Origin of the sequence: Citrobacter sp. Cpo012 (genome assembly GCF_030333015.1) — a bacterium.
Lineage (GTDB): Bacteria > Pseudomonadota > Gammaproteobacteria > Enterobacterales > Enterobacteriaceae > Citrobacter > Citrobacter portucalensis.
On the sequence record NZ_JAOWGR010000040.1, the window covers coordinates 59,312 to 116,982 of the forward strand.

47 protein-coding genes and 2 pseudogenes (2 of these 49 running past the window's edge) are annotated in these 57,671 nt (G+C 52.0%); 22 read left to right on the forward strand and 27 right to left on the reverse strand.

The window, feature by feature from the left end; genetic code table 11:
• From fhuD to hrpB, 9 genes are all read right to left on the reverse strand, one after another.
• Nucleotides 1-666, reverse strand: partial view of a Fe(3+)-hydroxamate ABC transporter substrate-binding protein FhuD gene (fhuD, locus tag OGX90_RS14830; RefSeq protein ID WP_008786256.1) — the 5' portion only. Its footprint begins 225 nt before the window's first position; 666 of the gene's 891 nt are visible here — the first part of the coding sequence; its start codon is at nt 664-666; its stop codon lies off the left edge, out of view.
• Nucleotides 666-1,463: a Fe3+-hydroxamate ABC transporter ATP-binding protein FhuC gene (gene fhuC / locus OGX90_RS14835; RefSeq protein WP_003829206.1), complete on the reverse strand. Its 798-nt coding sequence runs from the start codon at nt 1,461-1,463 to the stop codon at nt 666-668. Before fhuC ends, fhuD begins: the two co-directional genes overlap by 1 nt.
• 47 nt (nt 1,464-1,510) lie before the next feature.
• A complete protein-coding gene (gene fhuA, locus OGX90_RS14840; RefSeq protein WP_286624155.1) occupies nt 1,511-3,760 on the reverse strand; it encodes a ferrichrome porin FhuA in 2,250 nt (749 codons plus the stop codon).
• 210 nt (nt 3,761-3,970) lie between these two features.
• Nucleotides 3,971-4,969 carry a fimbrial protein gene (locus OGX90_RS14845; RefSeq protein WP_286624157.1) on the reverse strand — a complete coding sequence of 333 codons (999 nt, stop codon included), beginning with the start codon at nt 4,967-4,969 and terminating at the stop codon, nt 3,971-3,973.
• A 34-nt stretch (nt 4,970-5,003) separates the two neighbouring features.
• The gene (locus tag OGX90_RS14850) at nt 5,004-7,490 is read right to left on the reverse strand and encodes a fimbria/pilus outer membrane usher protein (RefSeq protein WP_286624161.1); all 2,487 of its coding nucleotides are present in this window, start codon (nt 7,488-7,490) and stop codon (nt 5,004-5,006) included.
• Between the two features lie 43 nt (nt 7,491-7,533).
• On the reverse strand, nt 7,534-8,247 hold the full coding sequence (locus OGX90_RS14855) for a fimbrial biogenesis chaperone (protein ID WP_008786251.1): 714 nt from the start codon (nt 8,245-8,247) through the stop codon (nt 7,534-7,536).
• Nucleotides 8,248-8,294: 47 nt separating this feature from the next.
• Nucleotides 8,295-8,861, reverse strand: a complete 567-nt coding sequence (locus OGX90_RS14860) for a fimbrial protein (RefSeq protein ID WP_111466101.1) — start codon at nt 8,859-8,861, stop codon at nt 8,295-8,297.
• Nucleotides 8,862-9,282: 421 nt separating this feature from the next.
• Nucleotides 9,283-11,823 (reverse strand): bifunctional glycosyl transferase/transpeptidase, encoded by a 2,541-nt coding sequence (gene mrcB / locus OGX90_RS14865; RefSeq protein WP_008786249.1) that lies wholly within the window; start codon nt 11,821-11,823, stop codon nt 9,283-9,285.
• Between the two features lie 135 nt (nt 11,824-11,958).
• Nucleotides 11,959-14,388, reverse strand: a complete 2,430-nt coding sequence (hrpB, locus tag OGX90_RS14870; protein ID WP_286624164.1) for an ATP-dependent helicase HrpB — start codon at nt 14,386-14,388, stop codon at nt 11,959-11,961.
• A gap of 73 nt (nt 14,389-14,461) precedes the next feature.
• Between hrpB and thpR the strand changes: the two genes are divergently transcribed.
• The 17 genes and pseudogenes from thpR to OGX90_RS14950 all read left to right on the forward strand — a co-directional run bounded on the left by thpR (nt 14,462) and on the right by OGX90_RS14950 (nt 28,907).
• On the forward strand, nt 14,462-14,992 hold the full coding sequence (gene thpR, locus OGX90_RS14875) for an RNA 2',3'-cyclic phosphodiesterase (RefSeq protein ID WP_286624166.1): 531 nt from the start codon (nt 14,462-14,464) through the stop codon (nt 14,990-14,992).
• Between the two features lie 15 nt (nt 14,993-15,007).
• Nucleotides 15,008-15,712: a DNA/RNA nuclease SfsA gene (sfsA, locus tag OGX90_RS14880; protein ID WP_008786246.1), complete on the forward strand. Its 705-nt coding sequence runs from the start codon at nt 15,008-15,010 to the stop codon at nt 15,710-15,712.
• A gap of 177 nt (nt 15,713-15,889) precedes the next feature.
• Nucleotides 15,890-16,345 carry an RNA polymerase-binding protein DksA gene (dksA, locus tag OGX90_RS14885; protein WP_003829221.1) on the forward strand — a complete coding sequence of 152 codons (456 nt, stop codon included), beginning with the start codon at nt 15,890-15,892 and terminating at the stop codon, nt 16,343-16,345.
• A 70-nt stretch (nt 16,346-16,415) separates the two neighbouring features.
• Nucleotides 16,416-17,312, forward strand: coding sequence for a tRNA glutamyl-Q(34) synthetase GluQRS (gene gluQRS, locus OGX90_RS14890; RefSeq protein ID WP_057066630.1), 897 nt, complete (start codon nt 16,416-16,418; stop codon nt 17,310-17,312).
• Nucleotides 17,313-17,383: 71 nt separating this feature from the next.
• Nucleotides 17,384-18,781, forward strand: coding sequence for a polynucleotide adenylyltransferase PcnB (gene pcnB, locus OGX90_RS14895; RefSeq protein WP_204192014.1), 1,398 nt, complete (start codon nt 17,384-17,386; stop codon nt 18,779-18,781).
• Nucleotides 18,782-18,832: 51 nt separating this feature from the next.
• A complete protein-coding gene (folK, locus tag OGX90_RS14900; protein ID WP_003829228.1) occupies nt 18,833-19,324 on the forward strand; it encodes a 2-amino-4-hydroxy-6-hydroxymethyldihydropteridine diphosphokinase in 492 nt (163 codons plus the stop codon).
• A gap of 120 nt (nt 19,325-19,444) precedes the next feature.
• The gene (gene panB, locus OGX90_RS14905; protein ID WP_286624168.1) at nt 19,445-20,236 is read left to right on the forward strand and encodes a 3-methyl-2-oxobutanoate hydroxymethyltransferase; all 792 of its coding nucleotides are present in this window, start codon (nt 19,445-19,447) and stop codon (nt 20,234-20,236) included.
• 78 nt (nt 20,237-20,314) lie between these two features.
• Complete coding sequence (panC, locus tag OGX90_RS14910) at nt 20,315-21,169, forward strand: pantoate--beta-alanine ligase (RefSeq protein ID WP_008786233.1); 855 nt, start codon at nt 20,315-20,317, stop codon at nt 21,167-21,169.
• A 95-nt stretch (nt 21,170-21,264) separates the two neighbouring features.
• Nucleotides 21,265-21,645: an aspartate 1-decarboxylase gene (panD, locus tag OGX90_RS14915; protein WP_000621526.1), complete on the forward strand. Its 381-nt coding sequence runs from the start codon at nt 21,265-21,267 to the stop codon at nt 21,643-21,645.
• A gap of 271 nt (nt 21,646-21,916) precedes the next feature.
• Nucleotides 21,917-22,522 carry a fimbrial protein gene (locus OGX90_RS14920; protein WP_208744691.1) on the forward strand — a complete coding sequence of 202 codons (606 nt, stop codon included), beginning with the start codon at nt 21,917-21,919 and terminating at the stop codon, nt 22,520-22,522.
• A gap of 79 nt (nt 22,523-22,601) precedes the next feature.
• Complete coding sequence (locus tag OGX90_RS14925; protein ID WP_286624170.1) at nt 22,602-23,354, forward strand: fimbrial chaperone; 753 nt, start codon at nt 22,602-22,604, stop codon at nt 23,352-23,354.
• A gap of 23 nt (nt 23,355-23,377) precedes the next feature.
• Nucleotides 23,378-23,458, forward strand: a pseudogene (locus OGX90_RS23855) (hypothetical protein); the annotation flags it as partial.
• Nucleotides 23,434-26,016 (forward strand): annotated as a pseudogene (locus OGX90_RS14930) (outer membrane usher protein); the annotation flags it as partial. The pseudogenes OGX90_RS23855 and OGX90_RS14930, both read left to right, overlap by 25 nt.
• A 34-nt stretch (nt 26,017-26,050) precedes the next feature.
• Nucleotides 26,051-26,632, forward strand: coding sequence for a fimbrial protein (locus tag OGX90_RS14935; protein ID WP_286624175.1), 582 nt, complete (start codon nt 26,051-26,053; stop codon nt 26,630-26,632).
• Between the two features lie 26 nt (nt 26,633-26,658).
• Nucleotides 26,659-27,216: a fimbrial protein gene (locus OGX90_RS14940; protein ID WP_286624177.1), complete on the forward strand. Its 558-nt coding sequence runs from the start codon at nt 26,659-26,661 to the stop codon at nt 27,214-27,216.
• Nucleotides 27,217-27,234: 18 nt separating this feature from the next.
• Nucleotides 27,235-27,834, forward strand: a complete 600-nt coding sequence (locus OGX90_RS14945) for a fimbrial-like protein (protein WP_128611349.1) — start codon at nt 27,235-27,237, stop codon at nt 27,832-27,834.
• 11 nt (nt 27,835-27,845) lie between these two features.
• Nucleotides 27,846-28,907, forward strand: coding sequence for a fimbrial protein StkG (locus OGX90_RS14950; RefSeq protein WP_286624179.1), 1,062 nt, complete (start codon nt 27,846-27,848; stop codon nt 28,905-28,907).
• Between the two features lies 1 nt (nt 28,908).
• Here OGX90_RS14950 and OGX90_RS14955 read toward each other — a convergent pair whose 3' ends face one another.
• From OGX90_RS14955 to OGX90_RS14970, 4 genes are all read right to left on the reverse strand, one after another.
• Nucleotides 28,909-30,138, reverse strand: coding sequence for a polysaccharide deacetylase family protein (locus tag OGX90_RS14955; protein WP_286624181.1), 1,230 nt, complete (start codon nt 30,136-30,138; stop codon nt 28,909-28,911).
• Nucleotides 30,139-30,199: 61 nt separating this feature from the next.
• Nucleotides 30,200-30,640, reverse strand: coding sequence for a PTS sugar transporter subunit IIA (locus OGX90_RS14960; RefSeq protein ID WP_286624182.1), 441 nt, complete (start codon nt 30,638-30,640; stop codon nt 30,200-30,202).
• A 103-nt stretch (nt 30,641-30,743) separates the two neighbouring features.
• Complete coding sequence (locus tag OGX90_RS14965) at nt 30,744-31,514, reverse strand: ABC transporter permease (protein ID WP_003829467.1); 771 nt, start codon at nt 31,512-31,514, stop codon at nt 30,744-30,746.
• Nucleotides 31,511-32,437 carry an ABC transporter ATP-binding protein gene (locus OGX90_RS14970; protein WP_003829469.1) on the reverse strand — a complete coding sequence of 309 codons (927 nt, stop codon included), beginning with the start codon at nt 32,435-32,437 and terminating at the stop codon, nt 31,511-31,513. Before OGX90_RS14970 ends, OGX90_RS14965 begins: the two co-directional genes overlap by 4 nt.
• A 108-nt stretch (nt 32,438-32,545) precedes the next feature.
• Between OGX90_RS14970 and can the strand changes: the two genes are divergently transcribed.
• Entirely contained in the window at nt 32,546-33,208 is a 663-nt protein-coding gene (gene can / locus OGX90_RS14975) for a carbonate dehydratase (protein ID WP_008786227.1), read from the forward strand.
• Between the two features lie 70 nt (nt 33,209-33,278).
• Here the strand turns inward: can and hpt are convergent, their stop codons facing one another.
• From hpt to cueO, 3 genes are all read right to left on the reverse strand, one after another.
• Nucleotides 33,279-33,815, reverse strand: a complete 537-nt coding sequence (hpt, locus tag OGX90_RS14980; RefSeq protein ID WP_003018658.1) for a hypoxanthine phosphoribosyltransferase — start codon at nt 33,813-33,815, stop codon at nt 33,279-33,281.
• Nucleotides 33,816-34,066: 251 nt separating this feature from the next.
• Nucleotides 34,067-35,722 (reverse strand): methyl-accepting chemotaxis citrate transducer, encoded by a 1,656-nt coding sequence (gene tcp, locus OGX90_RS14985; protein WP_048236121.1) that lies wholly within the window; start codon nt 35,720-35,722, stop codon nt 34,067-34,069.
• A 183-nt stretch (nt 35,723-35,905) separates the two neighbouring features.
• Nucleotides 35,906-37,525, reverse strand: coding sequence for a multicopper oxidase CueO (gene cueO / locus OGX90_RS14990; protein WP_286624184.1), 1,620 nt, complete (start codon nt 37,523-37,525; stop codon nt 35,906-35,908).
• Between the two features lie 153 nt (nt 37,526-37,678).
• On the opposite strand from cueO, the gene OGX90_RS14995 reads away from it, so the two are divergent.
• Entirely contained in the window at nt 37,679-38,026 is a 348-nt protein-coding gene (locus OGX90_RS14995) for a YacC family pilotin-like protein (RefSeq protein WP_032941691.1), read from the forward strand.
• A gap of 30 nt (nt 38,027-38,056) precedes the next feature.
• Here the strand turns inward: OGX90_RS14995 and OGX90_RS15000 are convergent, their stop codons facing one another.
• The 6 genes from OGX90_RS15000 to acnB all read right to left on the reverse strand — a co-directional run bounded on the left by OGX90_RS15000 (nt 38,057) and on the right by acnB (nt 45,344).
• Entirely contained in the window at nt 38,057-38,824 is a 768-nt protein-coding gene (locus tag OGX90_RS15000) for a DeoR/GlpR family DNA-binding transcription regulator (protein ID WP_032942381.1), read from the reverse strand.
• 9 nt (nt 38,825-38,833) lie between these two features.
• Nucleotides 38,834-39,817: a D-threonate 4-phosphate dehydrogenase gene (locus tag OGX90_RS15005; protein ID WP_081365281.1), complete on the reverse strand. Its 984-nt coding sequence runs from the start codon at nt 39,815-39,817 to the stop codon at nt 38,834-38,836.
• Nucleotides 39,807-41,078 (reverse strand): D-threonate kinase, encoded by a 1,272-nt coding sequence (gene dtnK / locus OGX90_RS15010; RefSeq protein ID WP_286624187.1) that lies wholly within the window; start codon nt 41,076-41,078, stop codon nt 39,807-39,809. Before dtnK ends, OGX90_RS15005 begins: the two co-directional genes overlap by 11 nt.
• A complete protein-coding gene (locus tag OGX90_RS15015; protein ID WP_048214928.1) occupies nt 41,075-42,028 on the reverse strand; it encodes a 2-keto-3-deoxygluconate permease 1 in 954 nt (317 codons plus the stop codon). The genes dtnK and OGX90_RS15015 overlap by 4 nt, the downstream gene beginning before the upstream one ends.
• A gap of 181 nt (nt 42,029-42,209) precedes the next feature.
• Nucleotides 42,210-42,572, reverse strand: a complete 363-nt coding sequence (gene yacL, locus OGX90_RS15020) for a protein YacL (RefSeq protein ID WP_020996227.1) — start codon at nt 42,570-42,572, stop codon at nt 42,210-42,212.
• Between the two features lie 174 nt (nt 42,573-42,746).
• On the reverse strand, nt 42,747-45,344 hold the full coding sequence (gene acnB, locus OGX90_RS15025) for a bifunctional aconitate hydratase 2/2-methylisocitrate dehydratase (protein ID WP_057067418.1): 2,598 nt from the start codon (nt 45,342-45,344) through the stop codon (nt 42,747-42,749).
• A 448-nt stretch (nt 45,345-45,792) separates the two neighbouring features.
• Here acnB and OGX90_RS15030 point away from each other — a divergent pair, with 448 nt between their 5' ends.
• Nucleotides 45,793-47,397: a DUF3300 domain-containing protein gene (locus tag OGX90_RS15030; protein WP_286624189.1), complete on the forward strand. Its 1,605-nt coding sequence runs from the start codon at nt 45,793-45,795 to the stop codon at nt 47,395-47,397.
• A 10-nt stretch (nt 47,398-47,407) separates the two neighbouring features.
• Nucleotides 47,408-48,202 carry a DUF2950 family protein gene (locus tag OGX90_RS15035; protein ID WP_008786213.1) on the forward strand — a complete coding sequence of 265 codons (795 nt, stop codon included), beginning with the start codon at nt 47,408-47,410 and terminating at the stop codon, nt 48,200-48,202.
• Between the two features lie 63 nt (nt 48,203-48,265).
• On the opposite strand, the gene traT is transcribed toward OGX90_RS15035, so the two are convergent.
• The 5 genes from traT to pdhR form a co-directional block, all read right to left on the reverse strand.
• Nucleotides 48,266-48,997: a complement resistance protein TraT gene (gene traT / locus OGX90_RS15040; RefSeq protein ID WP_286624191.1), complete on the reverse strand. Its 732-nt coding sequence runs from the start codon at nt 48,995-48,997 to the stop codon at nt 48,266-48,268.
• A gap of 194 nt (nt 48,998-49,191) precedes the next feature.
• Nucleotides 49,192-50,616: a dihydrolipoyl dehydrogenase gene (lpdA, locus tag OGX90_RS15045; protein ID WP_003829486.1), complete on the reverse strand. Its 1,425-nt coding sequence runs from the start codon at nt 50,614-50,616 to the stop codon at nt 49,192-49,194.
• A 175-nt stretch (nt 50,617-50,791) separates the two neighbouring features.
• Entirely contained in the window at nt 50,792-52,681 is a 1,890-nt protein-coding gene (gene aceF / locus OGX90_RS15050; RefSeq protein ID WP_071446605.1) for a pyruvate dehydrogenase complex dihydrolipoyllysine-residue acetyltransferase, read from the reverse strand.
• A gap of 14 nt (nt 52,682-52,695) precedes the next feature.
• Nucleotides 52,696-55,359, reverse strand: coding sequence for a pyruvate dehydrogenase (acetyl-transferring), homodimeric type (gene aceE, locus OGX90_RS15055; protein WP_048214932.1), 2,664 nt, complete (start codon nt 55,357-55,359; stop codon nt 52,696-52,698).
• Between the two features lie 163 nt (nt 55,360-55,522).
• The gene (gene pdhR / locus OGX90_RS15060; protein WP_003018699.1) at nt 55,523-56,287 is read right to left on the reverse strand and encodes a pyruvate dehydrogenase complex transcriptional repressor PdhR; all 765 of its coding nucleotides are present in this window, start codon (nt 56,285-56,287) and stop codon (nt 55,523-55,525) included.
• A 564-nt stretch (nt 56,288-56,851) separates the two neighbouring features.
• Here pdhR and aroP point away from each other — a divergent pair.
• A protein-coding gene (gene aroP / locus OGX90_RS15065) for an aromatic amino acid transporter AroP (RefSeq protein WP_008786209.1) crosses the window boundary here: on the forward strand, nt 56,852-57,671 show its 5' portion. Its footprint extends 554 nt past the window's final position; 820 of the gene's 1,374 nt are visible here — the first part of the coding sequence; the start codon lies at nt 56,852-56,854; the stop codon falls past the right edge of the window.

The following is a 57,671-nucleotide window of genomic DNA, read 5'->3' on the forward strand; positions in this document are numbered from 1 at the left end:
CACGGCAGTGCTGCCCCAGAAGTTTGTTTCGCCCTGCCAGGCGTTAGGGATCCCATATTCGTCCAGTACGTCCTGGAACAGGCTGTTTGAACCAAACACCAGCATATGCCGCGAATCAAGCAGGGATGTCAGGAGCACGGGACGCGCGCCGCGTTGCATAAAGCGCGGTTTCAGGCTGGCAATAAAATGATCGTACTCAGTCAAATGGCGTTCAGCAGAAGCTTGCAGATTGAACAATTGCGCCATTTCCTGCAGCGACTGTCGCGCAACGGCCAGCGGCTTTTTGCCATCGCTAAAGTTAAATCCCCGGCCTGGTGCAATCCGCGCCAGCTTTTCAGGAGAAGGACCGTAACCTGCCGACCAGAGCAGAAATGAGGGCTTCATTTCGGTCAGCAGTTCGAGATTGGGTTCCGTACGTAGCCCGACGTCAATTACCGAATCCGGCAAAGGAGGCTCACTGACCCACAGCTTGTAGTTAGGGATATCTGCGATGCCATACGGCGTAATACCCAGCGCCAGCAGCAGCTCTACCGGCAGCCATTCCAACGCTACAATGCGCTGGGGATCAACCGCCGCGGCGTGCGCCGTATTCATCCGCCACAGCAGAGGCGACAGCGCCATCGCCGTAAGCAGCCGCCGACGGGTAATATGATGTAATCCGATCATTAATAGACAAAACTCACGGGTGCGGCACCTGCCGGATGCGGCAAAATGCCCATCGGGATACCGTAAATTTGTTCCAGAGTTTCACTGCGCATCAGTTCAGCAGGCGTTCCTTGAGAAATCATCTCACCGCCGCGCAGCGCAACAAGGTAATCGCAGTAACGGGCCGCCATATTGATATCATGCAGCACCGCAACCACCGTCAGCCCGCGCTGCTGGCTTAAGCGGTGCACCAGCGCCAGCACGTCAACCTGATGGGCGATATCCAGCGCGGAAGTCGGTTCATCAAGCAGCAGACAGCGGCTGTCCTGTGCCACCAGCATGGCAATCCACGCGCGTTGGCGTTCCCCACCGGACAGGCTATCGACCAGACGGTGCGCCAGCGGCTTTAAACCTACCAGCGAAATTGCTTCTTCTACCTTCTCTCTGTCGGCAACGCCAAAACGCCCCAGCGCCCCGTGCCACGGATAACGACCAATCGCCACCAGTTCGCGTACGGTCATCCCTTCTGCCTGCGGCAGCTGTTGCGGCAGATAGGCGACCTTGCGGGCAAACGCTTTACTACTCCAGCTCTCCAGCGGCTGTTCGTCGAGCAGGATTTCACCTTCTGACGGCGGCTGATGACGTCCCAGCATTTTCAATAATGTCGATTTACCGGAACCGTTGTGGCCGATAAGACCAGTCACTTTCCCTACAGGAAAAGTTAATGAGAGAGGATGCAAAAGCGTGCGGCCAGGCACACGAAAGGAGACATTACGCAACGCAAAAGTGGTGTCGGGATGGGATCTGTTTTCCTGCATAGCAGCCAACTTGTAAAACGGGCACGCAAAGCGTGCCCAAAGAGAAATTAGAAACGGAAGGTTGCAGTTGCAACGACCTGACGTTCTGCGCCCCAGAAGCAGCCATAAGTATTGAAGCAGCTGGCGACGTATTCACGGTCAAACAGGTTGTTCACATGCAGCGCCACGTTGGAGCCAGCCATACCTACACGCGCCAGATCGTAACGCACTAACGCATCTACCAGCGTGTAGCTTCCCACTTTGAAGGAGTTTGCCGGATCGCCATAACTGGAACTAGTATAACGAACACCCGTACCCAACGTCAGCCCGGAAAGCGCACCATCATAGAGGGTGTAATCCCCCCACAGTGATGCCATATGTTTTGGCACCTGGGCAGGCGTGTTGCCTTTGTAGTTGGTGTCAGTGGTGTATTCCGCATCGGTATAAGTATAAGAACCGACCACGTTAACGCTGGCAGACAGCGCCGCTTTCGTTTCAATTTCCACACCGCGTGAGCGAATTTCGCCGCCTTCAACTGACCAGATCGATCCATTCGGGTCGGCCATCAGGTTGTTGGTTTTGGTCAACTGGTAAACGGCACCGGTCAACACGATCGGACGATCGCTCGGTACGTACTTCACGCCCGCTTCGTACTGCTTACCTTTAGATGGCGCAAAGATATTGCCGCTTTCCCCAACCTGAGAATTAGGTTCAAACGATTCGCTGTAGCTGAAATACGGGGTTACACCGTTATCGAACAGGTAGTTAACACCGCCACGCCAGGTGAACTGTCGATCATCACGGGAGTCCAGCACACCAGAAACGCGGTTCAGAGAGTCCTGCTTAGCCCAGTCGTAACGACCGCCCAGAGTGACCAGTACCTTATCCCACTGCATCTGATCCTGAGCGTACAGGCCCGTTTGTTCCTGTTTATTCAGAACGCGATAAGCTGCGCCAGGTCCAGGGTGCGAGCCAAAGTCAAAATCGCTACGATCAAGATTATAGATATCAGACGGCGCTACCGAACCAGCCCAACCGAACCAGGAGTTGATATCGTTACGCATACGCATATAGTCAACGCCGGTCAGCAATGTGTGATCCAGGGAACCGGTGGCGAATGTGCTCTGCAACTGGGTATCAACAGAGAAATTCTGCAATTTTTCATTATCGTCAACGTACTGACGAGTCAGCGTGTGATCCCAATCTGACTGAGGGATGCTGGCGCAAGGGCTGTTAGCCGGATCTTTGGTATACAGCGGATCGGAGCACATGCCATAGCCGTACACGCTTTTCTGCGACACTTTGTTTTGGGCATAACGCAGGTTCTGACGTACGGTAAAGGTGTCGTTAAATTCGTGGTCGAAGCTGTAGCCCACCATCTTCTCGTTACGAGAGTAGGTATTGTTGTCCGCACCTTCGTTGAAATCAGTCGGCAAACGTGAACCATTTGGCAGCTTAGACACGGTCCCCTCTTTCGGCAACCAGCCGTAATAACCGGTTTCCGGCTCGTTCTGGAAGTAGGAGAGGAAGGTGAAATTCGTCTTATCATCCGGACGCCATGTGAAAGATGGCGCGATGGCATAACGCTGTTCTTCTGCGCCCTGCTGCTGCGCATTCGCGGAACGCGCCAGGCCGGTCAAACGGTATGAGTACACACCATCGTCATCCAGCGCATCGCTGAAGTCAAAACCGGTCTGGAACAGGCTGTCAGTGCCCATTTTGAACTGAACTTCTTTCAGCGGCTCCGTTGTCGGGCGCTTGCTGACCATGTTCAACAACCCACCCGGGTTGCTCTTTCCGTACAGAACGGAAACCGGACCGCGCATCACTTCGGCGCGCTCCAGCATATAAGGGTCGATGACCGCATCATTGTAGAAGTTGCCCTGCATCTTCAGGCCATTCAGATAGTTATTCTGACTTTGGCCGTCTGCGGCAAATCCGCGAATAATCAGGTAGTCATAGGTATTGGACGCGCCACGCGTACCCACGGCAACGCCCGGGGTGTAGCTGAGCGCCTCTTTGACCGATTTTGGCTGATGCAACGCCATCTCTTCGGCGGTGACCACTGAAATAGACTGAGGAACTTTTTGAATCGGAGTGTCGGTTTTGGTCGCCGTAGCAGACTGTCGTGCAGCGATGGTTGCCGCAGGCCCCCATGCGCTTTCCTGCGGAGCAGGTGCAGCAGTTACGGTGATGGTTTCTTCTTTCGGGTCAACCGCCGCCTGTGCATAGACAGACATGCCGCTAACCGCTGTGGCTACCACTACTGCGATTTTACGCAGCGATGAACTTGGCTGAGCAGTTTTAAGACGCGCCATTGGTATTTCTCTGATGAAAGTGAATGATAACGTAAACGAGAATTATTATTATAACGAGAGCATAATATTCGAAACACCGTTGCGATCGCAAGCGGTACACGTCCCTACTAAAACTGAGGGGTTAAGAAATAACCAGATGAAAAGAAAGGGTTAATAAATTAGGCTGGAATGTTGAAAAGAAAAGCCTGCAAATACACAGGCTATTTTTGGCTAGCGGTAAAAAACGTTAAATGTCGCAACAGAGTCAACCTTTCCCGCTTTTACAGTGCCTGTTTGTACATATCTCGCTTTCAAAGGGATAGTGACAGACTGCCTATCGGTTGTTTGCGCTACTGCGTTGTAATCTTGATCAAATTTCAGCACATTATTGTTGCTGTCGAGAATTTGTAATCCGACCCCTTCGGCCGCGTCATTACCACTGGCGATCTCCAGGATGTCGCTATTGCCACTCACGCCAGTTGAACCGGCAGTGGTGAATTTATAATCAAGTTTGATGCCCGCGACACACTGTTCCAGCTGAATCTTGAAACTATCATCAGATACAACATCGGAATAACCGTCCACAATATCGCTAGTCATGATTCTCTTAAGCGGCACTGTGATATTTTTTTCAACTAAATTGCAGGTGTTAGCAGTAACGTTAATAACTATTGGCGCAAAGCGAATTTGAGCAATAACCTGCGAATCATAAATCCAGTCCGCATTGAGCATGTTGACGTCAATAACTCCTGACTGCACAACACCAGTGACGACAAATTCAGCTCTCGCACGTGATTGAATACTATAGTCACTTAAGTGGGTTGTTTTTGACGTCCCTAGATGCATAGGGGTAACCACCGAACCTTCTGTTAGGGCGGAAGCGTTATCTTTAACCCAGGCGACCCGAAAACCTATTCCCGGAACATTTGTTTGATAAACGCGGCTAAGGGGATTATCCGTGCGGGCATCGCTACTCGTGAATACGGTATAGCCTGTATAGATATCGCCATTATCTGTACAGTCCACGACTTTAATAAGATCGCCAGTCACTTCCTGGGTTGCAATGATCGTACCTGGAGCGGCGTCCGCATTTACCGTAAACGACGGCATATTGAACGTAGAGGTTGACGGCGACGCATCATTATCTATTTTGCAGGATGCCTGAACTGATTGCTGTGCGAACAATAGACCGCAACATAGAATCAATCTAAAAATCATATAATTATTCATATTCCCACAGTCCATTTTATGTTTTCCCTTTACACTATCGACACTCAACCGCAGCCTGATAAATAGAGGACTCGATATCATCTGGGATCTGCGCATTTCCTTCACAGCGCTGTTCTGGAGCACTACCCCACTGTACTTTAAACGGTACATTACCTTTCAAACCGGTCAGATAAACTTCGCCACCATCTCCGACTATTGAGGAGCCCCCCTCAATTGACAGTACCGCGCCGAAAGGCACAAAACTCGATCCATGGTGAAGTGTTAATAAGGCGCGAATACCCTGGCGGGCAGAGAAATTAGCTGCGACAACTGCCCCTTTCGTAGGTACGACATCTTTGGCCGGTTTTTCGATATCCAGATCGTCGCGTTCCCCGCTGTTCACCGTGACGGTATTACGACGATAATTAGTTAGATATGGTACGACCGCATTTCCCCAGTAGTCAGTGTAAATACCTTGCATATTCTGGACTTTAACATCTGCTCCCTCATCAATATGGACAATAGCAAAAGCATCCTGGACAGATTGCCCCAGCGTAATACCATAAGGATGTGCGACGACGGATCCTTGCGCGCTGTAGTTCCACTGTTTGCTATCTTTGGCATAGCTATAGTTCGCCCCAATTTCACCGTATGAGCCACGATAACGCCCCGTCATGCTCGCACCATATCCAGTATCGTGATCGGTATAGCTTTGCTGCAGGTTATAACTTAAGTTGTTATCTTCCAGCGCAGTCCCGCCAATCCCAACCTGATGCACGGTATTGCCATTTTTAGCGCTGTTTAGGTTATAGGTCGCCCAACTGTTTGACAGCCAACGTGACAAGGGAATATTGACGGAAAATGCAACCTGCTGGTCATTATCGCTGTTTGGTGTTTTTGTCAGGCTATAGTTCACAGACCAGGTGATGTCCTGCCAACTGGAACTGAATCCCATACTGGCACTGCGCTCATGCCCACTCATATCCCAGTAATCTTGTTGATAACCATTGATATACACAGACCCTATAGAGCCCAATGATTGCGACATACTCAACTGTAATCGGCTACGACGGTTGTTTGTTTTACGGTAATTGTAGATTCCATCATCTTCACCTCTATCACGCTGATCGAGTTCTTCCTGGAAGGTATAAAAACCAGAAGTGGAATAACGGTAACTGGCCAGCGTCACCGTGGTATCTGTTGCAGAAAAGTCTTTGGAATATTGTGCACGCCAGGATAAACCATTGGCATTACCACGCCCATCGTCAAACTGAGTTCTGGCCGCAGTAACATCTACAGACACAGAACCAAGCTCACCGAGATCGGCCCCCGCCCCGACCAGACCGGCACGATAAATTGATGCGTCGAGCGCTCCGCCATACAGCGTAATGCCATGAGGCATGCCGTAGATTACCGTCGCCTGACCAAACCCAGGTTCCTCGCCGTTATCGCTATCGCGGTATTTTCCACCAGCAAGGCTATATTTCAGCGCACCTTCACGCTGTAAGATGGGTACCGAAGCGCTTGCCTGAATAAACGAATGCTCGCTTCCATCAGCCTCTTTAACGGTAACTTGTAGATCTGACCCTGCTGTTACCTGACTGAGATCTCTGATTTCAAAGGGGCCGCTGGAGACATAAGTCTGATATATCGTGTAGCCATTTTGCTTAATCGTTACTTTTGCATCGCTATTGGCAATTCCGCGCACAACAGGCGCAAACCCTTGTAAGCTATTGGGTAACATGCTGGTATCGGTTTCCAGCTTCACCCCTGTCATCTGTACGCTGTCAAACAGTTCGCCGTTGGTATATGTCTGGCCAATTTCAAGCTGGCTTTGCAGAAATTTAATATCCCGCTCCAGCGTGGTGCTGATCGCATCCCAGCCATCCGAATTGCTGTAGGTACTTGAATTACGAAGCCGCCAGGCGCCAAGATTTAGACCGGAATTAAGGCTTGCCCAGTTCGAGTTATCGTTCTCGCCATTTACTTGCTGGCGGTTACCGCTAATGTAATAGCTGCTCCATGCCGCAGGAATGCCATCGTCCCAGTCTTTAATAGGGATAGCGCCAGCGACTTGCTGGTCGCGATAAATTTGCGGGATCCGCATGAAAAGAGTTTGGCTATCGAGTTGAAAATCAAACTTTGCTCCCGATATGTACTGGGCGATGTCGCCAACTGGAGCCGTATCAGCCAATGATTTCAAGCCGGGAAGGCTATCGACCTTCACCCCCAACTCTCTGAGATCCCCTTTGCTGAACTGCGGGAGTAACTGCGTCTTATCCTGTGATAGTACGTAAGTAATATTTCGCTTATCAATGCGATCATAATCCCACATCACTTCAGTCAAATAAGTCCCTGGTTGTAACCCATTATTTTGCAAAAAGGTTTCCAGTGTTGACGTATTCTCTAACGGTGTACCGAGTTCCAGAATATGCAAATTGAATTCATCTTTAGCGCTCGCTGGGTGCAAAAAAGAGAATAATGCCAGCGTGATGCTGTTGAGCAAAAAGAGTCGACAAGATCGCAAAGGATAAGGCTGCATATAATAAAGTCCCTTTAATTTTTACCCATACGCGTCATTGCGTTTATAGTTGTTGGCGCTTTTTCACCGTTGCAGCACCATAGTCATTCACTGCAGCCCATGACACATCACCTACTGCAGCTGCAGGTATTGAAAATATTTGTTCCCCAAAGGGAGGAATCGTCATTGACAATGACTCAGGTACAGAACTGTCAGCGAGAGGTTTTACCCGCTTTCCGCCAACAGAGAGTTCTAATAACGAAACATGAAATGGCGTTGGATTTTTTGCGGTTAATTGAGAACCCTGACGGCTAAACCGTAATTTTTCCCACGCTCCGGCAGCGGCCGATTCTTTAAGACTCACTGGCCGCCAAAAAAGTTTCAGCTGTGTTTTCATCGCAAACTGCAGCGTATTTTTATCTTTTAATTCATCAGGCATAGCCGAAACAGATTTAAAGTTGGCAACAAACATCGATTCACGGTCTTGTGGTAGCGATCCTTTATCGCCAATAAAGACGATATGCAGCAGAGCCTGACCATTAGCGTCCATTTTATAAATCGGCGGAGTGATAATAAAAGGCGCTTTTGTGTTATCTGTCTTTGTTACCCAGCTTTGTATCAGATATTTATTGGCGTCTTCTTTATTCTTAATTGATATCTGTACTTCTTTTTTATTCTCCGGGTAAATGATTCTAGTTCCCCCCAGGACAATGCTGGCCTGTGCATTTATGGCAATAAGCCCAATAATGGCAAAACAAATTCGCGCATATAATTTCACCCGCAATACTCCCTGGTCAGGCAGCCCTGAAGGGCTGCCTGTCATACTTAACGATAGAACACGGTAAAATTCGCGGAGGCGTGATATTTACCTGCAGTCGGTTTTGCATCACCAATCTGAATCACTTTCGCGGTATAGTTGAAAATAGAAGGCGTTGCTTCATCGCCAGTATTCGCCACATCCGTGGTTGATACCGGAACGGAGTCATCAAACACAACGTCAGTGTTACCACCATTATTATTGGTTACGGTAATACCTACATTTGTTGCAGCACTCGCATCACTAAGGTCGTTCTTCAGGCGTAAATTCTCGCCGTCAGTAGTGTCACCACTGAACCTCAGGTTTAAACTTGCTATAGCAGGGTCACATTTAGCCAGAGAAATCTGGAAATCTTTTGTCGGGCCAATTGCCCCATCAGAACCAAAATTATCCGGATAAGCATCAGCAAAAGTCACCACGGTATTTGCTCCTGCACCATCGACATCAATAACGCAAGTGTCGGCAACAATACGGCCAGAAAACTCTACCTTACCCGTATCTTCTGCAAATGCAGAAGTATTTACAGCGGCAATCAGGCTTCCGGCCATCAGCACAGTAAGAAGCTTTTTATTCATTAGAATCCCTTAATCAGAACGATTGAATGACAAAGTCCCATTGCCAATAATAAATTACTGGTGAGAAATATTGAGGGTGAGCACGGAGAGAAAAGAATAAAGATATGCAAAAAAACATGATCTTCTGAAATCCATTCGTCAAATCAATACAATGAATCGCGTATAATGAATCTTGTATAGTGTTCACTCGCGGATTAAATCAAACCACCGGAGAGACTGTCTATAGCCTGCGATTTTTCACACACCATAAAAGAAGTTAACTATTTAATTTCCAATATCTTTTACAAACATTTATTTTACTTAATTTGTTCTTAATTAAAATTAAATCAATACAATTACATCATAAAAAAATAAAACTCATATTACCCAGAAATAAAAACACCCGCTAATAGCGGGTGTTTAGGTCTAATTTACTACTGAATTAATTACTACCAAACATCTCTTTAATCCAACCGGCTACGCCATCGCCGTCCTTCTTCTCCTGCTGCGGCGGTTGCTGCTGTTGAGGCTGCTGTTGCTGCGGCTGCTGAGAAGATTGATCGAACGGATTACCCGACTGCTGCAGCATCTCACCTTGCTGACACAGTGAATCCGGATCGGTGGTCCAAACAGGAAGCGTGCGCATACCCCCGCTACAAACGAAGTTACCGTCGTAGTCTACGCCCATATCCACCACATCCTCCGGCGGCGTCAACACCAGCGGTGTTGGCGTCTGGTTGGCCAGATAACGCTGATAAATCGACATCGCGCCGCTGGCACCGTACAGCTTGGTTGGCTGGTTGTTATCGCGGCCCACCCAGGTGATGGTCACCTGGCTGCCGTCGATCCCGGCAAACCAGGTATCCACGTTGTTGTTGGTGGTCCCGGTTTTCCCTGCCAGATGCAGACCCGGATACTTCGCACCAAGCTGGCGACCCGTACCACGCTGAACCACCTGCTGCATAGTCCACAGCGTCATATACGCTGCCTGCGCCGGAACGGCACGCTCGGCCTGTGGGAAACTCTGGTACAGTACGGTTCCATCTTCGGCAATCACCGAACGCAGCGCCGACAGCGGCGCGCGGTTCCCGCCGCTGGCGATAGTCTGGAACGCCTGCGCCACTTCGATTGGTGTCAGGTTCAACGCCCCCAGCAGCATGGCCGGAACCGGGTTAAGCTGATCTTTCGGCGCCCCCAGCTTCAACCAGGTATCGGTTACAGCAGGCAGGCCCAGCGCCATCCCCAGATTTACCGTTGGCACGTTCATTGAACGCGTTAACGCATCCACCAGCATCACTTTACCGCTTTCGCTATAGCGACGGTCATCGTTCTGCGGTGACCACACCTGGCCGTTCGGCTGACGCAGTGCAATCGGCGCGTCGGCAATCCAGGTATTCAGGCGGTACAGTTTCGGCTGGCTGAGCGCGGTCAGATAGGTCGCAGGCTTGGCCAGAGAACCAATCGAACGACGCGCCTGCATCGCACGGTTATAGCCCGCAAACTGCGGTTCTGCTCCGCCGACCATGGCGCGAACTTCGCCGCTAAAGCGGTCAACGACCACAATCGCGGTTTCCAGATCGCTCAGCTTACGCTGTTTCTTCAGTACCGGAATGCCTTCCACCGCCGCTTTTTCTGCGGCATCCTGCGCCACGGAATCAAAGGTGGTGAAAATCTTCACGCCGGAGAGATCTTTAACTTTATCGCCCAGCTTCGCCTGGAGCTCCTGACGCACCATCTGCATAAAGGCAGGCTGCGGGGAGATCACCCCACCACGCGGCTGTACGCCTAACGGACGCGCACTCAGCATGTCATACAGATCCTGGTCGATAATCTGCTGCTGTTGCAGCAAACGCAGAACCAGGTTACGACGCTCCAGCGCCAGTTTCGGGTTACGCCACGGGTTGTAGATCGACGCCCCTTTAACCATCCCCACCAGCAGCGCCTGCTGGTCGAGGCTCAGCTCTTCTACCGGACGACCGAAATAATAAAGGCTCGCCAGCGGGAAGCCGCGAATCTCGTTATCACCACTTTGGCCGAGATAGACTTCGTTCATGTACAGCTCAAGAATGCGGTCTTTGCTGTAACGCGCATCCATGATCAGCGCCATATAGGCTTCGTTGGCCTTACGCCAGTAGGAACGTTCGCTGGACAGGAACAGGTTTTTCACCAGCTGCTGAGTCAGCGTACTGGCCCCCTGTACCGTACGACCCGCCGTCAGGTTCGCCAGCACCGCACGACCAATGGAATAAAGGCTGATACCGTCATGCTCATAGAAGTGACGGTCTTCGGTCGCCAGCAGCGTGTCCACCAGCAGATCCGGGAAGCCGCTACGCGGAACAAACAGGCGCTGCTCACCGTTAGGTGAAGAGAGCATGGTGATCAGACGCGGATCGAGACGGAAGAAACCGAACTGGCGGTTGTTATCCATATTCTCGATGGTGTCCAGATGATCGCCGTCAAAGGTCAGACGCGCACGCACCTGCCCTTCTTTACTGTCCGGGAAGTCAAACGGACGACGAATCATCTCGATGCTCTTCGCCTGCACTGTAAATTCGCCCGGACGCGTCATCTTCGTCACCTGACGATACTGCGTGGCCTCCAGCAGCTTCACCATCTCGTTTTTGCCGATAGGCATTTCTGGCTCAAGGTTAACCATACGGCCATAAACTGCCGCAGGAAGCTGCCAGACTTTGCCATCAATACGGCTACGGATTTTTTGGTCCAGATAAACGCCGTAAATGGCAATCAGCACCAAAAAGACAATCGACAGTTTTACCAGCAGCCAGAACCAGCCGCGCTTACCACGAGGCTTACGCCCTTTGCCTTTACCCTTACGCGGCATCGGTTCTTCATCCTCATAGTCATCATCATCATAATCGTCGTCATACTCATCATCTCTGAGTTGACGACGGCTCACCTTTTGTTTCACCGGACGCGAGGGTTTCCCTTTACGTCCAATTGGCTCGCGGTCATTCCCCGCCATGCTTTTTCTCCGCAACATTCAGGCGCAAGGGCCCGATTCTCTGTTCTTCCGTCCTGCGACAGAAGAAGAAATCTCTCAATTATTACCGCTCTTTCGCCGGATGCGGCATAACGCCTTATCCGGCCTACAGTTACATTACGAATACTTTTTGGTACGCCGCGTTGGCGCAGTATTCGCCGGATCGTCCGGCCAGACATGTTTGGGATAACGCCCTTTCATCTCTTTTTGCACCTCACGGTACGATCCCTGCCAGAACGCGCTCAGATCGCTCGTCACCTGTAGCGGTCTTTGGGCCGGAGACAGCAGCTCCAGCACCAGCGGCACGCGCCCCTGGGCAATGGTTGGAGTCTTTGCTTCACCAAACATTTCCTGCATCCGAACCGCCAATACTGGAGGATTATCCTCATGATAGCGAATAGCAATCCGGCTTCCCGTCGGCACAGTGTAATGCGCAGGCAGCTCACTATCCAGACGTTGCAACATTGACCAGTCCAGTAAACCGCGCAACGCCTGTCCCACATTGAGTGCTTTTAATGCGCGTAACGAGTGCACACCGCTCATGTGCGGCAGCAGCCAGGTCTCCAGCGATGCCAGCAGAGAATCCTCATCTACCGCGGGCCAGTCGTATTCTGGCAACCAGTTTGCCGCACATTGCAGACGCAGTCGAAACTGCTCGGCTTCCGGCGTCCAGTTGAGCACACTTAGCCCTTTATCGCGAATGCCATTCAACATCGCCTGATGCAACTCCTCTTCCGAGGGTTTGGCCAATGGCTGTACTTTTACCGTGAGCTGACCAATGCGCGACCGACGCAATGCCTTTAACGTTCCCTGGGTTTCATCCCATTCGATGGTGTCGGACTGTTGTAGCAGCTCAGGACATGCCTGCATCAGCGACTCGATATCCAGCGGCAGAGCCAGCAAGATACGCGCGTCTGGCGAAGCGCTGCCCTGCAACAAAAGTGGCGCTATCAACCATTCATGGCGTCCTGAGGCATCATCAGCATCCAGCATGGCACCCATGCCATTCGCCAGTTGATAGCGCCCTTCCTGCCCGCGTCGACGCGCGATCCGATCGGCAAACGCCCGCGCCAGCAATGAGGGGAGCAGCGTGCTGTCGGGCTGCCCACCGCTAACGTTAAGCCGTTTCAGCAACTGTTGACTGCGCTGCTGCCAGGCGGGCTGATTTCGTGAAAACGCCACGGTCAGATCGGTACTTCCGCCGCGCGGCGGCTCTTCCAGAATCGCAGCCAGTTTTGCCGCCGTAGCCGCTTCGGTATTATTTTTGGCACCGACCAGCATCGCCGCTAAACGAGGATCGTTACCCAATGCCGCCATTTTCTGCCCGCGGGCACTGAGCCTGTCGCCCTCAAGCGCGCCCAGCATCTGCAACAGCCGTTTTGCCGCCTGCAGGTTGATGGCGGGCGGCGTATCCAGCCAGTTCAGTTGTTCAGGTTCGGTACATCCCCATTGCAGCAACTCCATCAGTAGCCCGGACAGATCGCTCTGCAATATCTCCGCTTCCCCCTGCGCTGCCGCTCTTTCTGCCTGCTCTTTGGCAAGCAGATGCAGGCAAATACCGGGCTCCAGACGACCCGCACGTCCCGCGCGCTGAGTCATCGAAGCCTGGCTGATGCGCTGGGTAATCAGTCGCGTCAGACCGGTACGCACGTCATAGCGCGCCACGCGTTCCTGGGCGCAGTCCACCACCAGTCGGATGCCTTCGATCGTCAAGCTGGTTTCAGCAATATTGGTGGCCAGCACCACTTTGCGTTTGCCTTGCGGCGCGGGCACAATCGCCTGACGCTGCTCGGAAAGCGTTAACGCGCCGTACAGTGGACACAGCACAACATCGCTGCCTACACGCGTAGCCAGCTGCTCCTGTACACGCAGGATTTCGCCCACACCCGGTAAAAATAGCAGCAGTGACCCGCTTTCATGGCGCAATAGCTCCGCCGTCGCTATCGCCACCGCTTCATCAAAACGCAAATGCGCCGCCAACGGCTGATACCGCCGCTCAACGGGAAATGCGCGACCTTCAGAAACGATCGTCGGCGCATCGGGCAACATCTGCTGCAAACGCCCGTTATCCAGAGTGGCGGACATAATCAACAGTTTCAGATCGTCCCGCAGCCCTTGCTGTACATCTAGCAATAGCGCCAGCGCCAGATCAGCCTGTAAACTCCGTTCGTGAAATTCGTCGAGGATCACCAGCCCGACGCCTGTCAGTTCAGGATCGCGTTGGATCATCCGCGTCAGGACGCCCTCTGTTACCACTTCCAGCCGGGTCTGCGGCCCTACGCAACTTTGTGCGCGCATGCGATAGCCCACGGTTTCACCAGGCTTTTCGTTCAGCAATTCCGCTAATCGTTGCGCCACATTGCGCGCTGCCAGGCGGCGCGGCTCCAGCAAAATAATCCGCCCCGTAATACCGCGATGCTCAAGAAGTCGCAACGGCAGCCAGGTCGATTTCCCGGCACCGGTCGGCGCCGTCAGCAGAACCTGCGGCGAGGCATCAAGGGCGGTAAGAAGTTCAGGCACTACAGCGGCAACGGGCAACGACGTCACAAATGGCTCCAGAGGGTTAACATTCTTCGCGCTGCATTGTAGCATCGCGTTAATTCATAACCGAGTATCCATCATGTCTGAGCCAAAAAGGCTGTTCTTTGCGATTGAATTGCCAGCCGGGGTTCGGGAGCAGCTAATCCACTGGCGGGCCGCGCAGTTCCCCCCTGAAGCGGGTCGCCCCGTCGCGACTGATAATCTGCATCTGACGCTGGCCTTTTTAGGCGACGTCAGCGCTGAGAAGCAACAGGCGCTGTCGCAGCTCGCGGGGCGTATTCGCCAGCCAGGTTTCACGCTCAAATTCGATGATGCCGGGCAATGGCTGCGCTCCAGGGTCGTGTGGCTGGGTATGCGTCAGCCGCCGCGCGGGTTGCTGCAACTGGCGAATATGCTACGGGCGCAGGCAGCGCGTAGCGGGTGCTATCAAAGCCCGCAGCCGTTTCACCCGCATATCACGCTGCTGCGCGATGCCGGCCACGCGGTGCCAATCCCTCCACCGGGCTTTGGCTGGTCATTTCCGGTTACGGAGTTCGCACTTTACTCCTCCTCATTTTCACGAGGACGCACGCGTTATACGCCGCTGCAACGCTGGACGCTGACTGAATAATTAAAGGGACTGCTTATGCAATTTTCTCCACCTTTACAACCTGCAACGCTCATTCAGCGCTATAAGCGCTTTTTAGCGGATGTGATCACACCCGATGGCACAGCGTTAACGCTACACTGCCCAAATACCGGTGCGATGACCGGATGCGCAATGCCAGGTGACACCGTTTGGTATTCGACATCAGAAAATACTAAACGCAAATATCCACATACCTGGGAATTAACGCAAACCCAATCCGGTGAATTTATTTGTGTTAACACGCTGTGGGCCAACAGATTAACGAAAGAGGCGATTCAACAGGCGTTAATTTCGGAAGTTTCAGGCTACAGTACTTTGAAAAGTGAAGTAAAATACGGCGCAGAAGGGAGCCGCATCGACTTTTTGTTACAGGCAGATTCCCGACCTGACTGCTATATTGAAGTGAAATCAGTCACGTTGGCGGAAAAAGAGCAGGGTTATTTTCCCGATGCCATCACTGAACGAGGTCAGAAGCATCTTCGGGAATTGATGAGCGTAGCGGCTGAAGGCAAGCGGGCAGTGATATTTTTCGCCGTGCTACATTCAGCCATTACAAGGTTTTCACCCGCGCGCCATATCGATGCAAAATATGCGCAATTATTAGTTGAAGCACAGCTTAAGGGGGTTGAAATTCTGGTTTATAAAGCGGAACTTTCTGCCCACGGTATGACTCTTAAAGAGCCGTTGCCCATTACCTTGTAATGGTGTAAATATCTGGTCAATTAGTATTCTGGGCGCGTGGGCAAATACGCTTTTCCTCACAGGGTTGTCAAGTGTTACGTTTAGATAATTGCTATCCGGAAAAGCATCTGCTATTTATAGCGACCTGATTTTTCCCCCGAACATGGGGATCGATAGTGCGTGTTAAGGAGAAGCAACATGCAAGAAGGGCAAAACCGTAAAACATCGTCCCTGAGTATTCTCGCCATCGCTGGGGTGGAGCCGTACCAGGAGAAACCGGGCGAAGAGTATATGAACGAAGCCCAGCTGTCGCACTTCAGGCGTATTCTTGAGGCATGGCGCAATCAACTTAGGGATGAAGTCGATCGCACCGTAACTCATATGCAAGACGAAGCGGCTAACTTCCCTGATCCGGTGGACCGCGCCGCACAGGAAGAAGAATTCAGCCTTGAGCTGCGTAACCGTGACCGTGAGCGCAAACTGATCAAAAAGATCGAGAAGACGCTGAAGAAAGTAGAAGACGAAGATTTCGGCTACTGCGAATCATGCGGCGTAGAAATTGGTATTCGCCGTCTGGAAGCGCGTCCGACAGCCGATCTGTGCATCGACTGTAAAACGCTGGCAGAAATCCGCGAAAAACAAATGGCAGGTTAATTCCGGTCATTTTTACCACGTTTACTACAGGCGGGAGCTTCTCCCGCCTTATTATTTGTTAGTCCGCAAAATGAGTGATTCACACTATATAGGCCGCTTCGCCCCTTCCCCTTCCGGCGAACTGCATTTCGGCTCACTAATTGCCGCCCTCGGGAGTTACCTGCAGGCTCGTGCCCGGCGTGGAATCTGGCGAGTACGCATTGAAGATATTGACCCCCCTCGTGAAGTTCCCGGTGCTGCAGATACGATTCTGCGTCAGCTGGAACATTACGGACTGCACTGGGATGGCGATATTTTATGGCAATCCCAACGTCATGATGCCTACCGCGAGGCGCTCGCCTGGTTACATCAACAGGATCTGAGCTATTACTGCACCTGTACGCGGGCGCGTATTCAAAGCGTCGGCGGTATTTATGACGGCCACTGCCGTGAGTTACGCCTCGGACCAGAGCAGGCGGCAGTCCGCATAAAGCAACGTCACCCGGTGATGCAGTTTACTGACCAACTGCGCGGTGAAATTCAGGCAGATCCACAGGTTGCAGGCGAAGATTTTATCATTCACCGTCGCGACGGGCTGTTTGCCTATAACCTCGCCGTGGTGGTTGATGACCACTTTCAGGGCGTAACGGAGATTGTACGCGGCGCCGATCTTATCGAACCCACGGTGCGGCAAATCTCTTTGTATCAGCAGTTTGGCTGGCAAGCGCCTGACTATATTCATCTTCCGCTGGCGCTCAACGAACAAGGCGCTAAACTTTCAAAACAAAATCATGCACCTGCGCTGCCGCAAGGCGATCCGCGTCCGGTGATTATTGCCGCGCTGCGCTTTCTCGGCCAGCGTGCCGATATCCCGTGGCAGGATATGCAGGTTGATCAGATCCTGGAGTTTGCCGTTGAGAATTGGCGTCTGACAACGGTGCCTGAATCGGCGATCTTAAATCCGGCATTCTCAAATGCATCATGCTGAGCTATGATTAGCCGCTATTTTTACACAGCAACACTTGTTCTGATTGAAGTTTGACACTACCGAGGTGCACTATTTTTACCCGAGTCGCTAATTTTTGCCGCAAGGTGCTAAGCCGCGAGGAGCGCGAGGCTGAGCTCGCCGTCGCCCGTCCACATATGACGGTAATTCCGCGTGAGCAGCACTCTATCTCCCGCAAAGATATCAGTGAAAATGCCCTGAAGGTAATGTACAGGCTCAATAAGGCCGGATACGAGGCATGGCTGGTTGGCGGTGGTGTACGCGATCTTTTGCTGGGCAAAAAGCCGAAAGATTTTGATGTCACCACTAACGCAACGCCGGATCAGGTGCGCAAACTGTTTCGTAACTGTCGCCTGGTCGGTCGCCGTTTCCGTCTGGCCCATGTCATGTTCGGCCCAGAAATTATCGAAGTGGCGACGTTCCGCGGCCATCATGAAGGCAGCGAATCCGATCGCACAACATCGCAGCGTGGGCAAAACGGTATGCTGCTGCGTGACAACATCTTCGGCTCCATCGAAGAAGATGCACAGCGTCGCGATTTCACGATTAACAGCCTGTATTACAGCGTGGCCGATTTCACCGTACGTGATTACGTTGGGGGAATGCAGGATCTCGAAGAGGGCATCATTCGCCTGATCGGTAATCCGGAAACGCGCTACCGCGAAGATCCTGTACGTATGCTGCGCGCCGTGCGCTTTGCCGCCAAGCTCGACATGCGTATCAGCCCGGAAACCGCAGAGCCTATCCCGCGTCTGGCTACCTTGCTTAACGATATTCCTCCTGCACGCCTGTTTGAAGAAGCGCTCAAGCTGTTACAGGCGGGCTATGGGTACGAAACCTATAAAAAACTGCGTGAGTACAGCCTGTTCCAACCGCTGTTCCCAACCATTACGCGCTACTTCACCGAAGACGGTGACAGCCCGATGGAACGCATCATTGCCCAGGTACTGAAGAATACCGATAACCGCATTCATAATGATATGCGCGTTAACCCGGCGTTCTTGTTTGCTGCCATGTTCTGGTATCCGTTACTGGAAGCCGCACAGAAAATTGCGCAAGAAAGCGGTCTGGCCTATTACGACGCTTTCGCGCTGGCAATGAACGACGTGCTGGACGAAGCCTGCCGCTCGCTGGCGATCCCGAAACGTTTGACCTCACTGACCCGCGATATCTGGCAGTTGCAGTTACGTATGTCCCGTCGCCAGGGCAAACGCGCCTGGAAGCTGATGGAGCATCCAAAGTTCCGCGCAGCTTACGACCTGTTAGCGCTGCGTGCTGAAGTCGAACACAACGCGGAATTGCAGCGACTGGCGAAATGGTGGGGTGAATTCCAGGTTTCTGCGCCGCCAGAACAAAAAGGCATGCTGAACGAGCTGGATGAAGAGCCAGACGCACGGCGTCGCCATCGTCGCCCGCGTAAACGCGCGCCACGCCGTGAAGGCTCCGCATGACCTATCACGTATACCCAACAAATTTCGAGTCGTATCAAGGTGGTAACACAGATGCAGCTTGAAAAACGACGGGTATATATCGCCCTCGGCAGTAATTTAGCCTCCCCTCTGGAGCAGGTTAATGCTGCCGTGAAAGCGATCGGGGAAATCCCTGACAGCCGAATCGTGGCTGTCTCCTCATTTTACCGTACGCCACCATTAGGCCCACAGGATCAACCCGATTACCTGAACGCCGCCGTCGCACTGGAAACCACCCTTGCGCCGGAAGAATTACTCAATCACACCCAACGCATTGAGTTACAGCAGGGCCGGGTGCGCAAAGCCGAACGCTGGGGACCACGAACGCTGGACCTCGACATTATGCTGTTTGGCGATGAAGTGATTAACACCGAACGTCTGACCGTACCGCACTACGACATGAAAAACCGTGGTTTTATGCTGTGGCCGTTATTCGAAATTGCCCCTGAGCTTATCTTTCCAGATGGTATCAGCCTGCATCAGCACCTCACCCATCTTGGTGCTGCAAAACCTGCACACTGGTAAAGTATCTTCTCCCCTTTAGCGTTTACTGCTTTAGCGCCAAACGATTGCTTAAAACAATTGCCCCCCTGAATGTGACTGTTAGAATGCCGATAAATATGACTTTCATCATCAGGAAATGTTATGAAACCCACCACCATTTCACTGCTGCAGAAATGCAAGCAAGAGAAAAAGCGCTTCGCGACTATCACCGCCTACGACTACAGCTTCGCTAAGCTGTTTGCCGATGAAGGCATCAACGTGATGCTGGTCGGTGATTCGCTGGGCATGACGGTACAGGGGCACGACTCCACCCTGCCCGTCACCGTTGAAGACATTGCTTACCACACCCGAGCCGTGCGTCGCGGCGCACCGAATTGTCTGCTGCTCTCCGACCTACCGTTTATGGCTTATGCCACTCCGGAGCAGGCGTTTGAAAACGCTGCGGTAGTCATGCGCGCGGGCGCTAATATGGTCAAAATCGAAGGCGGCGCCTGGCTTACGGATACGGTGAAAATGCTCACCGAACGCGCGGTGCCGGTTTGCGGTCATCTGGGATTAACGCCCCAGTCGGTGAATATCTTCGGCGGTTATAAAATTCAGGGCCGCGGCGACGCCGGGCAGGTACTGCTGGATGATGCGCTGGCCTTAGAAGCCGCTGGTGCTCAGTTGCTGGTGCTGGAGTGCGTGCCGGTTGAGCTGGCGAAGCGTGTCACTGAAGCGCTGTCGATCCCGGTGATTGGTATCGGTGCCGGCAACGTCACCGACGGACAAATCCTCGTCATGCATGATGCCTTTGGTATTACCGGCGGCCACATTCCGAAATTTGCGAAGAATTTCCTCAATGAAGCAGGCGACATGCGCGCCGCAGTGCGGCAGTATATGGCTGAAGTGGAGTCCGGCGTTTATCCGGGCGAAGAGCACAGCTTCCACTAATTTTCTGACCGTGCCGGATGACGACGCTACGCGTCTTATCCGGCCTACGGTACCTCAGGCAACTCAAGGAGTCTTGTCGTGTTAATCATTGAAACCCTGCCGCTGCTGCGCCAGCATATTCGTCGTCTGCGTCAGGAAGGCAAACGCGTCGCACTGGTTCCCACCATGGGCAACCTGCACGACGGCCATATGAAACTGGTCGATGAAGCAAAAGCGCGGGCTGATGTGGTGTTCGTCAGCATTTTCGTTAACCCGATGCAGTTTGACCGACCGGATGATCTGGTGCGCTATCCGCGTACCCTGCAGGAAGATTGCGAAAAGCTGAACAAGCGTAAAGTCGATTATGTCTTTGCTCCGGCCGTTGAAGAGATCTACCCGCAAGGTCTGGAAGGCCAGACTTTCGTTGATGTTCCCGGCCTCTCTACCATGCTGGAAGGCGCCAGCCGTCCAGGCCACTTCCGTGGTGTTTCCACTATCGTCAGCAAGTTGTTTAACCTGATCCAACCCGATATCGCCTGCTTTGGTGAAAAAGATTTCCAACAGCTGGCGCTGATCCGCAAAATGGTAGCGGACATGGGTTATGACATTGAGATCGTTGGCGTACCGATTATTCGCGCCAAAGACGGTCTGGCCCTCAGCTCACGTAACGGTTATCTAACGGCAGAACAGCGTAAAATTGCGCCAGGCCTGCACAACGTGATGAACGGTATCGCTGAAAAGCTGATTGCGGGTAATCGTGAGCTGCAAGAAATTATTACCATTGCCGAACAAGAACTGAATGAAAAAGGCTTCCGCGCCGACGATATTCAAATTCGTGATGCCGACACGCTGCTGGAGTTGACTGAAACCAGTAAACGCGCGGTGATTCTGGCCGCAGCATGGCTGGGTCAGGCTCGTCTGATCGATAATCAAAGCGTTACATTAGCCCAGTAGACAGGGGTTAAAAATCGGGCAATACTGCCTGAAGATTTCTCAAAGCAGGCCAGTCGCGCCTGCTTAGCCAAGGTAAACGACAGGGTATAGAAGTTATGATTCGCACCATGCTGCAAGGCAAGCTCCACCGCGTAAAAGTCACGCAGGCGGACCTGCATTACGAAGGCTCCTGCGCCATCGACCAGGATTTCCTCGATGCCTCAGGTATTCTGGAAAACGAAGCTATTGATATCTGGAACGTGACCAATGGTAAACGTTTCTCAACCTATGCCATTGCGGCTGAACGCGGCTCCAGAATCATCTCGGTGAACGGTGCAGCGGCGCACTGTGCTGAAGTTGGCGACATTGTGATTATCGCCAGCTTCGTCACTATGTCTGACGAAGAAGCCCGTACATGGCGTCCGAAAGTGGCCTATTTCGAAGGCGACAACGAAATGAAACGTACTGCAAAAGCCATTCCGGTACAGGTCGCCTAGATCTCACCACTAATACAACTCATCAAGATAAACATATTTTTGATGAGTTGTATTTAAAACCTATAAATAATATTATTTATTATCTATCTTATTTATTAAGTAATACACTTTAATTATACTTAAAAGAACTTAAAGCATTTCTAATAATCTCCCAATTCCCTTTCGTCATCGCCATCTATAAAATACGCTCCGAAATTCAATATTTCAAAAAATAAGATATATGAAATTATATCTTATGTTTATATTTAAAAACTAAATATGGATATTAGAAATGTCTTTTAGAAAATATGGTATGGCAGCCGCTGTTGCAATGATTTTGAGCGCAGGCTCTGCAATGGCATCGAATTCAGATACGGGTACAATTACTTTCCACGGTCTGGTTTCTAACAACACCTGTAAAATCTCTCTCGATAATAAAATCGATCAAGACGGTAACGATTTTGACGTTAATCTGGATACCGTTTTCGTTAAAAACTTCGCGGACGCGCTGGGTGAGAACAGTACTCTGGGCGAAAAACAATTCGCTCTGAACCTGAGCGAATGTGATAACGCAACGGTAAAAGATGCCTCCGCTCAGTTTGATTCCTGGGGTGGTTCCAGTTCTACGTCTGGTGGCCTGTTAGTACCGCCGGCTAACCTACAGGGTGCGGCAGAAAACGTTAACCTGGTGCTGTCTAACAACGGCAACGGCGCTACCGATCTGATCAAAGTTGACCAGACTAACAACACGCAGAAAGCCACTATTTCCGCTGATGGTACCGGTGACCTGTTCTACCGCGTAGCCTACACCCAGGGCCAGAAGTGGAATGCAGACAGCAGCCCGGTAACGGCAGGGACCGTACAGGCGCAGGTTGCCTTCACCGTTGTTTATAACTAATCCTTTTATTTAAAAAGATTAGCCAATCCCTCAGCGACTGTGTTGGGGGATTTTAAAGTGTACCTACAGGGAGGGTAAAATGGTCAATACGGTTATTACAAAGGGATTTAAAGCCACCTGCTTCGCTGCTGCGGCCTTCTCGGCATTTACAGCGTTCCAGGTCAACGCGGATATCGTCATTTCCGGAACACGTATAGTGTACCCGCAGTCATCAAAAGACGTGATTGTGAATCTGGATAATCGGGGGAATAAACCGCTACTGGTGCAAACCTGGTTGGATGACGGGCGTGACGGTATTGATCCTCAGGAGCTAAAGCTGCCATTTGTCATTACTCCCCCGGTATCTCGTATCGATCCACAAAAAGGACAATCCTTACGCATTACGTATATGGGTAGCGCATTACCTCAGGATCGGGAATCACTGTTTTGGTTTAACGTGCTGGAAATCCCGCCAAAATCAAAAGCGAAAGAAGGCGAAAATTTAAATCAACTTCAACTCGCCTTTCGCACGCGTATCAAATTATTTTTTCGTCCAGATGGTCTGAAAGGCACGCCTGGCGATGCGGCTGAAAATCTAAAATGGTCGCAGAAAAAAGAAGGCAATACGTTTTCACTGTTTGCCCAGAATGATAGCCCGTACAATGTTTCCATTTCCAACGTTAAATTTAAAGTGGGCGGCAAAGAATATACCGTCGACAGTAAATCTGTCTTGCCCTTCAGCGGGATAGGCATGCCCGTAAAAAATCTTTCGAGTAATACCAGTGGTACAGTTATCTATAACACCATTAATGATAATGGCGGTACAGATAAGCGAGAAGCCAAAATCGACTAATTAATAATAATTACGCTTCAATATTGTGGGCAACAATAGCCCACATCAATTATTCGGATAAAGAATGCTATTTCAACGCTCATTACTATGCCTTGCTATTGGCGCTGCGCTCCCTTTTTCTGTTTCTGCTGCAAATTCAGAATCAGCTAAAACCATTGTCGAGTCAGATGAAGCCGTAGAATTTAACGAGCAATTTTTACTTAACAGCGGTGCGAATATCGATATTAGCCGGTATACGTATGGCAACCCGGTACTCGCCGGAACCTATCGTGTAAAAGTAAACCTTAACAATGCGTTGAAATCCACCTCTGAAATTACCTTTAATGAAAACGGTACGCCGCGCGCCAGCGCGTGCCTGACGCCACTTTTACTCACCCAGGCAGGTGTTGATCCCACCTCGATGAGCGATGATTACGAGGCCGATGACAACACTTCATGCCTGGATATAAAAAAATACTACCCTGGAGCTACGGCAACTTATGATTCCGGCAAACAGGCAATGGATCTTAACTTCCCGCAAATTTATATCCTGAAGCGCCCCGCCGGGTATGTTGACCCTTCTCTGTGGGAGGATGGTGTTCCAGCAGCAATCGTCTCTTATGATATGAACGCGTGGCACAGTGAAGGCAATGGTACGACATCCGATACCGCCTACATGGGCCTGCGTTACGGTTTAAATATGGGGCCGTGGCGTTTGCGTTCCCGAGGTAGCCTTAACTGGAACAAAGAGACCGGTAGCGAATACAACAATCAGGACGTTTATTTACAGCGAGATATCACGGCGCTGAAAGCGCAAATGGTGATAGGCGATTCCTATACCCGTGGCGATGCGTTTGACTCCTTCAGTCTGCGCGGGACACGCATGTATAACGACGATCGCATGCTGCCGATGGGCTCCAGCAACTATGCGCCCGTCATCCGCGGCGTAGCCAACAGCAACGCCAAAGTCACGGTGATGCAAAGTGGCAATAAAATCTACGAAACGACCGTACCGCCGGGCGCGTTTGAGATTAACGACCTCAGCACCACGGGCTACGGTAACGATCTGCTGGTTACCGTAGAAGAAACCGACGGCAGCAAACGCAGCTTTTCTGTCCCCTTTTCTTCTGTCACCCAAATGTTACGCCCCGGCGCGACACGTTGGGATATCGGCGTCGGTGAACTGAACGATGATTCTTTGCATGATAAACCACAGGTGGGTTACGCGCAGTTTTACTATGGCCTGAACAACACCTTTACCGGCTATATTGGCGCGCAATATACCGATATGGACTTCTATGCCGGGTTATTAGGCCTGGCAATGAACACCGGCATTGGCGCATTCGCCTTTGATGTGACGCAATCTCACGCCAGCATTGATGATCTAGGCACGCTCAGTGGGCAAAGCTACCGACTGACATACAGCAAAATGATAGAAGCGACCAATACCTCGTTTAACGTCGCCGCTTATCGCTTTTCCACCGAAGATTACCTCAGCCTGAATGACGCTGCGTCTCTGCAAGACAGTGTTAAACACCGGCAATACGCCCAGCAAAGTTACCAATCAGGTGATGAGCTTTATGCTGATTACCAGCGCACCAAAAACCAGGTGCAGGTCAGTATCAACCAGCCCTTAAACCAGGGAGAAACTGCCTGGGGTTCTGTGTATGTCAGCGGAACATGGCAAGATTACTGGAATGATGCGGGATCAACGGCCAACTATAGCGTGGGTTACAACAACAGTTTTGCCTACGGCAGCTATAGCCTGTCGGTACAACGCGCCTATGACCAGAACGGCAATAAAGACGACAGCATCTATGTCAGCTTCAGTATTCCACTGAGTATGTTTTCCCACAGCGGGGAACGCTCTGGCGGCTTCTCCAATATCAACATGGGCCTGCGCTCTGACATGAAGGGCGGTACTAACGTCAACTCCACCGCCAGCGGTAACACCAAAGATAACGACATCAGCTACTCCGTTAGCGCCGCCTCCAGTAGCGGTAATTACGGCAATCTGAATCAGGTGAGCGGCTTTGGTTCCCTCAACAGCAGTTACGGCCCATTAGGGCTTTCCGCTTCTTTTGGCGACGACAATAGCCAGCAATATTCCGCCAGCTACAGCGGTGGCATGGTGCTGCATTCTGGCGGTATAGCGTTCGCGCCGGGCAGCATTGGCGAGAGCGACGCCGTCGCGCTGGTAAAAGCCAGCGGCGCGAAAGGTGCAGGGTTAGGTTACAGCAGCAGTGAAATCGGCAGCTCAGGCTACGGCATTTTGCCGTATATGTCGGCCTACCGCGAGAACCGGGTGTCGCTGGATATCAGCACGCTGGAAAACGATGTTGAAATCAAAAGTACCAGTACCGTTACCGTACCGCGTAGCGGTGCCGTCGTGCTGGTCAATTTTGAAACCAATGAAGGGCGCTCACTGATTCTGGAATTACTGCGCAGCGATAAAGGTTTTATTCCTTTAGGCGCAGATGTCCTTAACGAGAAAAATGAAACTGTCGGTACCGTAGGCCAGGCCGGGCAAGCCTACGTGCGCGGCGTAGACCCACAAGGCGAACTTCGCGTGGTGTGGGGCAGTGGTAAAGAAAGCACCTGTACGGTGCATTATCAGTTAACCGCAACCACGGCAAAAGCGGGGCTAACGCCCGTATTAAGTAACCAACTTTGCCACATGTAATGACCTGTTTAGGGAAAAACTAATGAGAGTTTATATGAAAAGAAACCGCCTCAGTCTTCCCATCGCGGCCTTTGTCGCGATGTCAGCCTCTGGAAGCGCGCTTGCTGCTAATTCCACTAACCTTGATGTTAATTTCACGGCCACTATTTTAGAGACGACGTGTAACATGAAGTTAGTCGGTGGTCAGGGTAGCGACACTGTGCAAACCTTAACAATAGGCAATGCTAACGGTGAGGTTAGACTCGATGATGTGCGAAATAATGCGGCAACGGCGAATTTCCAGATTGTGATCGTCGAATGCCCGGCATCGCTCAGCTCATTAAAAACAACGGTCACCGGTACGCCGTCAGGCTATCTGCTCACCGGGATAACCAACTCACTGGCGAAAGGCACTGGCGTTTCAGATTACTCCGCCGTCACCATCGCGCGACAAACCGCATCAACCACCCCTTTTGTCATTAACTCAACCGCTGATGCAGAACGTTTGGTCTGGACGGAAACGGAGATCTCGAATAAATCCGTACCGTTGGTCGCTTCTCTGCAAGAAACCAAGGCCAGTTCACTGACCGTGGGTAGATTTGAAGCCACCGCTGTATTCGAATTTGAATACGATTAATTCGCGCAGAATAACGGAGAACTCCTATGAAATTTAACTCAGCATTACTCGCTTTATCCGTTTCTGCCATTTTATTTTCCGGCATGGTTAATGCGGCAATTAGCGGCACCGACAGCGTGCAAATGACCTTCACATCAACGGTAACCACCGGTACCTGTAAAGCCATTGTAGTCAATGGCAGCGGTAAAAACGTCAGCACCATTGGCTATGGCGAAGTTTATAAATCGGATCTTAACAAGAAAGTGATGCCGCTGAGCATTACTTTCAGTAATTGCTCCGGCGTGACAACCGCAGAGGTAGAAGCCAAAGCGGGCACCGGTGGCTCCTGCTCCGGTGATAATGTTGATGGCGACTCTTACGCGGCGGGCCTAAATACCGCTTTTGAAATTTGGGGCGGCGAAGCAGACACCGGTGTTCGGTTGTCTTGTAAAACGCCACCAGCAGCGCAAGAGGTAACCATTACCGACGGTGCGGGTACCTACCCAATGACGTCACGCATTATGGTGGCAAACGGTAAAACCCTGAGCGATGTGACCCCCGGCAATGTCACCGCTCCGGTCACCTTTGTTGTGACATACCCTTAATTTTCAGGTGCTTTACTCATGCAACAATTACCGTTTCTTTTACGCCAGCCCGGTCTTATGTTGCTTATGAGCCTGACGGGTGGGCTTTGGTCTGGTATCAGCCAGGCGGGTTCCGATTTGGATATCAATCTGACCGCCAGTATTGTTAACAGCACTTGTAAACTCAGTCTGGAAAATGGGGGGGAGGTCTACCTCCCCAACGTCACGCGTGTATGGTTTTATAATAACGACGGCAGCAGTAAATATGCACCAACCGATGATGCTGGCGGCACACCTTTTAACGTGCGGCTCGAAGACTGCGCAGATAACAGCAGTATCAAGCAACTGATGTTCAGTTTTACGCCGCAATCTGGCTTCTGGAGCAACCAGAACCAGGTTTTCAAAAATGATGCCACGGTGGATGCCGCGCAAAACGTCGGTATCGTCATTTTTTCTGCGGACGCTAAAACTAACGTCTTAAACAGCGATGGCAGTTCAAATGTTGTTTACGACGTCAGCGAGAAAAGCAGTTCACAGTATTTAACGGATTATCAGTTTTACGCGCGCTATCAGAATACGGGCGCAGTTGTCAGCGGCGTTGTCACCAGCAACGTCTTGGTTGACGTCAGCTACGAATAAAAGGATTTATGATGAAGCTCTCCCCTCACCTGGCCGCGTTGTTACTGTTGGGCGCATCCGGTGCAGCATATGCTGACCAGGAATGTAAATTTTACAATGATACAACGCGGGAAATCATGTCTCCTGGTACCGCACCGACGATCACCTTCCTGCCTTCCGTGTCTAGCGCTACGTTGCTGGCGAGCAATATCATTATGGAACTCACCCCGCAGATGCAAAGCCACTGCATGATGGGGATTGATGGCGAAGATGTCTTCTCAATGACGGACAGCAGCTTATTAATCGGCTCTGTCGATGGGAAGGCGTTGTTTCGTACTAACATTCCGGGCATTGAGTACACCATCGGGCTCTACCCCGACGGACGACCGCTTACCGCATGGTTCCTCACCAACACCAGCTCATATACCGAATCTGCGATATCTAATGATAATGAAAGCTACTTCAGTGAAAAAAAATGGCATGCGGTCATGGATATCTACCAGCTACCGGGCTTTAGCGGCGTGCCTGAAGGCATCGGTTTTCTTAGCGCCGTCGGCGGCCCGATCGGTCATATTGTGCTGGGAAACCCCAGTAGCTCTGATGGCAGCGACCATCCTCGTCCATTGATTACGATGTCAGATGCCACATTTTACATTCCATTCTCCGAACCGACCTGCATTCTTACAGCCCCCACCACCGTGAATTTAGGCGACTGGTACCGAAGTGACGTGGAGAAAGACCAAACCACCGAGGTGCCTTTCCAGATTAGCGGCACCTGTACCGGGACGATTGAAGTCTCGTTCGTGGCTAAATCATCGTACACCACAGCGGATAAAAGCTTATTCACCAATTCGATCACCAGCAACGCCAGCATCACCGCGGCTGGCGGCATCGGCGTGAAAATAAGCTCTCCAGCCTATTCACAAATGCATGCCGACAGCACAGCTGAAGTCATTGCCGTGGGTGAGACAATCGGAATGCCTGTGACCTCGGTAAACGCTAACTTTAAGGCAAAGCTTGTCAAAACAGGGACGGAAGCCGTAACCCCTGGCATTTTCGGAACGTCTGTCACCTTCCAGATAACCTACCAGTAAACTACCCCTGCGGCTGATTGACTATCAGCCGCGACATTGTTTCCAGCGAATCCGTCCGCAGGATATACAGCCGCTTTAGCAACATCGGGTTATCGCCAGGCTTCACCTTCCCTTTCACCGTCGTCACCGCCAAATGAAAACCGGCATCATGCGCCGCTTTCACCGCCGTCGCGTTATAGCCGCCAAACGGGTAGGAAAGATAGAGCACATGCGGATTAAACTGCCCGAGCGCCCGACGGGAGTGTTCAAAATCAAACAGAATATTGTGATAATTACGGCTGAGTAAAATAGGTCGTCGCTGGCCATCCACCCGATGCAAGAAATGGGTGTGCGACTGGAAGTCGAAAACATCTTTAATCCCTTCCAGCTCGGAAATACTCATAAACTGCAGCGATTTCGGATCCCACTTTTGCGGGTGACGCTTGATACGTGAGCTAATGATAAACGCCGTCGCCTTAAAGCCATACTGCTTGAGGACGGGATGCGCATAGCGGCTAACGGACTTCAGGCCATCATCGAACGTAATAACGACCGAACGCGCCGGAAGGTTTGCGCGATTATTGAGGTAGTCTTCTAACTGATACATCGTCAACGTGGTATAGCCCATATCTCGCAGCCAGGTCATCTGGTTACTGAACGCGCGCACTGATGTGGTGGTGGAGGTATGACGAAAACGCGTGTTCTCTTCATCGCGCAGAATATGATGGTAAGTCAGAATCGGGATACCGTTATCCTGCTGAGCATCCAGCGCGCTTATATAGGCCAGCCGCTCGCCGATGCGAATCTGATACCAGGTCTGATTCAGTCTGTCTTTCAGCCGACTGAGCACCGGGTAACGTAGATTCTCAGCCACCGTACCAAACGGCGCACTGCCTACGTCCGGCGCATTATAGACCGGGGTATCTTTCCAGGTAATCAGGTTCTGGTTACTCAACGGTTTATTTAAGTCACCCAGGCCGTCTTCCACACGCTGACGCCCCTGCACAGGTTCCAGGTGCCCTTTATCGATGTAGCCTTTGCCAAAGCCGAAGTTGAAGGTGTAGTAATCCTTTGCATCCGGTTCAACGGCAATAATCTGTCCCGCGCGTAAATTACCGACAGTCTCCGTCTTATTGCCAATATGCGCCCAGATCACCGCATCTTCCGTGGTTTGCATATAGCGAGCGGGCAAGGCCGCACCTACGCCACCAGAAAACAGGAGCAACAGAACAAATAGAACGCGCATAACCATATGATTTAACCGAGGCGAGAAACCTCGGTTATTGTAGCAAAAGCATCATCAATACCAATGATTAATACTCATACAAATCATGCTTCAACACGAAGGGGGGATTTTTTTGTTGTTGATGCCAGAGGCTGGAGACTTCGGGGCCGCCAAGCGCGACGATGCAATCGCGAAACGCAGAACTGCTCAGCGATTCCCGTGACGAAATCATTCGCTCAAGCAATGGATAGCTGATACCTGAAATCACTTCGCACTGGGGATGCTTATGACTCATTAACGAAGCCACACGGTAAGGCGCAGCCCCGGCCATATCCGTCAGGAGTATCACACCTTCACCTGAATCTGTAGCATGCAGGGCATGGCACATCATGCGGCTTAACATATTCGAGCTGAGCCCACGCCAGAAACTTACCGCCTGACATTGCTCCAACGGACCGTACTTTTTCTCCAGACGATGCAGCATATCCTGTGCCTTATCGTCATGACAGGTAATTACCCAACCTAACATTGCCTACCTCCTTAGCAGGCAAGTAGTTTATCAGGGTGATAAATCGGTAATGGTGATAAGCATCAAAAGTCTTCCTCTCCCGAGTCAGGAGAGGAAGAAAGAATTAGCTACGCAGGCCGCGTCCGCGCTGAATCAGGTACCAGCACAGCAAGTAAAACGCCGCAATGAACACCACCAGCACGCCAAACGTGGTGACCAGCGGAACATCGTGAATACCCAGAAAGCCGTAGCGGAAGCCGCTAATCATGTAGACAATTGGGTTCAGATGCGACAGTCCCTGCCAGAACGGCGGCAGCAGCGTTAACGAATAGAACACGCCACCCAGATAGGTCAGCGGCGTCAGCACGAAGGTGGGGATCAGGCTGATATCGTCAAAGGTTTTTGCAAAGACTGCGTTCAGCAAACCGGCCAGCGAGAACAGTACCGCCGTTAACACCAGCGTGAGCGCCACAAAGACCCAGGAATGCACCTGGAACGGCACGAAGAACAGTGAAATAGCCGTCACCAGAATGCCTACGCACAGGCCACGCGCCACGCCGCCGCCGACAAAACCGGCGATAATCACGTGCGTCGGCACCGGGGCGACCAGCAGCTCTTCGATATTGCGTTGAAACTTGGCGCTAAAGAACGACGAGGCCACGTTGGCGTACGAGTTGGTGATCACTGCCATCATAATCAGCCCCGGCACAATAAACTGCATGTAGCTAAAGCCATGCATTTCGCCGATACGCGAGCCGATCAGGTTACCAAAGATAATAAAATAGAGCGTCATGGTGATGACGGGAGGCACCAAAGTCTGGACCCAGATACGCATAAAGCGGTGGATCTCTTTCGCCCAGATGCTTTTTAGCGCAACCCAGTAAAGCTGCATCATGCGCGATCTCCTTGTTTTTCATGCACCAGAGAAACAAACAGTTCTTCCAGTCGGTTCGCTTTGTTACGCATACTCAATACCTGAATGCCCTGCGCGCTCAGCTGAGAGAAGACGCTGTTGACCCCTTGTTCACGCAGAACCTCCACTTCCAGCGTGGAAGTGTCGACCAGTCGGTACTGATAACCTTCCAGTTTCGGCAGCGGACTTTTTGGTGCCAGATCGAGGATAAAGGTCTCAGATTTCAGCTTGGAGAGCAGACTCTTCATCGAGGTGTTTTCCACCAGCTCGCCGTGCTGAATAATGCCGATATTACGACACAGCATTTCCGCTTCTTCGAGATAGTGAGTGGTCAGAATAATGGTGGTGCCTTTGTCGTTTAAATCCTTTAAAAAGCCCCACATTGAACGACGCAGCTCAATGTCGACGCCCGCCGTTGGTTCATCCAGAATGAGTAATTTCGGCTCGTGCATCAGCGCACGGGCAATCATCAGACGACGTTTCATCCCACCAGACAGCATGCGTGCGCGCTCGTTACGTTTTTCCCATAAATCGAGCTGCTTTAAATATAGTTCGCTGCGTTTGACCGCTTCTTTATGCTCAACACCGTAGTAACCCGCCTGGTTGACCACGATCTGCTGCACGGTTTCAAACGGGTTAAAGTTAAACTCCTGCGGTACCAGGCCAAGCTGGCGTTTAGCATTAACCGTATCTTTTTCAAGATCGTATCCGAAGACGCTCACCCGCCCGGAGGTTTTATTCACCAGCGAGCTGATTATTCCAATGGTGGTGGATTTTCCTGCGCCATTCGGTCCCAAAAGCGCATAAAAATCACCCGCTTCGACTTGCAAATCTATCCCGCGTAACGCCTGAACGCCACCGGGGTAAGTTTTTTTAAGTTGTTGAAGTTCCAGAGCAATGGTCATGTTTTTATACTTACCTTACGTTCTGACATTTTATATATAGTTTAAATAATGATGGAGTTACCCTATATTAGCCCATCGAATTTATCTGGCTTCGGGTCGTGCTACTCCATGAAAGACATAGATACACTCATCAGCAACAATGCACTATGGTCAAAGATGCTGATAGAAGAAGATCCCGGATTTTTTGAAACGCTGACGCATGCCCAGAATCCGCGTTTTCTATGGATTGGATGTTCCGATAGCCGCGTTCCCGCTGAACGATTGACCGGTCTTGAACCGGGTGAATTATTTGTTCACCGCAATGTTGCCAATCTGGTTATTCACACCGACCTGAACTGTCTCTCAGTGGTTCAGTATGCGGTGGATGTGCTGGAAGTGGAACATATTATTATATGCGGCCACTATGGATGCGGCGGCGTCCAGGCGGCGATTGAAAATAAAGAACAGGGGCTGATTGATAACTGGTTACTGCACATCCGCGATATCTGGTTCAAACACAGCTCACTGCTGGGCGAAATGCCGCAGGAACGTCGTATGGACACCCTGTGCGAACTGAATGTCATGGAACAGGTCTATAACCTGGGCCACTCAACCATTATGCGTTCAGCCTGGAAGCGCGGTCAGAAAGTGACCATTCACGGCTGGGCTTACGGTATTCATGATGGCCTGCTGCGCGATCTCGACGTCACCGCCACCAGCCGCGAAACGCTGGAACAGCGCTATCGCCAGGGGTTGTCTAACCTGAGTCAGAAACACAGCAACCATAAATAATGTGACATTGCCGGGAGGCGGCGACGCCTTACCCGGCCTACAAACCTGCGCCATCAGGCGCTCCAGCCAATTACTCGTCCAGCAGCACTACTTTGCCAACATACGGCAGATGGCGATAACGCTGGGCATAGTCAATGCCGTAACCGACCACAAACTCATCAGGAATTGAGAAGCCGATAAACTCGACCGGAACATTCACTTCACGACGAGAAGGTTTGTCCAGCAGCGTACAAATAGCCAGGGATTTCGGCTCGCGCAGGCTCAGAATTTCACGCACTTTGGACAGCGTATTGCCGGAATCGATGATGTCTTCGACAATCAGCACGTCCTTGCCACGAATGTCTTCATCCAGGTCTTTCAGGATTTTAACATCACGCGTGGTAGACATTCCGCTACCGTAGCTGGATGCCGTCATGAAATCGACTTCGTGAGAGACATGCACTTCACGGCACAGATCCGCCATAAACATAAATGAGCCACGTAACAGACCAACCAGCACCATATCGCTGCCGCTGTCCTTGTAACGTTCGTTAATCTGGCGCCCCAGTTCAGCAATACGCGCTTTGATCTCCGCTTCCGGGATCATCACTTCAACAGTATGTTTCATAAACCCTATAACTCACTGATTTTTATCAGTTGACACATCATGCAGATCGAAAGAAAGCGCTTACGTTGATACACCGACTGACAGACGGCGACCCGCTCTAACCACAAAACTTGCGACAGCATACAAACAATTCAGTTGATGAAGTATACCAGTAAAGAGAGCGGGTTCCTCTGATAGTTCACAGGAGAACCCGTTTGCGTCGTTTTTTGTACGCTTATTAATCAAAACCAGGAGCGCACGGCAGCCTGTGGCTAAAACGTTTCCCAGTGCGGGTCTTGTGGCGAACTCCCCGCAGAGGTCGCTCGTGGAGTATCCTTAGGTGGTTTTCGATGCTCACTGTTGGAGGCATCGCGAGTGATGCGAAATGCCGCCACGGCCAGGCGTAACTGTTCAGCTTGTTGTTCCAACGAAGCGGCTGCGGCGGCAGATTCCTCTACCAGCGCGGCGTTTTGTTGTGTGACACTGTCCATCTGCGAGACCGCGAGACTCACCTGCTCAATCCCCCGACTCTGTTCCTCCGAGGCTGAGGCGATTTCCCCCATGATGTCCGTCACGCGGGTGACCGCTGCGACAATCTCTTTCATCGTTTTACCCGCGTCCGACACCTGCTGAGATCCCATCCCCACGCTGTGAGTTGAGTTATCAATCAACGCTTTGATCTCTTTGGCTGCCTGAGCGCTACGGCTTGCCAGGGTACGGACTTCACCCGCCACAACAGCAAATCCGCGTCCCTGCTCTCCTGCTCTGGCAGCCTCAACCGCCGCGTTGAGCGCCAGGATATTGGTCTGGAAAGCAATACTGTCGATGACGCTGGTGATCTGCGCAATTTGCTGTGAACTACCGGCAATTTCACTCATCGTGTGCACGACAGTATCAACAACCCGTCCACCACGTGCGGCAGTATCAGACGCATTCTTAGCCAGTTGAGTCGCCTGTTTCGCATTGTCCGTATTTTGCTTCACGGTCGCGGTAAGCTGTTCCATGCTGGCGGCTGTCTCTTCAAGTGAAGCAGCCTGCTGCTCAGTACGCGAAGACAGATCGTTGTTACCTGATGAGATTTCCGTTGCGCCGCTATGAATCGTTTCTGAGCTGTTACGCACCGACGTGACTGTCGAAATCAGCGACTGTCGCATTTCATCTAAGCCCGTGGCCAAACGTCCCATTTCATTACGTCCCTGGACGTCGAGTTGATGGGTCAGATCACCACGGGTAATAATGCGGATATGCTCCATGATCTGCGCCAGGGGTTTAAGCAGCATATGCTGCAACCCACTCCAGATCATGCCCAGAACGATGAGCACAGCGACGACAATTGCCCCTAACGTCCATTGCATGCGGGTAAAGCTGTGCTGATTTTCCGCCGCCGCGTGCTGGAGCAACGCGTTGTTTTCGTTACGCCACTGGTCATAGCTGGCTTCCATTTCATCCTGCGCCTTCTGAGCATCAAGATCGCCATAGGCCTGATAGTTATTCGCGCGCAGATACTCTATCGATAACGCCATCACGTCGTGCATCTGCCGATACTGTTTTTCCATTTCAGATGCAATTTGCGGATTCTGCCCCGACACCTGCGGCAATGACTGATAATGCGCGAAGTATCCCTCAGCCTTCTTCATCGACTCACTCGCCGTCTTTAGCAAAGTATCAATGGCCGCCAGTGAGGCCGGATCGCGTTGATTCTTTAAGAAACGAATTGCTACGCGGGTTACCGTTACTCGGGTTTTAATCAGCGTATTGACACTATCACTCAGATTTTCCTGTTGGGCATTCAGGGTGCCTGAGTTCTGGAAATTATGGCGATCATTGTTTACCGCAGAATAAAAAAAGCTTCCTGTCACGACCTGTAGCAAACAGAAAATGGCGAGAACCAGAAGAATGCCGGTAATAACACGCACATTTTTAATCATAGTATTTCATCCATTGAACTCACATTGGGTACCCAATGATTATCGGCTTCAAAGGCGAGTACTTTATGTGCAATAGCAGAATTTGCAGGAGGAGGGAGTCGTGCGGTGAAACGCTGTAAAGAGACTGTGTCTTATCCGGCCTACGAGAGATTTCTGCAGGCCGGATAAGCACAGCGTAATTTTTTAGACGGTGAAGCCGAGCATCATCCCGGTATCTTCATGCTCTAACAGATGGCAGTGCGCCATATAGGCATGCTCTTTTGGCGCGTCGTGGTCAAACTTCACCAAAACCTCGCTCACGCCGCCTTCTACCCGCACAGTGTCCTTCCATCCCGCGCGGTGTGCGGCAGGCGCTTTGCCATTCTCAGACAGAATGCGGAACTGCGTACCGTGAATGTGGAACGGATGCAGCATCATGTCGCCCTGACCGGAAATCACCCAGCGTTCGTGCTGACCTTTCGCCGCGGCAAACATCGGTTTATTCATATCAAATGCCTGACCATTAATCCGGTTGGCGTTATGGAAATCAAACGATCCGCCATGCTTCATGTTGCCCATGTCGCCATGCTGCATTTTCCCCATCTCACCGGGGTTCATATTGCCATGATTCATATTACCGTGGCCCATATTGTCATTATTCATATGGCCCATCATCTTCCCATGATCCATACCCGCCATGGCCTGACCGCCGTATTTCTTCATCAGCATTTGCATGCCCATCATATCGAGCATCGGATCCATCGACAGCTGCAGCTTGCGCACCGTCAGCCCTTCCAGTGACGGCAGCGATGGCATGGATGTCAGCGAATCTGGCAGCGTGCCGGAAGCGGTAATCAGCAACGGTTGAACGCGCATCACCGGGTGCGGCTTATCGAATGGCGCAATCGCCATCCCCATCTGACTGACTGGCAGAGTGACCAGATCAAAAGCTTTGCCGTCACTGACATCCACCAGCACTTCAAAGCGCTCGCCCATCAGCATAGGAAGCTCGGTCACTTTTACCGGTTCAGCCAACAGTCCACCGTCGCTGGCAATGACGTACAAAGGACGATTGTCGCTGGCCGCAATGTTCAGTGAGCGTGCGTTACAACCATTCAACAGGCGTAGACGCAACCAGCCACGCGGTGCGGCATGCTGAGGATAAATCGCCCCATTGGTCAGCAGCGTATCGCCAAACCAGCCGACTGCGGCGGTCATGATGTCCAGTTGATAATCAACCTGCCCATCAGCAGAGAACTGTTTGTCCTGAATGATCACCGGCACATCATCAATGCCCCACTGCTTAGGCAGCATCAGCTTGCGAATCTCTTCATCTTCAATCAGCACCAGTCCGGCCAGTCCCATCGCTACCTGACGACCGGTCTTTCCATGCTGATGCGGGTGGAACCAGCAGGTTGCCGCCCGCTGATCCGGCGTGAAGGTCACCGAACGTTTCCCGCCCGCCGGGATAATGCCTTGCGGCCCACCGTCGACTTCACCGGGGATTTCCAGACCGTGCCAGTGCAACGTCGTCTCTTCGGCAAGCTGGTTATGGATATCCACGGTCACCGACTGCCCTTTGTTCAGCTTGACCGCAGGTCCGAGTAAATTGCCGTTATATCCCCAGGTCGTCGCTGTTTTACCAGCAAAGCTCGATTTTCCGGCTTGCACCACCAATTGCATACGGTTTGAGGCATCCGCGGTTAACAGGTCAGGAATGGGCAATGCAGGGCGGTCTGCGGCAAATACGCTCCGGCTCCACAGAGGTAACGCTGACGCGACGCCCAGCGCCACGGAGTACTTTAAAAAGTCACGACGTTGCATAATCACTTCCTTATATTCAGCAGCTTAAGCAGGCTATCTTTTAAGCATAAGCCTTCCCCTTACGGGAAGGTCAAGTGAACGGCTAATAATAAAGGTCGTCGCTTCGCTCGCAGTATGCTAACGTTTAAATTCCGTGATGCAGTGGTAGAAGCAATGAAGACGTTTTTCAGAACAGTTTTGTTCGGCACCCTGATGGCCGTATGCGCAAATAGCTACGCGCTCAGCGAGTCCGAAGCCGAAGATATGGCCGATTTAACGGCAGTTTTTGTTTTTCTGAAAAATGACTGTGGATACCAGAATTTGCCTAATGGGCAGATTCGTCGCGCACTGGTCTTTTTTGCCCAGCAAAACCAGTGGGACCTGAGTAATTACGACACCTTCAATATGAAAGCGCTGGGTGAAGACAGCTACCGCGATCTCAGCGGTATCGGCATCCCAACAGCAAAGAAATGCAAAGCGCTGGCGCGTGACTCTCTGAGCCTGCTGGCCTACGTTAAATAATCTCCGGCGCAATCAGGGTTGAGAGTGCAGTTACTCTGGCTGTACCAGCGTCAGGGCAACGGATTGCGCTTTTAATTCAGCCTGCGCGTTTGGCGGTAGATTCACATCGGTAACAACATCGGTAAAGCAACTAAGCGGCGCGACGTTAAATAACGAATGTGCGCCGTACTTACTGCTATCCGCCAGCAATACCTTCCGTTGGGCATTCGCAATAATTTCCTGCTTTAATCCCGCTTTGTCTTCCGTTGGCGTGGTTACACCCTTTTCCATACTCCAGGTGTTACAGCTCATAAAAGCAATATCAGGATAGACGCTGCGCAACATTTTCCGGCCAAACTCACCAATACAGGACTGGCTGCTGTCATCGATGCGTCCACCGACGATCGTCACCTCTATCTGACGGAATTCTGACAAAAACAGGGCAATATGCAGATCAACGGTAATCACTCGCAGCGGCAAATGCGTCAGACATTTTGCCAGCTCCAGCATTGTGGTACCGGCATCAAGCACCACGGCATCGCCCGCACGCACCATTGAGGCGGCAAAACGCGCAATCGCCCGTTTCTCAGCAGGCGATCGCAGTTGCTTTTCGTTTGTGGTTGGCTGCGCCGCTTCAAAGCGTCGTAACGCAACACCGCCGTGGCTGCGGCTGATCACACCCTGTTCATCCAGCTTGATGAGATCGCGCCTGATCGTTGCTGGAGAGGCGTCAACCGCGTCAACCAACTGTTCCACGGTAACCAGCGTATGATTTTTCAAATACGCCACAATCTTATCCAGACGGTGTTGCCCTTTCATAACAGTAAATTACGCCAGTTGCATTGCCAGTTTGATCGATACGGCCATGCTCTCAGATTTTGCTTTTCCCGTCCAGGCGATATCAAATGCCGTACCGTGATCGGCAGAGGTACGAATAAACGGTAAACCTGCTGTGATATTTACACCATCATAGAAACCCAGCAATTTCAGCGGGATATGCCCCTGATCGTGGTACATCGCCACCACCATGTCATACTGACCTTCATAAGCCTGTAAAAACACGGTATCCGGGGGGCACGGACCGTAAACATCCATCCCCTTCGCTTTCATATTCTCAATCGCGGGTCCGACAATACGAATTTCCTCATCGCCAAACAGGCCATTCTCTCCGGCATGTGGATTCACCCCCGCAACGGCAATACGCGGGTGTGCAAAGCCTACGCGCTTCAGGAAGGTATCCGCGATACTAATCACCGTTTCGACACGTTGCCCATTGAGCGTATCAAGGAATTTGCGCAGTGCGATATGCGTCGAAACATGGATAACTTTCAGCTTATCGGTGTACAGCACCATCGCATAGTCACGGCTTTCGGTTAGCGTTGCCAGCAGTTCGGTATGTCCAGGATAATTGTGTCCGCCGAGATGCAGCGCTTCTTTGTTCAACGGCGCGGTCGCGATGGCATGTACATCCCCCTTCATCGCCAGTTCAGTCGCCCGCTTCACACAGCGATAGGCCAGATCGCCCGCCTGTGCCTGCACTGTACCAGGGACCAGTTCGTCAGGCTGCGCCAGCGGTTCATCAATCACATGAATCGTATCTGGCGTGAATCTGGCATCGGCGACCTGTTCAATAGCGCGAAATGTTACTCCGTCAGCCAGCCCCTGAGCCTGTAACCGCTGCAGCGTTTTTAGGCACCCGACCACCACCAGCGGTGCACCATTAAGTTCATCTTCGCGTAGCGCTTTAACAATAATTTCCGGACCAATCCCCGCCGGATCTCCCATCGTAATCGCAATTGTTTTAGTTACCACGGTACATCTCCTCAATAAAATACAGCGCATCGCAAAGGGTCGTATCAGAACCGAATCCACCCGCTTTGGTAATAACCGGCAAGTCGTCAATCTCGCTATTCACAAACGTTCCGCACGGAATACAGGGGGCGACCTCACTGTGGATGCGATACCCTTCAGCACCCAACGCACTGGCGACCGCCGTGGCAATATCGCCTCCGGTCAGGAACAAACCGCCGATACGTGCTTGTTCAATAATGCGCAGCGTTATCTCCCCTAGACGCTGGCTCAGCAGTTCTCCCAACTGCTGGCGGCTCATCCCCACGTTGAAACACAGCGTGTCGATCATGTCCCGGTCTTCTGCACATCGACTGGTGCGTAAGATCGTGTGCTGCTGCTGGCTCAGTTGCGCGCAAGCCTGTTCAATAACAGAGTCCATTTCCTGTGCAAATGACGATGCAACCAACCGCGCGGCATCGATATCAACGACTTTTGCCCGGCCCTGACACACTGCTTTTTCCACCTGACGTCGCGTTGCCTCACTCATTGAGCCAGCCACAACCAACACCGGTAATTCCTGCTTTTCTTGCATAAACGTTGCGGCCGGTAGCGCATTGGCAAGCCCCGCCGCCCCTACGAGCAGCGGCATCTGTTTTTGCTCACAAACCGCCTGTGCAATAAGCGCGAGATCTCGCTCTTCCACGGCATCCACCACCACCATACATTCGCCGGCTTTTGCAAAAGCACTCAGCAGCGCACTCAAACTTCCCCGACGCACATCCACCAGCGACACCTCATGTACAGGGACATCGCTTTGCAGTGCGACCAGTTCAGCAATACGCGAAGAGTGAATAGGCGTTTTTGGATCGCTGGCGAATTCCGTTTCCAGCAGCGGCACACCATGGACCAGGCACAAGCCATCCTGCGTAGTGCGCCCGGCAGCAGGAATTGCCGCCGCAATCACGGCCAGCGTCTGACCGGCTGTACGCATGGCTGCAGTGACTTCAGCCCCCACATTGCCACGAAATGTCGAGTCTATTTTTTTGTATACCAGCGGTGTTGCTTCGCCCTCACACCATGGCGCTAACGCTTGTTGTACAGCCGCGGCGGCCTGCGTTGCCAGCATCGCCCGGCTTTCCGTATTGATGACCAGAACATCGGCGCGGCGCGACGGTTTCTGCGCTGGGGTCAGCATTACTTCGGTACGCGCCCCTTTTTTCGCCAGCTGTACGCCGGTATCGTTAGAGCCCGTAAAGTCATCGGCGATAACGATCATTTTCATGCTTTCTTCTCCTGCACAGTCTGACGAGACTGCCTTTTCGCGACCCACGACGTAAGAATTGGCGTCAGAATGGCGGTTGTAATGACTGACGCAGCGATCAGCGGCGCTGCCGCAGCGGCAACCTCTGCCAGCGAGGGATCGGCCTGTGCTATGGCCAGTGGCGTCGCGACGGCGTTCCCCGCCGTACTGGATGCCGCAGCACCAGCAATACCACTCCCGCCTACCAGACGATCGGCACGAATGTTAAAGAAGCCGCCCACAAAGGTGGTCAGCACACCCAGCAGAATGCCCGCCAGACCGCCTTGCAGCAGCATTTCCAGGTTAATACCGGCTCCAAGTGCAAACGCAAAGAAAGGAATGAGCAGTGGACCGCCTTTGGTCAGGAAGTCACGCATATTAGCGTCGAGGTTACCGAGGATCATGCCAACCACCAGCGGAACAAGAACCGCCACCAGCGCCATGATAGGAATATTTGCCATACCCGCCGCGCCCAGCGCGATCATGGTAAAGAAAGGTCCGTCATTCAGAGACAAAATGGAGATCGCACCGACATCACGTTCATTGCCAAACTCGCCAACCAGCGCCGCGTAAAGCCCGCCATTGGAGTTACTCATTGCCGCAATAATGGCAACACCGCTTAAGCCAAAGATGCCCTCCGCGCCAAACAGGTGTTCAACCCCGAGACCAATTGCAATCGCGACCAGTAACTTGGTCAGCGTAATCGTGCCGCCTTGTAGCAAAGCTTGCGGCGCCGCCTTTACGCTAATTCCCGCCCCCATACAGAGCAGGAACGCGCCAATCAAGGGAGCCGCGCCATTTTTAAATAAAGCCGTGGTGAATCCACCGATCTGCAACGCCTGCGGGGCAAAAGTGTTGATAATGGCACCGATAACCAACGGCACAACCATCATGCCGCCGGGTACGCGTTCTATTGCCTTCTTGATGTTCATGGTCTTCCCGCCTGTTGTTATGTTGTGATTAAATAAAATCATAACGATTATATTCAATCAAAATCAGATCGCAAACGCGGCAGATCACAGTTTTTGAATGATTAATAAAAATCAAAATAATCATTCGGACGAAAAAAAAGCCAGGTTTGTCTCACCCGGCTTCATTGATATCTGAAATATCTCAGGATTGATGCACAAATTCGCGGTATGCCGCCACAACCTGAAGAAAGTCCTCTACACCACAGAGCGAAAAACTTTCTTCGTCGTAGTAGCTCATCCCCTCTTCCATCTCATCGCCAGAGAACTCCAGCTGATTAGCGCGAACCATCACTTCTTCGCCATCCAGCCAGAGCGTGTATTCATGCCCTGCTCGCTGCCAGGAGCGCTCACTGCCCTTAACCGCACGCGCTGCCTGTTCCACTTCATCAAGTAAGGCCAGGTTTTCTTTCACTTCCTCATTAAACCAGTGCCCCACCACCTCGTGGCCCATGGACATACGCACTTTTACCACCCCGGTAATATCGCGCAGAAATTCGTAATCCATAATGTCTTCCTCTACTCCCGGCAATGCGCCAATACCGCATTGCGCCTTGCTGTAATTATCGCAGCAGCGCGGCAGAAAAAAAGCGTAGTGGGTATAAGGAATAGAAATAAAAATGCCCGGAGAAGCAGACTTCTCCGGGCATTGATGCGTTTTTACACAAAATGCCTTAGGGCATTACACCGCGGTCTGGAAAATCACACCATCGGCTTTCTCGGTGTACTGAGACAGCTGGTCGAAGTTCAGATAACGGTAAGTATCTACGGCCGTTTTATCTACCTGCGCCACATAGGTCTGGTACTCTTCCGCCGTCGGCAGTTTGCCGATCAGCGCCGCAACCGCCGCCAGCTCCGCAGAAGCCAGGTAGACGTTCGCTCCGGTACCTAAACGGTTCGGGAAGTTACGGGTAGAGGTCGACACCACCGTTGCGCCGTCGGCTACACGCGCCTGGTTACCCATGCACAGAGAGCAGCCTGGAATTTCGATACGCGCACCGCTCTTACCGAACACGCTGTAATAACCTTCTTCGGTCAGCTGTGCCGCATCCATACGGGTTGGCGGAGCCACCCACAGACGCGTTGGCAGTTGGCCTTTGTGCGCATCCAGCAGCTTACCAGCGGCACGGAAGTGGCCGATGTTAGTCATGCAGGAGCCGATGAACACTTCGTCGATCTTCTCGCCCTGTACGTCAGACAGCAGACGCGCATCGTCCGGATCGTTCGGTGCACACAGGATTGGCTCTTTGATATCCGCCAGATCGATGTCGATCACTGCCGCGTATTCTGCGTCAGCGTCGGCTTCCAGCAACTGCGGATCCGCCAGCCATTTTTCCATGCCCTGCACACGACGTTCCAGCGTACGGCGATCGCCGTAACCTTCTGCGATCATCCACTTCAGCAGAACGATGTTAGAGCTCAGATACTCAACGATCGGCTCTTTGTTCAGCTTGATGGTACAACCGGCAGCAGAACGTTCAGCGGAGGCGTCGGTCAATTCGAACGCCTGCTCTACTTTGAGATCCGGCAGACCTTCGATTTCAAGAATGCGGCCAGAGAAGATGTTCTTCTTACCTTTCTTCTCAACGGTCAGCAGACCCTGTTTGATCGCGTACAGCGGGATGGCGTGTACCAGATCGCGCAGGGTGATACCCGGCTGCATTTTGCCTTTGAAACGCACCAGAACGGATTCCGGCATATCCAGCGGCATCACGCCGGTCGCAGCAGCAAACGCCACCAGACCAGAACCTGCCGGGAAGGAAATCCCGATAGGGAAACGGGTATGGGAGTCACCACCGGTACCTACGGTATCCGGCAGCAGCATGCGGTTCAGCCAGGAGTGAATAACGCCGTCGCCCGGACGCAGCGACACACCGCCGCGGTTCATGATGAAGTCTGGCAGCGTGTGATGCGTGTTCACGTCCACCGGCTTCGGATAGGCCGCGGTGTGGCAGAAGGACTGCATCACCAGATCAGCAGAGAAGCCCAGACACGCCAGGTCTTTCAGTTCGTCACGGGTCATAGGGCCAGTGGTATCCTGAGAACCGACGGAGGTCATCTTCGGTTCGCAGTACGCGCCCGGACGGATGCCTTTCACGCCGCAAGCGCGGCCAACCATTTTTTGTGCCAGGGAGAAGCCACGGCTGCTTTCCGCCACGTCTTTCGCCTGACGGAATACATCGCTGTGCGGCAGGCCCAGCGCTTCGCGCGCCTTGGTGGTCAGGCCACGGCCGATGATCAGCGGGATACGGCCACCGGCGCGTACTTCGTCGATCAGGACTTCGGTTTTCAGCTCAAAGCTTGCCAGCAGTTCGCCGGTTTCGTGGTTACGTACTTCGCCTTTGAACGGGTAAACGTCAATCACGTCGCCCATGTTCATGTTCGACACGTCCACTTCAATCGGCAGTGCGCCCGCATCTTCCATGGTGTTGAAGAAGATAGGTGCAATTTTGCCGCCGAGGCACAGGCCGCCGCCACGCTTGTTCGGCACATGAGGAATGTCGTCACCCATGAACCACAGCACGGAGTTGGTTGCGGATTTACGCGAAGAACCGGTACCGACAACATCACCCACATAAGCCAGCGGGTAACCTTTTTTCTGCAATTCTTCGATCTGTTTGATCGGGCCAACCACGCCCGGCTGATCCGGTTCGATACCTTCACGGGCGTTTTTCAGCATCGCCAGCGCGTGCAGAGGGATATCCGGGCGAGACCATGCATCCGGTGCCGGAGAAAGGTCATCGGTGTTGGTTTCACCCGTCACTTTGAAGACGGTAACGGTGATTTTTTCAGCCAGAGCCGGACGGTTCAGGAACCATTCGGCATCAGCCCAGGATTGCATTACCTGCTTCGCATATTCGTTGCCCGCTTTGGCTTTTTCTTCTACATCGTAGAAGTTATCGAACATCAGCAGCGTTGAAGAGAGCGCTTTGGCGGCAATCGGCGCCAGTTTTGCATCGTCCAGCGCGTCGATCAGCGGATGAATGTTGTAGCCACCCTGCATGGTGCCCAGCAGTTCAATGGCTTTTTCTGGGGTAACCAGCGGGGAGGTGGTGTCGCCTTTTGCGACAGCGGCGAGAAAACCAGCTTTAACATAAGCGGCTTCATCTACGCCAGGAGGAACGCGGTTGATCAACAGGTCTAACAGGAATTCTTCTTCGCCCACAGGCGGGGTCTTCAGCAGCTCGACAAGTGCAGCCATTTGGGTTGCGTCTAAAGGTTTTGGCACAATCCCCTGGGCAGCACGCTCAGCTACGTGCTTACGGTATTCTTCTAGCACGACGATATCTCCTCGCTCTCATTGTCATAATGCGGCGCTTTTGTAGATGGGCGATTCTCTTCACGCTCCTGTGAGACAGTAGTTAGTAGGGTAAATGCCCGGTACCGCATAAGGCACAATAACAGGATTTTCATTAAGTGTTAATCCGTTTACAAAAAAGCAACATAAAAAATTGGCTGAATCGTTAAGAATGGTATAGCGACAAGGTGAGGCGAAATTAAGTCAGCTTAAAACCGCCCATAAACGGTTAATTTTCAAGCGCGATCGGCTGAATATTCCAGCGATTTTTCCGCCATCACATATAATTGTGTAATAAATACTCACACTCTTTTTTCGGACCAACCTGGTGAATCAACCATAAAAGTCAAAACTGTCTAACACGGGTGAATAATACTCGCGGCAACAGGAACGCCTCACGGCACAGCGCTCGTCTCGTTGGAGTCATTTTATGAAGTTGCCCCTTAAGCCACATCTGCTTGTCCTTTTGTGCAGTGCCGGGCTGTTTGCCGCCTCTGGCGTGATGTTTGTTAAAAGTCGCACAACGGAGCCTGCTGCTCCGGCCCCCGTTGCGCAGCAACCGTCAACACCGGCCCCAGCTCCCGTAGCGGCCCCTGCCCCGGCCGACCAAACAGCGCCCGCCGTGGCACCAACCTACTCAGCAGCACAAATCGATCAGTGGGTTGCACCCATCGCGCTCTATCCAGACTCGCTGTTGTCGCAAATTTTGATGGCCTCAACCTATCCGGCTAACGTCATCCAGGCCGCACAGTGGTCAAAAGACAATCCCAAAATGCAGGGCGATGCCGCCATTCAGGCAGTTACCAGCCAGCCCTGGGATCCCAGCGTGAAATCGCTGGTCGCTTTTCCTCAGTTGATGTCGCTGATGGGTGAAAATCCGCCGTGGGTACAAAGCCTGGGCGATGCTTTCCTCGCACAGCCGAAAGACGTCATGGATTCCGTTCAACGTCTGCGTGTACTGGCGCAACAAACCGGCGCGCTGCAATCAACACCGCAACAGACCGTCACTACCGTGACCAAAGCGGCGCCAGCTAAAACCGTCACCAGCGAGTCGACGACCAGTTCAGCGACCACAACAGCCACAACCACCTCAACAAGCCCAACGGTTATCAAGATTGAATCCGCCGATCCGCAGGTGGTGTACGTTCCTACCTATAACCCGAATACGGTTTACGGTACCTGGCCGAATACCGCTTATCCGCCAACTTATCTGCCGCCTACGCCCGGCGAGCAGTTTGGCAACAGCTTCGTTAACGGTTTAGGCTTCAGCCTCGGTGTTGCCACAACCTATGCCATCTTCAGCAACATCGACTGGGATGACGACGACGACCACCATCATAATGATGACTGGGATAACCATGGCGGCTATAACCGTAATGGTGATAACAACATCAACATTAACGTTGATAACTTCAATAAAATCAGTGGTCAACGGCTGACAGATGCCAACCGTACCTGGCAGCATAACCCGGCCTATCGTGAGGGTGTGCCATACCCAAATAACCAACTCAATAACCGCTTCCACTCCACTAACACAGCTACGGGCTTAAGTTCGACCCAGCAAAGACCGGTCAATCGTGATAGCCAGCGCCAGGCTGCGATGAGCCAAATGGAAAAATCAACGGGGAAAACATTCCCGCAAACGGCGCGTACGGGCACGAAAGACGCTCAGCGTCAGGCGTCCAGCCAACAGCTGAAGCAAATTTCACAGCGTAATAACTACCGCGGTTACGATACCAAGCCGCAAGCCGCGAAACGGACAAGCACACAGCAACGTGAGAATCGTCAGGCAGTCGCCCAGCGACAGGAGAAAAGGGTCACGCAACCGGCGCAGCAACGCAATGTGCAACAGCGCAATCTTCAACAGCGAACCAGTCAGCCGCGCGCCAATGCGCTGAGCGGTAACGACAGTCGCTCCGCCAACTGGCAGGCACAGCAACAGCGAGGTGCCCAGAGCCGGCAGGTCGCCCGTAATCAGCCATCGCGCCAGCCTTCTGGCGGGCGTGCTGAACACCGTGAATTCCGTCATCGTTAAGGGAACCGACATGAAAAATAAACTACTCAGTGGAATGGTGTTGTTCATGGTTTCGGCCACCGCGATGGCACAACAATCCTTCAGCACACCAGACCAGGCAACAGATGCGCTGGCAAACGCTATCAGTGAGCAAAATGAAAGTGCAATGAGCAACCTGCTCGGGGAAAACTGGCGTGATTTTCTGCCGCCCGAAGGCGTCGATCCTGATGCGGTTGATCGCTTCCTGCGTGACTGGAAGGTACGCCATAGCACTGTCATCGACGGCAATACGGCGCATCTTGTGGTTGGGGACAGCGACTGGCAACTGCCGATCCCGGTCGTCAAAAACGCTTCAGGCTGGCAATTTGATATCAAGGAAGCGGCCGAAGAGATCCTGACCCGTGAGATTGGACGCAACGAACTTGCTGCCATCGAGGCGTTGCACGCCTATGTGGATGCTCAGCAGAGCTATTTTGCGATGAACCAGAAATACGCGCAAAAGATTGTCAGTTCTGAAGGGAAAAAGGATGGTCTGTACTGGCCTGTTTCGCCGGGCGAAGCGCCAAGCCCGCTTGGCCCAGCCTTCAGTCCACAGGAGCCGGGCATGGGCTATCACGGCTATCGCTTCCGGATCCTTCCCGATAAAACCAGCGGTTTTGCCATGGTAGCCTGGCCCGTTAGCTACGATCACACCGGCGTGATGAGTTTTATGATTAACGGTGAAGACAAAGTCTACCAGGCCGATCTCGGTGTTGAATCACAGCAGAAAGCACAAGCGTTAACCACATTCCATCCGGATAAAAACTGGCAACCTGTAGCGCCCTGATACCGAGTCGGAAGGTTAGTAGGCCGGGTAAGGCATAGCCGCCCCCCGGCAACCCGCAACAAATTACAGGATGTTAGCGACAGATTTCGCCAGTTGAGCTTCCAACACCGGCTTCGCTTCTTCGAACTTCAGATTCACTTTGTTAGCATTAGACACAACGCGGGTCTGGTATTTTGCGCGAACGCCTTGCGCGCTGCTGGTTTGCAGCTTGATGCCAGATGTCCCTTGACGCAATGCAGCAACATTATCCGTTGTCACTTTCGCTTTGCTGCGTTCAGAGATTTGCAGGTCAGTAACCATGGTGTAGTTAACGTCTTCCACCATCGCATCCGCGGCCATGCCGATCAGACCCGCCGCGATACCAACACCCAGCGCCGCACCAGAGGAGTTGCTGTTATAAGCGGTAATCCCCGCGCCCAGCGCTGCGCCCATCGCGGCACCTTCGTAACCCGTTTTCAGGAAGCCTTGAGCTTCACGCAGATCCATTTTGTCCGCTTTCAACACGTTCGCCTGTACCCAGTAATAAGCGCTGTCTGGCGAACTGGTCACTTTATACCCCTTCGCTGACAGGTCATTTGCCAGCAGGGTTTGCAGGTTACTCATGTCTTTGTCAGAGGTGTTTTTTACCTGAATGTAGACGGTCTTCTCGCTGGAAGGCTCCAGCCAGATGGTTTCACTCATCTGCGTTTTCACTTCAAGGTTACGTTTTTTAACGGCGGTGGTCATCGCACCACAACCGGTCAGCGTCATTGTCGCGACAACCATGCCAACAACCGCGATTTTTTTTAAAGACATGTATTTTCCTTTTTCGTGTAATAGAGAGTCCAGAGCCTCTTCTCCGTGCGGCCAGTAGCCACACAATGGCGAAAAAAGTATCGGCAGTTGCGCAATTTTTTTTAGTGGAAATATCAATGAGATGACTACTAAAACTGGTAGTTTTCAGGCAAAAAAAACGCCTCCGAAGAGGCGTTTTCACAAAAGCGGGAAGATTACTTTTTCTTCGCTTTCGGGTTTGGCAGGTCGGTAATGCTACCTTCAAAGATTTCTGCCGCCAGGCCCACGGACTCGTGCAGAGTCGGGTGCGCGTGGATGGTCAGCGCGATATCTTCTGCGTCACAACCCATTTCGATCGCCAGACCGATTTCGCCCAGCAGCTCGCCGCCGTTGGTACCGACAATCGCACCACCGATAACACGGTGAGATTCTTTGTCGAAAATCAGTTTGGTCATACCGTCTGCGCAATCGGAAGCGATAGCACGGCCAGAAGCAGCCCACGGGAAGGTGGCGGTTTCGTAGCTAATGCCTTTTTCTTTCGCTTCTTTCTCGGTCAGACCAACCCATGCAACTTCTGGTTCAGTGTATGCAATGGATGGGATAACTTTCGGATCGAAGTAGTGTTTCTTACCGGCGATAACTTCAGCGGCAACGTGACCTTCATGAACACCTTTGTGTGCCAGCATCGGCTGACCGACGATATCGCCGATAGCAAAGATGTGCGGCACGTTGGTGCGCAGCTGTTTGTCAACGCGGATGAAGCCACGGTCGTCAACTTCCACGCCAGCTTTGCCCGCGTCGAGGTTTTTACCGTTCGGTACACGACCGATAGCGACCAGCACAGCATCGTAACGCTGAGCTTCGGCAGGGGCTTTTTTGCCTTCCATGGAAACGTAGATACCGTCTTCTTTCGCTTCAACGGCGGTCACTTTGGTTTCCAGCATCAGGTTGAATTTCTTGCTGATACGCTTGGTGAAGACTTTAACCACGTCTTTGTCGGCAGCCGGGATAACCTGGTCGAACATTTCAACCACGTCGATCTCTGAACCCAGCGCATGGTACACGGTACCCATTTCCAGACCGATGATACCGCCGCCCATTACCAGCAGGCGCTTAGGAACAGTTTTCAGTTCCAGTGCATCGGTGGAATCCCACACGCGCGGATCTTCATGCGGAATAAACGGCAGTTCGATCGGACGGGAACCCGCCGCGATGATTGCGTTGTCGAAGTTGATCACGGTTTTGCCGTTTTCGCCTTCAACTTCCAGGGTGTTTGCCCCGGTAAATTTACCCAGACCGTTAACCACTTTCACTTTACGGCCTTTGGCCATACCCGCCAGACCGCCGGTCAGCTGAGTGATAACTTTTTCTTTCCAGGTACGAATCTTGTCGATATCGGTTTTCGGCTCGCCAAAAACGATACCGTGTTCAGCCAGCGCTTTGGCTTCTTCGATAACTTTTGCTACGTGCAGCAGCGCTTTAGAAGGGATACAGCCGACGTTCAGACAAACACCGCCAAGGGTGCTGTAACGTTCTACGATGACGGTCTCCAGACCTAAATCTGCGCAACGGAAGGCAGCAGAGTAACCTGCAGGGCCTGCCCCAAGTACCACGACCTGAGTTTTGATTTCAGTGCTCATCATGACCTCTTAATTTATACCCGTCGTCCAGCGGGTCGTTCTATCCGCCCGTATTTTACAAAATTGTTAACAATTTTGAAACAACAAACGGCAACCGATTTGTCTTTCGCACAATAACCTCACTGACTTCATGAGATTACCAGAAAAAAGCCGGCCGTCGGGCCGGCTTTTTCGCTTACATCACCAGGCGGCGAATGTCAGACAGCATGTTGTTGATGATAGTGATAAAGCGCGCACCATCCGCACCGTCAATTACACGGTGGTCGAAGGAGAGCGAAATCGGCATCATCAGACGCGGCATAAACTCTTTACCGTTCCACACTGGCTCCATAGAGGACTTGGAGACACCGAGGATAGCCACTTCCGGCGCGTTCACAATCGGCGCGAAGTGGGTAGTACCCAGGCCACCGATGCTGGAGATGGTGAAGCAACCGCCCTGCATTTCGCCAGCGGTCAGCTTGCCATCACGCGCTTTCTTGGAGATCACGGTCAGTTCACGAGACAGCTCGGTAATGCTCTTCTTGTTCACGTCTTTGAAGACCGGAACAACCAGACCATTCGGAGTATCAACCGCTACACCGATGTTGATGTATTTCTTCAGGGTCAGGCGCTGACCGTCTTCAGACAGGGAGCTGTTGAAGCGCGGCATCTGTTCCAGAGCTGCGGCAACGGCTTTCATGATGAAGACTACTGGGGTGAATTTCACGTCCAGTTTACGTTTTTCAGCTTCGGCGTTCTGCTGTTTACGGAACGCTTCAAGATCGGTGATATCGGTCTTATCGAAGTGAGTAACGTGCGGGATCATCACCCAGTTACGGCTCAGGTTAGCACCAGAGATTTTCTGGATACGGCCCAGTTCCACTTCTTCGATTTCACCAAACTTGCTGAAGTCCACTTTCGGCCAAGGCAGCATGCCCGGGATACCGCCACCTGCTGCTGCAGCCGGAGCCGCTTCAGCACGCTTGATAGCGTCTTTCACGTAAGCCTGAACGTCTTCACGCAGGATACGACCTTTACGGCCAGAACCTTTCACTTTCGCCAGGTTCACACCGAATTCGCGCGCCAGGCGACGAATCAGCGGCGTTGCATGAACGTAAGCGTCGTTTTCAGCAAACTCAGATTTACCTTCCGCTTTTGCGGCCGGAGCTGCGGCTTGCGCAGGCGCTGGTGCAGCGGCCGGAGCCGGAGCAGCTGTTTGTGCAGGAGCGGCTGCAGGTGCTGCGCCTTCGACTTCGAAGACCATAATCAGAGAACCGGTTTTAACTTTGTCGCCGGTGCTGATTTTGATTTCTTTCACGGTACCCGCGAACGGTGCCGGAACTTCCATCGACGCTTTATCGCCTTCAACGGTGATCAGTGACTGCTCAGCGGCAATTTTATCGCCCACTTTAACCATCACTTCAGTGACTTCAACTTCGTCACCACCGATATCCGGTACGTTAACTTCTTTCGAGCCGGAAGCAGCCGGAGCCGCCGCTGCTGCTGGAGCAGCCGCCTGAGCCGGTGCAGCAGCAGGCGCAGCGCCCGCCACTTCGAAGACCATAATCAGGGAACCGGTAGACACTTTGTCACCCGTGTTGATTTTGATCTCTTTGACGGTACCTGCGAACGGCGCCGGAACTTCCATAGAGGCTTTGTCACCTTCAACGGTGATCAGAGACTGTTCAGCCGCAACGGTGTCGCCCACTTTAACCATGATCTCGGTAACTTCTACTTCGTCGCCGCCGATGTCAGGTACGTGTACGTCTTTCGCCGCAGAGGCAGCAGGTGCTGCTGCCGGAGCTGCTTCTTTCTTCTCTTCTGCCTGAGCAGGTGCAGCAGCTGCTGCACCGTCGGCGGAATCGAAAATCATGATCAGTTTGCCGGTCTCAGTTTTGTCGCCAACAGAGACTTTGATCTCTTTAACGATACCCGCCTGAGGGGACGGAACTTCCATAGAGGCTTTGTCGCCTTCTACGGTGATCAGCGACTGTTCAGCTTCAACTTTGTCGCCTACTTTGACCAGGATCTCGGTGATTTCAACTTCATCAGCCCCGATGTCCGGTACATTGATTTCGATAGCCATTATTCTTTTACCTCTTACGCCAGACGCGGGTTAACTTTATCTGCATCGATGTTGAATTTGATGATTGCGTCAGCAACCACTTTCTTATCGATTTCGCCACGTTTAGCCAGTTCGCCCAGGGCCGCTACAACCACGTAGGAAGCATCAACTTCGAAGTGGTGACGCAGGTTTTCACGGCTGTCAGAGCGACCGAAACCGTCAGTACCCAGTACGCGATAATCATCAGCCGGTACATAAGTACGAACCTGTTCGGCAAACAGTTTCATATAGTCAGTAGATGCTACTGCCGGAGCGTCGTTCATCACCTGAGCGATGTACGGAACGCGCGGAGTTTCCATCGGGTGCAGCATGTTCCAGCGCTCACAATCCTGGCCATCACGCGCCAGTTCAGTGAAGGAAGTTACGCTGTAAACGTCAGAGCCTACACCGTAGTCGTTCGCCAGAATCTGTGCTGCTTCACGCACGTGACGCAGGATAGAACCGGAGCCCAGCAGCTGAACTTTACCTTTCTTACCTTCGAGGGTTTCGAGTTTGTAGATACCTTTACGGATACCTTCCTCGGCACCTGCTGGCATTGCCGGCATGTGGTAGTTTTCGTTCAGCGTGGTGATGTAGTAGTAAACGTTCTCTTGTTTCTCACCGTACATACGCTCCAGACCATCGTGCATGATGACCGCAACTTCGTACGCGTAAGACGGATCGTAAGAGATACAGTTCGGGATAGTCAGAGACTGAATATGGCTGTGACCATCTTCGTGCTGCAGACCTTCACCGTTCAGCGTCGTACGACCGGAAGTACCACCAATCAGGAAGCCACGAGCCTGTTGGTCGCCTGCCTGCCAGCACAGGTCACCAATACGCTGGAACCCGAACATGGAGTAGTAGATGTAGAACGGGATCATCGGCAGATCGTTGGTGCTGTAAGAAGTCGCAGCAGCCAGCCAGGATGCGCCTGCACCCAGTTCGTTGATACCTTCCTGCAGGATCTGACCTTTCTCGTCTTCTTTGTAGTAAGCAACCTGCTCACGGTCCTGCGGGGTGTACTGCTGACCGTTCGGGCTGTAGATACCAATCTGACGGAACAGACCTTCCATACCGAAAGTACGCGCTTCGTCAGCGATGATCGGAACCAGACGATCTTTGATCGACTTGTTCTTCAGCATCACGTTCAGGGCACGAACGAAAGCGATAGTGGTGGAGATTTCTTTGTTCTGCTCTTCCAGCAGCGCACCGAAGTCTTCCAGAGCTGGCAGTTCCAGCTTCTCGGTGAAGTTCGGCTGACGAGCTGGCAGGTAGCCATGCAGTTTCTGACGCTGAGCGTGCAGATAAGTGTGCTCTTCAGAACCTTCCGGGAAGGTGATGTAAGACAGGTTTTCAACCTGCTCATCGGTCACAGGAACGTTGAAACGGTCGCGGATATAACGCACGCCGTCCATGTTCATTTTCTTAACCTGGTGAGCGATGTTTTTACCTTCAGCAGTGTCACCCATGCCGTAACCTTTGATGGTATGGGCCAGGATTACAGTTGCTCTGCCTTTGGTTTCCTGCGCTTTTTTCAGTGCAGCGTAGACTTTCTTCGGATCGTGACCACCACGGTTCAGAGCCCAAATCTGCTCGTCAGTCCAGTCAGCAACCAGTGCTGCGGTTTCCGGGTATTTACCGAAGAAGTGCTCACGTACGTATGCGCCATCTTTGGATTTGAAGGTCTGGTAGTCGCCGTCAACGGTTTCGTTCATCAGTTGGATCAGTTTACCGCTGGTGTCTTTACGCAGCAGCTCATCCCAACGACCGCCCCACATGACTTTGATAACGTTCCAGCCAGCGCCCGCGAAGATGCCTTCCAGTTCATTAACAATCTTGCCGTTACCGGTTACCGGGCCGTCAAGACGCTGCAGGTTACAGTTGATAACAAAGACCAGGTTGTCCAGTTTTTCACGGGTCGCGATGGTGATCGCACCTTTAGATTCTGGCTCATCCATCTCGCCGTCGCCCAGGAAGGCGTAAACGGTCTGTTTAGAGGTATCTTTCAGGCCACGGTGTTCCAGATATTTCAGGAATTTAGCCTGGTAGATAGCACCGATTGGGCCCAGACCCATAGATACGGTCGGGAACTGCCAGAATTCTGGCATCAGTTTCGGGTGCGGGTAGGAAGACAGGCCTTTGCCATGTACTTCCTGACGGAAGTTGTTCATCTGCTCTTCAGTCAGACGACCTTCCAGGAATGCGCGTGCGTAGATGCCCGGAGAGATGTGACCCTGGAAGTACACCAGATCGCCGCCATCTTGCTCGTTGCGTGCGCGGAAGAAGTGGTTGAAGCAAACATCATATACCGTTGCGGAGGACTGGAAGGATGCCATGTGGCCACCCAGCTCGAGGTCCTTTTTAGACGCGCGCAGTACGGTCATAATGGCGTTCCAGCGGATAGCAGAACGAATACGACGTTCCAGCTCCAGATTGCCCGGGTATTCCGGTTCATCTTCAACGGCAATAGTGTTTACATAATTGCTGGCCCCTGCACCTGCCGCTACTTTCACGCCGCCTTTGCGAGCTTCTGAAAGCAGTTGGTCGATCAGATACTGAGCACGCTCAACACCTTCTTCACGGATGACCGATTCGATCGCCTGTAGCCAGTCGCGAGTTTCGATCGGATCCACGTCATTTGGGAAACGTTCTGACATGGGGGTATTCCTTATCTATCTAATACGTTGAGTTATCTGGAACCTGTCCCATTACGTTCTCGCCAGAGAGCGTAATAAGACAGGTTCTGCGTTTAGTTGCCGCGCACTTTATATGGCGCTTGATTTACAACATCTTCTGGTTAACGTTCTACCAGAAAAATCACTAATTCTTTCGTTGCTCCAGACGGCGTAAGGCGCGTTCACGACGGCTTTCCTCACGGCTTCTGTCTAGCAGGATCTCTTCGATAAACGCCAGGTGACGGTGGGACGCTTCACGCGCCTCTTCCGGCTTCCCGGCAATAATTGCTTCAAAAATACGGGTACGGTGACTGCTAACCAGTGGCAGCATTTCACGACGCGCATACAGCAATTCGAAGTTTTGCCGAACGTTCTGGGCCAGCATCGGCTCCATACACCTTAGCAAATGGAGCAGCACCACATTGTGTGCCGCTTCGGTGACAGCAATTTGATACTGGAGTACCGCATCAGATTCGCCGTCAAGATCGCCGGACTGTTGAGCAAGCTCGATCGCATGGTGGAGTTCACGGATACGCGTTTTGTCTTCATCCGTGCTGCGCAGTGCAGCGTAATAAGCCGCAATACCTTCCAGCGCATGGCGCGTCTCAAGCAGGTCAAACTGGGATTCAGGATGGTCGGAGAGCAGCTCTACCAGTGGGTCGCTAAAGCTCTGCCACAGGCTGCTCTGAACAAAAGTGCCACCGCCCTGACGACGAAGCAGTAAGCCCTTCGCTTCAAGGCGTTGGATCGCCTCGCGTAAGGAGGGGCGGGAGACGTCGAACTGTTTTGCCAGCTCGCGTTCCGGTGGGAGTTTTTCTCCGGGGCGAAGTGTCCCCTCAAGAATTAAAAACTCCAGCTGCTGCTCAATCACATCGGAGAGTTTTGGTTGGCGGATTTTGCTGTAGGCCATGATTTCCTGTCTTAAGCCATTTGCCCGGAGTCAATTGGTCTTACCAATTTCATGTTCTTGACGCTAAAGTAACAAAGTATTCACCTTCTGTCCATACAGGTTTTGATTGAAATCAGTAAAGGAGGCATATTTTAACAACATTACAGAAATAACGTTTCAAACATGTAACTATGCACAAATGTTAAATTTACCCACCTCGGGGTAGTTTTAACGGAATTGAAACGAAAAATTATCTCATCTGAACCGATTCACCTGCTTATTTATCGATATATCAACCACTATTAATGAATAGAAATTCAAAATGGAAATTTTGTGGTAGATAAACTTGCATTTACAAATGGTTTCTTTTTATTCAACTCGTCATCTTCCCCGCATAAAGCAGGTGCATTCGCGCTCGCATATCATTATTCTGATCAAGACAAAAGCATTAAGGCAACATTTTATCAAAAGCATCTGTAAACAAATTAATACAACAAACGGAATTGCAAACTTACACACGCATTGCTGCGTAGTTCAAAAAATAAGCACTCGAAATATGAAGAGTAAAACCACACACGAGGTTTCATGATGGAAAGTCAACAGCATGGCGATCAGCTCAAGCGCGGCCTTAAGAACCGCCATATACAGCTAATCGCGCTGGGTGGCGCGATTGGTACCGGGTTATTCCTCGGTAGCGCATCCGTTATCCAGTCTGCAGGACCGGGTATTATTCTGGGTTACGCTATTGCCGGCTTTATCGCCTTTTTGATTATGCGTCAGTTAGGTGAAATGGTGGTTGAAGAGCCCGTTGCAGGCTCATTTAGTCACTTTGCTTATAAATACTGGGGCGGTTTCGCGGGGTTCTCTTCCGGCTGGAACTATTGGGTGCTGTACGTGCTGGTTGCCATGGCAGAGCTAACTGCCGTGGGTAAATACATCCAGTTCTGGTACCCGGAGATCCCAACATGGGTGTCTGCGGCTGCCTTCTTTGTGCTGATCAACGCCATCAACCTGACCAACGTGAAAGTGTTTGGTGAGATGGAGTTCTGGTTCGCCATTATTAAAGTCATTGCCGTCGTAGCGATGATCCTGTTCGGCGGCTGGTTACTGTTTAGCGGTAACGGCGGCCCGCAGGCCAGCGTCAGCAACCTGTGGGACCAGGGAGGCTTCCTGCCGCATGGCTTCACCGGTCTGGTGATGATGATGGCTATTATTATGTTCTCTTTCGGTGGGCTGGAGCTGGTCGGGATCACCGCAGCAGAAGCGGATAACCCGGAGCAAAGCATTCCCAAAGCGACCAACCAGGTTATCTACCGTATCCTGATTTTCTATGTGGGTTCGCTGGCGGTTCTGCTTTCCCTGATGCCGTGGACGCGTGTCACGGCGGATACCAGCCCGTTTGTCC

Excerpts from the sequence above, each read along its gene's own strand:
- aceE (WP_048214932.1), bottom strand. The coding sequence starts at position 55,359 with ATGTCAGAACGTTTCCCAAATGACGTGGATCCGATCGAAACTCGCGAC.
- OGX90_RS14965 (WP_003829467.1), bottom strand. The coding sequence starts at position 31,514 with ATGATGCAGCTTTACTGGGTTGCGCTAAAAAGCATCTGGGCGAAAGAG.
- yacL (WP_020996227.1), bottom strand. The coding sequence starts at position 42,572 with ATGGATTACGAATTTCTGCGCGATATTACCGGGGTGGTAAAAGTGCGT.
- OGX90_RS14960 (WP_286624182.1), bottom strand. The coding sequence starts at position 30,640 with ATGTTAGGTTGGGTAATTACCTGTCATGACGATAAGGCACAGGATATG.
- dksA (WP_003829221.1), top strand. The coding sequence starts at position 15,890 with ATGCAAGAAGGGCAAAACCGTAAAACATCGTCCCTGAGTATTCTCGCC.
- OGX90_RS14925 (WP_286624170.1), top strand. The coding sequence starts at position 22,602 with ATGGTCAATACGGTTATTACAAAGGGATTTAAAGCCACCTGCTTCGCT.
- OGX90_RS15000 (WP_032942381.1), bottom strand. The coding sequence starts at position 38,824 with ATGAAAGGGCAACACCGTCTGGATAAGATTGTGGCGTATTTGAAAAAT.
- OGX90_RS15035 (WP_008786213.1), top strand. The coding sequence starts at position 47,408 with ATGAAAAATAAACTACTCAGTGGAATGGTGTTGTTCATGGTTTCGGCC.
- sfsA (WP_008786246.1), top strand. The coding sequence starts at position 15,008 with ATGCAATTTTCTCCACCTTTACAACCTGCAACGCTCATTCAGCGCTAT.
- traT (WP_286624191.1), bottom strand. The coding sequence starts at position 48,997 with ATGTCTTTAAAAAAAATCGCGGTTGTTGGCATGGTTGTCGCGACAATG.
- tcp (WP_048236121.1), bottom strand. The coding sequence starts at position 35,722 with ATGATTAAAAATGTGCGTGTTATTACCGGCATTCTTCTGGTTCTCGCC.
- OGX90_RS14945 (WP_128611349.1), top strand. The coding sequence starts at position 27,235 with ATGCAACAATTACCGTTTCTTTTACGCCAGCCCGGTCTTATGTTGCTT.
- OGX90_RS14955 (WP_286624181.1), bottom strand. The coding sequence starts at position 30,138 with ATGGTTATGCGCGTTCTATTTGTTCTGTTGCTCCTGTTTTCTGGTGGC.
- OGX90_RS14850 (WP_286624161.1), bottom strand. The coding sequence starts at position 7,490 with ATGCAGCCTTATCCTTTGCGATCTTGTCGACTCTTTTTGCTCAACAGC.
- thpR (WP_286624166.1), top strand. The coding sequence starts at position 14,462 with ATGTCTGAGCCAAAAAGGCTGTTCTTTGCGATTGAATTGCCAGCCGGG.
- OGX90_RS14935 (WP_286624175.1), top strand. The coding sequence starts at position 26,051 with ATGAAAAGAAACCGCCTCAGTCTTCCCATCGCGGCCTTTGTCGCGATG.
- aceF (WP_071446605.1), bottom strand. The coding sequence starts at position 52,681 with ATGGCTATCGAAATCAATGTACCGGACATCGGGGCTGATGAAGTTGAA.
- panB (WP_286624168.1), top strand. The coding sequence starts at position 19,445 with ATGAAACCCACCACCATTTCACTGCTGCAGAAATGCAAGCAAGAGAAA.
- gluQRS (WP_057066630.1), top strand. The coding sequence starts at position 16,416 with ATGAGTGATTCACACTATATAGGCCGCTTCGCCCCTTCCCCTTCCGGC.
- OGX90_RS14940 (WP_286624177.1), top strand. The coding sequence starts at position 26,659 with ATGAAATTTAACTCAGCATTACTCGCTTTATCCGTTTCTGCCATTTTA.
- cueO (WP_286624184.1), bottom strand. The coding sequence starts at position 37,525 with ATGCAACGTCGTGACTTTTTAAAGTACTCCGTGGCGCTGGGCGTCGCG.
- pdhR (WP_003018699.1), bottom strand. The coding sequence starts at position 56,287 with ATGGCCTACAGCAAAATCCGCCAACCAAAACTCTCCGATGTGATTGAG.
- OGX90_RS15015 (WP_048214928.1), bottom strand. The coding sequence starts at position 42,028 with ATGAACATCAAGAAGGCAATAGAACGCGTACCCGGCGGCATGATGGTT.
- OGX90_RS15030 (WP_286624189.1), top strand. The coding sequence starts at position 45,793 with ATGAAGTTGCCCCTTAAGCCACATCTGCTTGTCCTTTTGTGCAGTGCC.
- can (WP_008786227.1), top strand. The coding sequence starts at position 32,546 with ATGAAAGACATAGATACACTCATCAGCAACAATGCACTATGGTCAAAG.
- panD (WP_000621526.1), top strand. The coding sequence starts at position 21,265 with ATGATTCGCACCATGCTGCAAGGCAAGCTCCACCGCGTAAAAGTCACG.
- fhuC (WP_003829206.1), bottom strand. The coding sequence starts at position 1,463 with ATGCAGGAAAACAGATCCCATCCCGACACCACTTTTGCGTTGCGTAAT.
- fhuA (WP_286624155.1), bottom strand. The coding sequence starts at position 3,760 with ATGGCGCGTCTTAAAACTGCTCAGCCAAGTTCATCGCTGCGTAAAATC.
- OGX90_RS14860 (WP_111466101.1), bottom strand. The coding sequence starts at position 8,861 with ATGAATAAAAAGCTTCTTACTGTGCTGATGGCCGGAAGCCTGATTGCC.
- OGX90_RS14845 (WP_286624157.1), bottom strand. The coding sequence starts at position 4,969 with ATGAATAATTATATGATTTTTAGATTGATTCTATGTTGCGGTCTATTG.
- mrcB (WP_008786249.1), bottom strand. The coding sequence starts at position 11,823 with ATGGCGGGGAATGACCGCGAGCCAATTGGACGTAAAGGGAAACCCTCG.
- lpdA (WP_003829486.1), bottom strand. The coding sequence starts at position 50,616 with ATGAGCACTGAAATCAAAACTCAGGTCGTGGTACTTGGGGCAGGCCCT.
- dtnK (WP_286624187.1), bottom strand. The coding sequence starts at position 41,078 with ATGAAAATGATCGTTATCGCCGATGACTTTACGGGCTCTAACGATACC.
- OGX90_RS14920 (WP_208744691.1), top strand. The coding sequence starts at position 21,917 with ATGTCTTTTAGAAAATATGGTATGGCAGCCGCTGTTGCAATGATTTTG.
- folK (WP_003829228.1), top strand. The coding sequence starts at position 18,833 with ATGCAGCTTGAAAAACGACGGGTATATATCGCCCTCGGCAGTAATTTA.
- OGX90_RS14950 (WP_286624179.1), top strand. The coding sequence starts at position 27,846 with ATGAAGCTCTCCCCTCACCTGGCCGCGTTGTTACTGTTGGGCGCATCC.
- OGX90_RS14970 (WP_003829469.1), bottom strand. The coding sequence starts at position 32,437 with ATGACCATTGCTCTGGAACTTCAACAACTTAAAAAAACTTACCCCGGT.
- OGX90_RS14995 (WP_032941691.1), top strand. The coding sequence starts at position 37,679 with ATGAAGACGTTTTTCAGAACAGTTTTGTTCGGCACCCTGATGGCCGTA.
- hpt (WP_003018658.1), bottom strand. The coding sequence starts at position 33,815 with ATGAAACATACTGTTGAAGTGATGATCCCGGAAGCGGAGATCAAAGCG.